This is a genomic window from Cysteiniphilum halobium, from assembly GCF_003574425.1.
GTDB classification, from domain to species: Bacteria; Pseudomonadota; Gammaproteobacteria; order Francisellales; family Francisellaceae; genus Caedibacter; species Caedibacter halobius.
Genome location: NZ_KZ984539.1, coordinates 1 through 57,671, shown reverse-complemented (window position 1 = coordinate 57,671; position 57,671 = coordinate 1). Strand labels below are relative to the sequence as shown.

The 57,671-nt window shown below is 38.4% G+C and carries 46 protein-coding genes, 3 tRNA genes, 1 other RNA gene and 1 riboswitch (1 of these 51 running past the window's edge); of the genes, 24 read left to right on the top strand and 26 right to left on the bottom strand.

Features of this window, described 5'->3' with window-relative positions:
- Nucleotides 1-468 carry the final stretch of a thioredoxin-disulfide reductase gene (trxB, locus tag DNK85_RS00255; protein WP_119327583.1) on the top strand. It extends 483 nt beyond the left edge of the window, so the window shows 468 of its 951 coding nt (coding positions 484-951); its start codon lies off the left edge, out of view; its stop codon occupies nucleotides 466-468.
- 138 nt (nucleotides 469-606) lie between these two features.
- Here the strand turns inward: trxB and DNK85_RS00250 are convergent, their stop codons facing one another.
- The 4 genes from DNK85_RS00250 to DNK85_RS00235 form a co-directional block, all read right to left on the bottom strand.
- Nucleotides 607-2,814: a RelA/SpoT family protein gene (locus tag DNK85_RS00250; protein ID WP_119327582.1), complete on the bottom strand. Its 2,208-nt coding sequence runs from the start codon at nucleotides 2,812-2,814 to the stop codon at nucleotides 607-609.
- A 179-nt stretch (nucleotides 2,815-2,993) separates the two neighbouring features.
- Nucleotides 2,994-3,338: RNase P RNA component class A (gene rnpB / locus DNK85_RS00245), an RNA gene on the bottom strand.
- Between the two features lie 183 nt (nucleotides 3,339-3,521).
- Complete coding sequence (locus DNK85_RS00240) at nucleotides 3,522-4,211, bottom strand: DNA-binding protein (protein ID WP_119327581.1); 690 nt, start codon at nucleotides 4,209-4,211, stop codon at nucleotides 3,522-3,524.
- A 377-nt stretch (nucleotides 4,212-4,588) separates the two neighbouring features.
- Nucleotides 4,589-5,773: an amino acid permease gene (locus tag DNK85_RS00235; RefSeq protein ID WP_235842332.1), complete on the bottom strand. Its 1,185-nt coding sequence runs from the start codon at nucleotides 5,771-5,773 to the stop codon at nucleotides 4,589-4,591.
- Between the two features lie 188 nt (nucleotides 5,774-5,961).
- Here DNK85_RS00235 and DNK85_RS00230 point away from each other — a divergent pair, with 188 nt between their 5' ends.
- Entirely contained in the window at nucleotides 5,962-6,351 is a 390-nt protein-coding gene (locus DNK85_RS00230; protein WP_119327579.1) for an acyl-CoA thioesterase, read from the top strand.
- A 202-nt stretch (nucleotides 6,352-6,553) separates the two neighbouring features.
- Here the strand turns inward: DNK85_RS00230 and tsaD are convergent, their stop codons facing one another.
- The 3 genes from tsaD to clcA form a co-directional block, all read right to left on the bottom strand.
- A complete protein-coding gene (gene tsaD / locus DNK85_RS00225) occupies nucleotides 6,554-7,567 on the bottom strand; it encodes a tRNA (adenosine(37)-N6)-threonylcarbamoyltransferase complex transferase subunit TsaD (RefSeq protein WP_119327578.1) in 1,014 nt (337 codons plus the stop codon).
- Nucleotides 7,564-7,788, bottom strand: a complete 225-nt coding sequence (locus tag DNK85_RS00220; RefSeq protein WP_162896433.1) for a lipopolysaccharide assembly protein LapA domain-containing protein — start codon at nucleotides 7,786-7,788, stop codon at nucleotides 7,564-7,566. The genes tsaD and DNK85_RS00220 overlap by 4 nt, the downstream gene beginning before the upstream one ends.
- 247 nt (nucleotides 7,789-8,035) lie before the next feature.
- Complete coding sequence (clcA, locus tag DNK85_RS00215; protein ID WP_119327576.1) at nucleotides 8,036-9,460, bottom strand: H(+)/Cl(-) exchange transporter ClcA; 1,425 nt, start codon at nucleotides 9,458-9,460, stop codon at nucleotides 8,036-8,038.
- 739 nt (nucleotides 9,461-10,199) lie between these two features.
- Here clcA and DNK85_RS00210 point away from each other — a divergent pair.
- The 5 genes from DNK85_RS00210 (at nucleotide 10,200) to DNK85_RS00190 (ending at nucleotide 16,949) form a co-directional block, all read left to right on the top strand.
- Complete coding sequence (locus tag DNK85_RS00210) at nucleotides 10,200-12,845, top strand: Rne/Rng family ribonuclease (protein WP_119327575.1); 2,646 nt, start codon at nucleotides 10,200-10,202, stop codon at nucleotides 12,843-12,845.
- A 54-nt stretch (nucleotides 12,846-12,899) separates the two neighbouring features.
- Nucleotides 12,900-13,472: an SEL1-like repeat protein gene (locus tag DNK85_RS00205; protein ID WP_119327574.1), complete on the top strand. Its 573-nt coding sequence runs from the start codon at nucleotides 12,900-12,902 to the stop codon at nucleotides 13,470-13,472.
- Between the two features lie 23 nt (nucleotides 13,473-13,495).
- Nucleotides 13,496-14,896 carry a signal recognition particle protein gene (gene ffh / locus DNK85_RS00200; RefSeq protein WP_119327573.1) on the top strand — a complete coding sequence of 467 codons (1,401 nt, stop codon included), beginning with the start codon at nucleotides 13,496-13,498 and terminating at the stop codon, nucleotides 14,894-14,896.
- 82 nt (nucleotides 14,897-14,978) lie between these two features.
- A complete protein-coding gene (locus DNK85_RS00195) occupies nucleotides 14,979-16,193 on the top strand; it encodes an amino acid permease (protein ID WP_119327572.1) in 1,215 nt (404 codons plus the stop codon).
- Between the two features lie 18 nt (nucleotides 16,194-16,211).
- The gene (locus DNK85_RS00190; protein ID WP_119327571.1) at nucleotides 16,212-16,949 is read left to right on the top strand and encodes a 16S rRNA (uracil(1498)-N(3))-methyltransferase; all 738 of its coding nucleotides are present in this window, start codon (nucleotides 16,212-16,214) and stop codon (nucleotides 16,947-16,949) included.
- On the opposite strand, the gene DNK85_RS00185 is transcribed toward DNK85_RS00190, so the two are convergent.
- Nucleotides 16,943-20,827: a YhdP family phospholipid transporter gene (locus DNK85_RS00185; protein WP_119327570.1), complete on the bottom strand. Its 3,885-nt coding sequence runs from the start codon at nucleotides 20,825-20,827 to the stop codon at nucleotides 16,943-16,945. The genes DNK85_RS00190 and DNK85_RS00185 overlap by 7 nt on opposite strands.
- 25 nt (nucleotides 20,828-20,852) lie before the next feature.
- Nucleotides 20,853-22,331, bottom strand: coding sequence for a ribonuclease G (rng, locus tag DNK85_RS00180; protein ID WP_268876813.1), 1,479 nt, complete (start codon nucleotides 22,329-22,331; stop codon nucleotides 20,853-20,855).
- Nucleotides 22,332-22,596: 265 nt separating this feature from the next.
- Here rng and DNK85_RS00175 point away from each other — a divergent pair, with 265 nt between their 5' ends.
- The gene (locus DNK85_RS00175) at nucleotides 22,597-23,538 is read left to right on the top strand and encodes an IS1595 family transposase (protein WP_119327568.1); all 942 of its coding nucleotides are present in this window, start codon (nucleotides 22,597-22,599) and stop codon (nucleotides 23,536-23,538) included.
- A 173-nt stretch (nucleotides 23,539-23,711) separates the two neighbouring features.
- On the opposite strand, the gene DNK85_RS00170 is transcribed toward DNK85_RS00175, so the two are convergent.
- The 5 genes from DNK85_RS00170 to aroK all read right to left on the bottom strand — a co-directional run bounded on the left by DNK85_RS00170 (nucleotide 23,712) and on the right by aroK (nucleotide 27,748).
- Nucleotides 23,712-24,470 (bottom strand): class I SAM-dependent methyltransferase, encoded by a 759-nt coding sequence (locus tag DNK85_RS00170; protein WP_119327567.1) that lies wholly within the window; start codon nucleotides 24,468-24,470, stop codon nucleotides 23,712-23,714.
- A gap of 114 nt (nucleotides 24,471-24,584) precedes the next feature.
- Nucleotides 24,585-25,580, bottom strand: a complete 996-nt coding sequence (locus DNK85_RS00165) for a RelA/SpoT domain-containing protein (RefSeq protein ID WP_119327566.1) — start codon at nucleotides 25,578-25,580, stop codon at nucleotides 24,585-24,587.
- A gap of 274 nt (nucleotides 25,581-25,854) precedes the next feature.
- A tRNA-Leu gene (locus tag DNK85_RS00160) sits at nucleotides 25,855-25,941 on the bottom strand.
- Nucleotides 25,942-26,138: 197 nt separating this feature from the next.
- On the bottom strand, nucleotides 26,139-27,227 hold the full coding sequence (gene aroB / locus DNK85_RS00155; protein ID WP_119327565.1) for a 3-dehydroquinate synthase: 1,089 nt from the start codon (nucleotides 27,225-27,227) through the stop codon (nucleotides 26,139-26,141).
- Nucleotides 27,224-27,748: a shikimate kinase AroK gene (gene aroK / locus DNK85_RS00150; RefSeq protein ID WP_119327564.1), complete on the bottom strand. Its 525-nt coding sequence runs from the start codon at nucleotides 27,746-27,748 to the stop codon at nucleotides 27,224-27,226. Before aroK ends, aroB begins: the two co-directional genes overlap by 4 nt.
- 241 nt (nucleotides 27,749-27,989) lie before the next feature.
- On the opposite strand from aroK, the gene DNK85_RS00145 reads away from it, so the two are divergent.
- Together DNK85_RS00145 and DNK85_RS00140 are read left to right on the top strand one after the other, a co-directional pair.
- Complete coding sequence (locus DNK85_RS00145; RefSeq protein ID WP_119327563.1) at nucleotides 27,990-28,478, top strand: DUF2062 domain-containing protein; 489 nt, start codon at nucleotides 27,990-27,992, stop codon at nucleotides 28,476-28,478.
- Nucleotides 28,479-28,704: 226 nt separating this feature from the next.
- The gene (locus DNK85_RS00140; RefSeq protein WP_119327562.1) at nucleotides 28,705-30,078 is read left to right on the top strand and encodes an O-antigen ligase family protein; all 1,374 of its coding nucleotides are present in this window, start codon (nucleotides 28,705-28,707) and stop codon (nucleotides 30,076-30,078) included.
- A gap of 7 nt (nucleotides 30,079-30,085) precedes the next feature.
- On the opposite strand, the gene DNK85_RS11845 is transcribed toward DNK85_RS00140, so the two are convergent.
- From DNK85_RS11845 to DNK85_RS00115, 5 genes are all read right to left on the bottom strand, one after another.
- Nucleotides 30,086-30,529, bottom strand: coding sequence for a pilin (locus DNK85_RS11845; RefSeq protein WP_328587278.1), 444 nt, complete (start codon nucleotides 30,527-30,529; stop codon nucleotides 30,086-30,088).
- Nucleotides 30,530-30,747: 218 nt separating this feature from the next.
- Nucleotides 30,748-31,614, bottom strand: a complete 867-nt coding sequence (locus DNK85_RS00130) for a 1-aminocyclopropane-1-carboxylate deaminase (RefSeq protein WP_119327561.1) — start codon at nucleotides 31,612-31,614, stop codon at nucleotides 30,748-30,750.
- A gap of 51 nt (nucleotides 31,615-31,665) precedes the next feature.
- On the bottom strand, nucleotides 31,666-31,845 hold the full coding sequence (locus DNK85_RS00125) for a rubredoxin (RefSeq protein WP_119327587.1): 180 nt from the start codon (nucleotides 31,843-31,845) through the stop codon (nucleotides 31,666-31,668).
- 75 nt (nucleotides 31,846-31,920) lie between these two features.
- A complete protein-coding gene (locus tag DNK85_RS00120; RefSeq protein WP_162896431.1) occupies nucleotides 31,921-32,835 on the bottom strand; it encodes an acyltransferase in 915 nt (304 codons plus the stop codon).
- A gap of 290 nt (nucleotides 32,836-33,125) precedes the next feature.
- Nucleotides 33,126-35,231 (bottom strand): DNA internalization-related competence protein ComEC/Rec2, encoded by a 2,106-nt coding sequence (locus DNK85_RS00115; RefSeq protein WP_162896430.1) that lies wholly within the window; start codon nucleotides 35,229-35,231, stop codon nucleotides 33,126-33,128.
- Nucleotides 35,232-35,479: 248 nt separating this feature from the next.
- Here DNK85_RS00115 and DNK85_RS00110 point away from each other — a divergent pair, with 248 nt between their 5' ends.
- The 13 genes from DNK85_RS00110 to DNK85_RS00050 form a co-directional block, all read left to right on the top strand.
- The gene (locus DNK85_RS00110) at nucleotides 35,480-36,643 is read left to right on the top strand and encodes a saccharopine dehydrogenase family protein (RefSeq protein WP_235842331.1); all 1,164 of its coding nucleotides are present in this window, start codon (nucleotides 35,480-35,482) and stop codon (nucleotides 36,641-36,643) included.
- Between the two features lie 152 nt (nucleotides 36,644-36,795).
- Nucleotides 36,796-38,286: an L-piperidine-6-carboxylate dehydrogenase gene (amaB, locus tag DNK85_RS00105; protein ID WP_162896429.1), complete on the top strand. Its 1,491-nt coding sequence runs from the start codon at nucleotides 36,796-36,798 to the stop codon at nucleotides 38,284-38,286.
- Nucleotides 38,287-38,296: 10 nt separating this feature from the next.
- Nucleotides 38,297-39,100 (top strand): DUF1338 domain-containing protein, encoded by an 804-nt coding sequence (locus DNK85_RS00100; protein WP_119327556.1) that lies wholly within the window; start codon nucleotides 38,297-38,299, stop codon nucleotides 39,098-39,100.
- 12 nt (nucleotides 39,101-39,112) lie between these two features.
- Nucleotides 39,113-40,390 carry an aspartate aminotransferase family protein gene (locus DNK85_RS00095; protein WP_162896428.1) on the top strand — a complete coding sequence of 426 codons (1,278 nt, stop codon included), beginning with the start codon at nucleotides 39,113-39,115 and terminating at the stop codon, nucleotides 40,388-40,390.
- Between the two features lie 138 nt (nucleotides 40,391-40,528).
- Nucleotides 40,529-40,605 (top strand) — tRNA-Arg (locus DNK85_RS00090).
- Nucleotides 40,606-40,612: 7 nt separating this feature from the next.
- A tRNA-Gly gene (locus tag DNK85_RS00085) sits at nucleotides 40,613-40,687 on the top strand.
- Between the two features lie 140 nt (nucleotides 40,688-40,827).
- A complete protein-coding gene (locus DNK85_RS00080) occupies nucleotides 40,828-42,531 on the top strand; it encodes a TolC family protein (protein ID WP_162896427.1) in 1,704 nt (567 codons plus the stop codon).
- A gap of 79 nt (nucleotides 42,532-42,610) precedes the next feature.
- Nucleotides 42,611-43,783 (top strand): D-alanyl-D-alanine carboxypeptidase family protein, encoded by a 1,173-nt coding sequence (locus DNK85_RS00075; RefSeq protein ID WP_119327553.1) that lies wholly within the window; start codon nucleotides 42,611-42,613, stop codon nucleotides 43,781-43,783.
- A 63-nt stretch (nucleotides 43,784-43,846) separates the two neighbouring features.
- Nucleotides 43,847-44,119 carry a DUF6812 domain-containing protein gene (locus tag DNK85_RS00070; RefSeq protein ID WP_119327552.1) on the top strand — a complete coding sequence of 91 codons (273 nt, stop codon included), beginning with the start codon at nucleotides 43,847-43,849 and terminating at the stop codon, nucleotides 44,117-44,119.
- A gap of 241 nt (nucleotides 44,120-44,360) precedes the next feature.
- Nucleotides 44,361-45,299 (top strand): bifunctional riboflavin kinase/FAD synthetase, encoded by a 939-nt coding sequence (ribF, locus tag DNK85_RS00065; RefSeq protein WP_119327551.1) that lies wholly within the window; start codon nucleotides 44,361-44,363, stop codon nucleotides 45,297-45,299.
- A gap of 121 nt (nucleotides 45,300-45,420) precedes the next feature.
- Nucleotides 45,421-48,228, top strand: coding sequence for an isoleucine--tRNA ligase (gene ileS, locus DNK85_RS00060; RefSeq protein ID WP_119327550.1), 2,808 nt, complete (start codon nucleotides 45,421-45,423; stop codon nucleotides 48,226-48,228).
- Nucleotides 48,215-48,694 carry a signal peptidase II gene (lspA, locus tag DNK85_RS00055; RefSeq protein WP_119327549.1) on the top strand — a complete coding sequence of 160 codons (480 nt, stop codon included), beginning with the start codon at nucleotides 48,215-48,217 and terminating at the stop codon, nucleotides 48,692-48,694. The genes ileS and lspA overlap by 14 nt, the downstream gene beginning before the upstream one ends.
- A 154-nt stretch (nucleotides 48,695-48,848) precedes the next feature.
- The coding region (locus tag DNK85_RS00050; protein ID WP_235842330.1) for an ATP-binding protein at nucleotides 48,849-50,081 on the top strand (1,233 nt) is incomplete at its 5' end.
- Between the two features lie 105 nt (nucleotides 50,082-50,186).
- Here DNK85_RS00050 and DNK85_RS00045 read toward each other — a convergent pair.
- The 7 genes from DNK85_RS00045 to DNK85_RS00010 all read right to left on the bottom strand — a co-directional run bounded on the left by DNK85_RS00045 (nucleotide 50,187) and on the right by DNK85_RS00010 (nucleotide 56,063).
- On the bottom strand, nucleotides 50,187-50,504 hold the full coding sequence (locus tag DNK85_RS00045; protein WP_119327547.1) for an addiction module antidote protein: 318 nt from the start codon (nucleotides 50,502-50,504) through the stop codon (nucleotides 50,187-50,189).
- Nucleotides 50,497-50,826, bottom strand: coding sequence for a type II toxin-antitoxin system RelE/ParE family toxin (locus DNK85_RS00040; RefSeq protein ID WP_119327546.1), 330 nt, complete (start codon nucleotides 50,824-50,826; stop codon nucleotides 50,497-50,499). The genes DNK85_RS00045 and DNK85_RS00040 overlap by 8 nt, the downstream gene beginning before the upstream one ends.
- A 301-nt stretch (nucleotides 50,827-51,127) precedes the next feature.
- Nucleotides 51,128-51,556, bottom strand: a complete 429-nt coding sequence (ribH, locus tag DNK85_RS00035) for a 6,7-dimethyl-8-ribityllumazine synthase (RefSeq protein ID WP_119327545.1) — start codon at nucleotides 51,554-51,556, stop codon at nucleotides 51,128-51,130.
- Nucleotides 51,557-51,558: 2 nt separating this feature from the next.
- Nucleotides 51,559-52,767 (bottom strand): 3,4-dihydroxy-2-butanone-4-phosphate synthase, encoded by a 1,209-nt coding sequence (ribB, locus tag DNK85_RS00030; RefSeq protein ID WP_119327544.1) that lies wholly within the window; start codon nucleotides 52,765-52,767, stop codon nucleotides 51,559-51,561.
- Nucleotides 52,751-53,359: a riboflavin synthase gene (locus tag DNK85_RS00025; RefSeq protein WP_119327543.1), complete on the bottom strand. Its 609-nt coding sequence runs from the start codon at nucleotides 53,357-53,359 to the stop codon at nucleotides 52,751-52,753. The genes ribB and DNK85_RS00025 overlap by 17 nt, the downstream gene beginning before the upstream one ends.
- A complete protein-coding gene (gene ribD, locus DNK85_RS00020) occupies nucleotides 53,352-54,425 on the bottom strand; it encodes a bifunctional diaminohydroxyphosphoribosylaminopyrimidine deaminase/5-amino-6-(5-phosphoribosylamino)uracil reductase RibD (RefSeq protein WP_119327542.1) in 1,074 nt (357 codons plus the stop codon). Before ribD ends, DNK85_RS00025 begins: the two co-directional genes overlap by 8 nt.
- Before the next feature lie 226 nt (nucleotides 54,426-54,651).
- Nucleotides 54,652-54,830, bottom strand: a riboswitch (FMN riboswitch).
- A 60-nt stretch (nucleotides 54,831-54,890) separates the two neighbouring features.
- Nucleotides 54,891-56,063, bottom strand: a complete 1,173-nt coding sequence (locus DNK85_RS00010; protein WP_162896426.1) for an LbtU family siderophore porin — start codon at nucleotides 56,061-56,063, stop codon at nucleotides 54,891-54,893.
- A gap of 191 nt (nucleotides 56,064-56,254) precedes the next feature.
- On the opposite strand from DNK85_RS00010, the gene DNK85_RS00005 reads away from it, so the two are divergent.
- Complete coding sequence (locus DNK85_RS00005) at nucleotides 56,255-57,457, top strand: MFS transporter (RefSeq protein WP_119327540.1); 1,203 nt, start codon at nucleotides 56,255-56,257, stop codon at nucleotides 57,455-57,457.
- Nucleotides 57,458-57,671: the final 214 nt, after the last annotated feature.

Below are 57,671 nucleotides of genomic sequence, written 5' to 3'. Positions count from 1 at the left end.
CTTTATCTATCCAACATTGCCAAAACCGTCACATTGATTCATCGCCGTGATGAGCTAAGAGCTGAAAAAATATTGATTGATCAAATTATGAAAAAGTCTAAAGACGGTAATATTCGTTTTGAGTGGTTTCACACCCTTGATGAGGTCTTAGGCAATAACGCTGGTGTTACTGGTGTGCGTATCAAAGATGTCAAATCAAACAGCACAAAAGAGCTTGCGGTTGATGGCGTATTTATCGCCATTGGGCACACGCCAAACACCCAAATTTTCAATGGCCAACTTAAAATGGAAAATGGCTATATCACTGTAAATTCTGGCCTTGCCGGTAATGCCACACAAACATCTATCGAAGGCGTTTATGCTGCCGGTGACGTTATGGACCATGTTTATAAACAAGCCGTTACTTCAGCTGGCACGGGGTGCATGGCAGCGCTAGATGCTGAAAAATATCTTGATGCGCTGAAGTAAGTACCTAAACAATAGTTTTTTGGTAACAATGGGTATTCGGGTCGAGCCCGAATATGACGATTTGTGGTCATTCTCGGACTTGATCCGAGAATCCAAAAAATACCTGATAATATTTGCATACGTACTTAAATAACAAAATTACGCGATCACACGCGTGACATTCTCAACATAAGCTGTTGAACTCATCTTCTTGGCTAATGTATCTAAAGTTTGCATATCCGTTAAAATCAAACTTAGTTTAATCGTTTTATGCTTATCTGAGTATGAAGGTTGCAATGCGGCAATTGTGATTTTTTCAATCGTTAAAATACTGGTGACTTCGTGTACCGCCTTTTCGACATCACTACAAATCAAGAGCAAATCAACCTGATAACGCCTTAAGTCCTTTTTCCCCCATTGCACATCAAGCACCCGCTCAGATGAGCTTAAGCTTAAACGCAAGAAGTTAGGGCAAACCGCTCTATGCACCGTTACCCCTCGGCCATGCGTCAAATAGCCGACAATATCATCACCTTGCACCGGTTTACAGCATCCTGCCATATGTGATAGTAGATTATCGACACCATAAATAGTCAAATCTGTTTTGCGTGCATTATCTTTTAAGCTTTGCCCTACATTAACACTCTTAACTGCCACTTCTTCGATAGGTGGCTTTTCAATAAGCTTATAATGCTCAACAATATAATTCACCACCTGATTAAAACGTAATGAGCCTGTTTCAATACTGGCATACAGTGTTTCCTCGTCTGCCATATTAAAATGTGTGGCAACTTCAGCATAATCAATTGACTTTAATCGATGTTGTTTTAATTCATCTAATAGGCGATCGCGCCCTAAAATCGCATTTTGCTCTTTGTTTATTTGCTTAAACCAACGCGCAACACGCGCACGAATTTTCGCTGAGTGGATAAAGCCGCTACCGGCATTTGCCCAATCAAGACTTGGACTAGGTTCTTTATGCGTGAGGATTTCAACTTTGTCACCTGTGGTTAGCTTAGTTGTCAAAGGCACAATTTTACCATTGATTTTGGCACCTTTTGTACGATGCCCAACCATCGTATGTACCATATAGGCAAAATCAAGCACAGTGGACCCTAACTCCAAATCAATCACATCACCATTGGGGGTAAATACATAAACACGATTCCCAGCAAGCTCTTTTTTCAGCTCATCACTTTTTAGCTCGTCAGCGAGCTCACTCTCCCAGTCAAGCAGTGAACGCAACCAATTAACACGCGCTTCATAACTGGGGTCATGCTTCACACCTTCTTTATAGCGCCAGTGAGCTGCCACACCCAACTCAGATTCATTATGCATTTGATGTGTTCTAATCTGAATCTCTAGCGTTAAATGTTCAGGCCCATAAACAACGGTATGCACCGAGCGATAACCATTGGGCTTAGGTGTTGCAATATAATCAGCAAATTCACTGGCAATGGGCTCCCACAACTGATTAACAATACTCAAAGCACGATAACATTCATCTACTGAATCAACTAATATACGCATCGCCCGAATATCATATAGCTCATCTAAGCTACGCTCTTTTTTTCGTAGTTTACGCCATATACTATAGATATGTTTCACCCGACCAGAGAGCTCAAAGTGAATACCTTCTTTTTTGAGCTCAATACTAAGCATCTCCATCGCATCATGAATATAAACTTCACGCTGCAAACGCTTCTTTTTCAACCCTCTGGCAATTTTCTTATATTCAACAGGGTAAAGACAGGCAAAAGCACGATCTTCAAGCTCCCATTTTATCTTTGACAATCCCAAGCGATTTGCCAATGGGGCATATATTTCAAGGATTTCCTTGGCAATTGTCTGTTTATAACTCTCCGTCCAATTTTTAACCGCGCGCATAGTGCACACACGATCCGCCAACTTGACCAATACGATACGCACATCTTCAACAATCGTTAATAGCATTTTGCGAAAGGTATCAATTTGTGCTTGATTGGGTTTGGCATTTTGCAGTGCTCTGACCGCCGACATTGCAGTGGCACCATCGAGAATTTTTAAAACCGCTTCGCCACATGATTGAAGTACTCGCTCTGGCGCTATTTTTTGATTGTAATGCAACTCAAATAATAATGCCGCTGCGACAGATTCCTCATCTGCCTGCAAATCAAAAAGGACAGCTGCCATTTCAACGCCATAACCAAAGCAACTCCCGCCATGCACTGAAGGCTCATCAATACCATATTGCGCTAAAATATCAATCGCACCAGCAATCGTTGCTAAACGTTGTTTTGGATAAAAAGCTTCCAATAACGGTAGCCACTTTTGAAAATCAATTAACCCCTCATCAGTTAAGGCATATTTATCCGTTACTTTAACCATTGCTATTATCCAAAATCTTTAAAACAAAACTAAAGTCCACACCTGCGCTTCAAGCGCTTACTATCAACAAAAGCATTTTTAAGGATAACGAAAAACGATAAAAAACCCTAGTGAAAGTATGAGAAATAATAAATTTCTACCGTTTATGCCCATCGTACATCATTTTGCAGTGAGTAAGAATACTAAGTCAATCGATAAGCCGGGTTCTGTCTTGGACAGCCATTTATCTAGGCATTATGTCACCATAATGCTCAAGCAGCCTACCCGATTGCAGTGCGAGCCACACTATGACAATCCTATTTGGCTTTGCTTCAGATGGGGTTTACCATGCCACTTTTGTTACCAAAAGCGCGGTGTGCTCTTACCACACCGTTTCACCCTTACCCATATTAAAAACACAGGCGGTCTATTCTCTGTTGCACTTTCCGTAAGCTTACGCTTCCCAGGCGTTACCTGGCATCTTGCTCTATGAAGCCCGGACTTTCCTCGTCCTACCATTTTTTGCAACTTTGTACTTTAACCTAGCAACTAATAAAAATAAGTTGTGTTGCAACCATCCCTCATCCACGCAGCCTAAGCCGCACTGCCTCTCCCTCAAGTGAAGAGGTAATAGGTGGTGCGACTTATATTTCTATCTTTAACTATTCTAAACCCTAAATTACAAAAAGTGGTAAGACGCGACTGCCTGATCGACTTAGCGGATGCAATTATATACTTAGCTGACGGCGAATAGCAATAACCTCTTGGTCATAAGTCGTTTTTAAACGACTAAATTCGGTTTGCAATGCCAACAATTGTTCATTGGCAGTCTTTTGGAACTCTCTTACCTCTTGGTCACACGCCATACGCGTATTAAGTAATTCATTTTGTGCTGTTTGGTAATGCTCTTGCGCTAATAATCGTGTACTTCTAATAATCGCCAATGCCTGAAAAAGCTTCTGGATAATAGCGGGTTCTGACTTTAACCGCTCTGGTGTTAATGATTCACGAGGGGCTATAGCCTCATAAGACTCATCTGAATTACCATTACCAATAAACTGCGTTCTTGAATATGCTCTTCTTGATTCACTTTGGCTATGGGCTGATTGTTGCTGATAACGCGCAGGTTTCTTAGATTTGAAACCACCCATATCAGGTCTACGCAACGAAGTAGCACCTGACTTCATTCTTGTATCATCAGACTTTGACTGTGAGAAGCGAGGGTTTACATTTTTATTTTCATGGACTAACTGCGCATTTTCTTTTTGCCACTTACCAAGAAGTACTGCAATCTGCGCATGTGTACCCTTCCCTAACTCGCGACGCACATACTCAAGTGTAACTTTGCGTCCTTCATGGCTTAAACGCTCTGCAACTGCAGCGAGCTCATCATAAGTTATCTGATTATCTTCCGACATGAATTCCCTTAATTAAGATATTTTATATTTTTATTTTCTTAAGTATTTTAATTTATTTTATTCACTTCAAACGCTATGCAACACATGAAGAATAAGGTAATTATCCTCACGCGCAACTTATGTTATGCGACCTCTCCTGCAAGGGGGAGGTAAGAAATAGCGTAATTTATTTCTTCATTATTACTATTTCACCTCTGCTAAAATCTCAGAACTTACCTCCTAGAACCATTCTTCAACCTAACAGCTAATAGGGAATGAAAGCTAGCCCAATCGCATCATTTTATAATGCACACAATTTAGTTTTAGCAGAAAATCACTTTAAAGGTAAACGAAAACGGCTGAATTATGACTAAAAATATGCTTAAGCTCAAGAAAAATCATGCCAATACTGCTAAAAGACCAATACTACTTAATATTTGTAGCAAAATAATAAACATTCCTAACAGAACCAATAAGGACAAATAGGTTTTACTTAACAAGGTATTACGCCCTTCACTATTTCTAAGTGACCATGCCATACATGCTGGCAAAATAATCAACAAAATACACACAAAAATACTGGCATATCCTAATGCTGCTAAGAAACCATTGACAAAGAAAACGGCAAATATCAGTGGTGGGATGTACGTAATCACAAAATTTAACAGCCTTGCTTTGGTTGACTTTTTTAAGCGATAGGTATCTTGATTAAAATGAAAAAGTGCCAACGTCACACCAAGAAATGAGGTTGTTACTGCAATATTAGAAAATCCGACAATAAAGCCACTGGCTGCATGCACATTTAATAAGTGATGGTACGCCTTACCTAAGTCGACGCCATGCGTCATTAGATATTTAAAACCATATTCACCCAAAACAGGAACAACACCAAGAGTGACAACAACCCATACCACATAGACGACAAATGGCACACTCGCACCAACGACGACAATCCGCTTTAACTCGCGATCGTTTTTAAAATAATTACGAATCGTTGGAATCACAATATGGAATCCAAAAGAGGTGATTAAAATGGGAAAAGCATACCAAGCATAGCCAATTCCCATGCTTTGTGCACTCAATAAACTGGTTTGCACATAGGGTACAACAACTGCAATAATCCCAATAAAGCAAAGTGCTTTGAGTGTGAAAAATAGTTTATTTAATTGATCTACTGCCGATGTACCAAAATAAATAACTGCACCCAATATCACGGTAAATAGCAATGCCCCATAACCACCTGAATTATTTACGCCAAGTATATATTGATCAAGCAAACCACCACCCATGGCAATATACGCCGTTGTCAATGCATACAGCAGCAATAGATAAGCCAACCAATTGATAGTTTGCCCAAATCTTCCCAAGGTGGCAAATGCCATGGTATTTAAGTCTGCCGTTAATGGCTGGCGCACATTGACCTCAACAATTAACAATGCCGTTGCCAGCATAATAACCCAAGTGATAAATAATAAAATCAATGCCGTTTTAAATCCAACCGCAGCAACGGCATAGGGAATACCCAGCATTCCTGCACCAATCGATGTACCAGCAATCAGTAAAATACCCCCAAGTTTTTTCATCCTTGAAACCGTATATGGTGTATGATTTTCCAACATATTTTTGCATCAAAAATTAGCGAAGCTTCATCTTATCATCCCCATGTAAACTGACAACTAGTTTTCTAAGATAGTTTTATACTTTTCTATAGACGTAAATAAACACAGCATGTTTTAATACGGCGTCAACTTAAGTAAATAGGAGAAGATAAATGTATAGCCAAACACTTAGCATCAAGGATGAACATATCGATTTTCAAGGGATTCTTGATGGGTTATATTACCCATATTACATGGAGAAAGTACGCCATGACTTTATGCGTGACGTCTTTGATATAGATATCGTCAAGGCAGCTGATGAGGGCAAACTATATGTATTGGCTTCTTATGAGTTAAAGTTTAAAAACTCACTTAAGAAAGGTGATCAAGTTGAAGTCACCTGCGAGCTTACACCCATCAGCAACATCAAATTTGGTTTTTATCAGAAAATGCTTTGCAATGGCAAAGTCTGTGCTGAAGCAAACTTTATTGCCACCTGCATCCCCGCTGCTGGAGGTCGCCCCTTTGTTCCAGATGAAGTCAAAGAGGCATTAGCTCAGTAATAATGGAAAAACAAGTTGTTCCATCTATCCCGCTTGCAAATCATTTCCTGATTACCCACAATTCTCAGCCATTTTGAACAATCGGTACGGCATGGACGGTATACATCACCTCGCCTCTTGCGGGAGAGGTCGTGCAGCTTATACTGCGCGGGTGAGGGGTATTAAAACTCAACTAAAATTCTAATAAACTTATAAAGCACCTTTAAAGGTTTAAAGGTGCTCTTGGCTTAACGTTAATCACCATATCACTATCAACAAAGCCATTTGCTAAACGATAAGCACCAGCTATAGCAATCATCGCCCCATTGTCAGTGCAGTATGCCAAAGGCGGATAATAAACCTGCCAACGATTTTCAAGCCCAAGTCCATCAAGTGCTAATCGCAAACTTTTATTAGCACTAACACCACCTGACACCACTAAATTCTTCATCCTTGTATGTTTTAATACACGCTTACATTTAATCACAATCGTATCAATCAATGCCTCTTGAAACGCATAAGCAATGTCGGCTTTCGTTTGCTCACTTTGATCATCCTGCGCCTGCCAAGTATTAAGAACAGCTGTTTTTAAACCACTAAAGCTAAAATCAAACCCAGGACGATCACACATCGGACGTGGGAAAGTAAATGCACCTGCTCGCCCTTTTTCAGCAAGCTCTGCTAAGTGCGGTCCACCAGGGTAAGGCAACCCCAACAACTTAGCTGTTTTATCAAAGGCTTCGCCTGCTGCATCATCAATTGACTCCCCTAATAACTCGTACTGGCCAAAGCTTTTAACCGCAATTAATTGTGTATGCCCACCTGAAACTAGAAGTGCCACATAAGGATATTCAGGTTTAGCATCTTCACTTAATAGAGGTGCTAATAAATGCCCTTCTAAGTGATGAATCGCAATCGCGGGAATATCGAGCATATAGCTTAATGTTTTAGCAAAAGTTGCACCCACCATCAATGCGCCAACCAGCCCTGGCATTGCCGTATACGCAATCGCGTCAATATTCTCAAGTGCCAATCCCGCATGCGCTAATGCTTCCTTAGTCAGTGGAATTAATTTCGCCACATGATCGCGTGATGCAAGCTCAGGCACCACACCACCATACTGTGCATGCAAATCAATTTGACTAAACAGTGCATTGGCAAGAAGCCTGTGTTTCGCGCCATCATAAATGGCAATGCCAGTTTCATCACATGATGTTTCAATACCAAGTACGATCATGCCTTGTTAGCCTTATCACCTGATTTTCTTTTACGTGAAAATAACATTAAAATCATGCCGATCACCAGTCCCAAAACAAACACCATCAGTAACAACAATATCAAAGGCAAATGAAATGTACCAATGAGATAATTAAAAGCCACTTGCTGTGCATTTAATACCGCTAGTGCCGCAACCAAAATAAATATAATCACTAAGATTATGTATCCCAACAAACGCATCCTATCTCCTATAGCGTATATACCCATCAAAAACTTCTTCGGCACCGAACACCGCAAAATGATACGATGGGTAGGCATCAATTCATGTTTGCATAATAGTATATCTTTATAGACGTATGCAATACGCCCCTACAAACTTCTTTGTTTGTTCTTTTTAAACGATAGACGCACGCAATTATAGCCAACTCTCCATTCCCAATAACTTTAAACTTAAAAACGTTGTCTGAGCGTTAGTCAAAGCCATTTTTTACCCACCCCTTCGACTTCGCTCAGGGTGCGGCTCAACACGACTCACAATATAGGATGTTTTTCCATCCTTCTTTTTTCTCCTTTTAAACGACAGATAAAGTGTTTTGCGTTTTGCTAATACTAAAGTTCGACTCAACAGCGTACTGTAAATGGGACTTCCTCCCATAAAAATTGCAGTAATCGTTGCACTAAAACAAGTGACAATAAGTGGCAAGATCAATGCATAATTCATCGTCATTTCCACAACAAGCACAATTCCTGTCAATGGTGCACTGACTGTTGCGGTAAAAAGTGCACTCATGCCAGCTACGGCAAAAACTTGTGGATTGGTTATAAGTGCTGGGAAAAGTGCATGTGTGATAATGCCAAAAAACATACCAAAAATCGTTCCCAATGCCAACATGGGAGCAAATATTCCACCAGGAACTCCCGTACCGTAACTGACCAAAGTAGTTACAAAGCGCAAAATAAATAAAGTAATTAACGCCGATAAGGCTATCTCACCATGCAATACATCAGGCATGACCTTATAACCTCCACCGACAACATGTGGGAAAAAAACAATGAGCAAACCCGTTGCCGCGCCAATGATCACGATCCATTTCCAAAAATGGAACCCCGAGCGTTTGGTAAAAAAGTTCAGTGAGCATACCAAATACTTATTAAATATCACGCCCAATGCGCCAAAAATTGCACCAAAAACGATAAAAAGCCATAGACTTGCTAAAGGTGGTGCACCGTATGCGGTCATATCGATATCCATCATCTGGCGAATATTATAACCTACTGATTGCAACAATGCTTCAAGCAAAATATCAGCAACAACACAAGCAACAATTACCGTTTGTAATGATTGAAAACTATATTTAAATTGCTGACGCATCTCTTCAATCACAAATAAAATCCCAGCCAAAGGTGCATTAAATGCTGTTGCAAGACCAGCTCCGGCACCTGCTGCAATAAGCACATGTGCATAATCATTATTCAATCTAAAAATACTTTTAACTAACTGGCCAATTGCACCACCCATTTGAATTGTAGGTCCCTCACGCCCCAGCACAAGACCACTGGATAAAGACATGACTCCACCAATAAACTTAGCTGGTAATACCCGCCACCACCTAAGCTTGCGTACGCCTTCTAATGTTCCTTCAATCTCTGGTACGCCGCTGCCTGAAGCCTCGGGTACTAATCGCCTGACAATGATTAACGACAAAATTACAAAACCACTTGAGAAAACCATACTAAACACACACAACATGAAAAGGTTATCTTGTAATGCAAGAAAAGCCGCTTGCTGCCCTGCTAGAATCCAATGGATAAATAATTGGAAAAGCGCACCAACCCCGCCTACTAAGACCCCAACAATGCCACCATAAACCGTTGAACGCAATACATCCTTTGGGTAATGCACTTTCTTCATCTTCGTCCTTAAGAGATTGAATTTTGCTGTTTTCTAAGCATTAGCATAGAAAGTCTTTAACATTATTACAAGCATTCAACAATTTAACTTTCATTCACAGTAGGCTTTTGTTAGAATACCGCTGTTTTTGCTCAATAGTTTTATAGCGCAACAACAAACCACGATTTGACATGGATTTTGACGATTGTACATCGACTGGGGAAAGTCAATTGCATTAGCGCAATTCGCCGATGACTCATTCATCTACATGATGCTTTGAAATCCAACCACACATAGTCTGCTGACCTATTGGTCTATACTATGTGTTTTTTAAAAGAAGCATGAATCATGCGAAAAACAGATTTAGATGATTAATAAACGCAGCTGTTTAAGACAACTGCAAGCAGTCTTTGAGAATGATCTCACAAGAATTGCACACATTAAACGTTAAATCACACAAAGGTATTAGGACAGGGTTTAAGTGTCCTTAATTTGTGTAAGCACTTATGATAACAACATAAGTGACCATAGCAGAATACTTACGTTGTTAGCTATAATTAAGCGCAAACGTGAGATTGGAAAACTATAGGAATCACAAAAAAGATGATTGTTTTTATAACAATAATAACAATAACAGCATGCTTTTATTGGGCTTTAACTAGTCAGGCATGCGCTTTATTTCATGTAAACAGATCATCTACACACTTAACCTCAACCTTTATACCTTTTAAACAACCTGTATTTAAAAGGATAACAATATATGAAAAAAATGTTAATCAATGCGCGCCAAGCCGAAGAGACGCGTATTGCTATCGTCGACAATGTACAACTGATGGATTTAGACATCGAGAGTGTTGACAGAGAACAAAAAAAAGCCAACATTTACAAAGCTAAAATTTCACGCATTGAACCAAGTTTAAACGCTGTTTTTGTGAATTATGGCGAGGATAAAAATGGCTTTTTGCCGTTTAAAGAGATCTCACCTGAGTACTTCAAGAAAACAACTAAAGACCAAGATACGCCTTTAAACGAATTGCTTGATGTCGGACAAGAACTAATTGTGCAAATCGCTAAAGAAGAGCGTGGATCAAAAGGTGCAGCGCTAACAACATTTATCACACTAGCTGGATGCTATATGGTGCTCATGCCAAACAACCCAAGTGCAGGTGGCATTTCTCGTCGCATTGAAGGGGATGAACGTCAAAAGCTTAAAGCATTATTTGACTCTTTGACAATCCCTACAAATATGGGGGTTATTATCCGCACAGCAGGTGTTGATCGCTCAGCTGATGAGATTCAGGCTGATCTTGATACCTTAACTAACCTCTGGGATGCTATTAAGCGCGTTTCTTATCAGCGTAAAGCACCATTTCTTATTCACAAAGAAAGTGATATCACCATCCGTGCGATTCGTGATCATTTAAAAGAAGATATTAAAGAAATCATTATCGATGATGAAGAATCTTACGAAGACCTTAAGCGTCAATTAAGTATGTTGCGCCCGCATTTTATTGAACGCTTACAACTTTATAAAAAAGAACTCCCCTTATTTAACACCTTTCAAATTGAAAAACAAATTGAGAGTGCTTTTAAGCGTGAAGTGCAATTGCCATCAGGTGGTTCAATCGTTATTGATACCACTGAAGCATTGACTGCAATTGATATTAACTCAGCCCGTTCGACAAAGGGGGATAATATCGAAGAAACTGCTTTTGCGACAAACTTAGAAGCCGCTGAAGAAATTGCAAGACAGCTACGTTTACGTGATCTTGGGGGGTTAATCGTTGTTGACTTTATTGATATGGCATTTTTTCCTAATCAAAAAGCAGTTGAACAAAAGCTGGTTGATGCCCTATTCCACGATCGCGCACGTATCCAGATGACGCGTATCTCTAAGTTTGGCTTAGTTGAAATCTCACGTCAACGCTTACAGGCATCGCTAGGTGAGTCGGTAATGCATTCATGCCCACGTTGCGCAGGACACGGCTTTATTCGTTCAATTCCATCATTAGCCTTATCAATTTTGCGTAATGTTCATGCTGAGGCGTTGCGCGAAAAAACCAATGAGCTGCGTGTGCAATTACCGATTGATGTGGCAACATTTCTCCTTAATGAAAAGCGTGACGAATTGGCACAGATTGAAGAAGGTACAAGCACAAAGGTCACGTTAATTCCGAATGCCAATTTACAGTCTCCACACTATAGCGTGCAACGCATCTGGGGTGACGCTTATACGGCAAGTCGCCCAAGCTATGACTTAATTGAAGATAAAAAAGATGTTGCGCTTTATAAAGCACCAAAACAAGATAAATCAAAGCAACCAGCACTTAAGTCTGCAGATTACAACCAACCAGCCAACAACAATGACACTAAAAAGCCTGAAGATAAATCTCAAGCGAGCAAAGAGCCCACTAAAGAAACCAAGCATAGCAAGGTTGAAACTAAGGGTTTCTGGTCAAAAGTAAGTGCCTTTTTCTTCAGTGATAAAGAAGGTAGTACTGAGCGTGATTCACGTGATCAAAAACAATCACATACATCTTCATCACAAGCTAAAAAAGGGCAACAGGAAAAGTTTGCCAACAAAAACAATGAACGCAAGGATCACCGCGGTAAGTCTCAATCACGTGATGGGCGCACGAATGATCGCGATAATAACCGTCGTGATAACCGCAACAATAATAAAAATCAGAATGAGAATAAACCACACAACCAACAGCAAAATGATGATCGCAATAAGTCCTCTGGTACACGTCAAAACAATGACAATCGTAACGATCGTGGCAATAAAAATGATCGCGATAGAAATAATAAGGGTGGTCGCGGCAACAATCGCAACAATCAACGTCTACAAGTTCACCAAAGCGAAGAGATAGTCGATATTGCTGCTTTAAAGAAAGATTCGCCTGAAGCACAAAAAGCCGCAAAAGAAAAAGCGATTATGAAGACGATTTCAACCACACCTGAAGAAAAAATTTCAGTCATGGTCAAAGAAGTGTTAGCTGAAGTCACGACACTCACAAGTGACCAAGCTGTTCAAGTAGAAACAAATGCTTCACAGACGCGCAAAGTCAAATACTTAAACTTTGAAGTAGTTGATACACAGGCATTAGCTGCTGAAATTGCCAAAGAAGAAAAGTATAAGCAAAAAGAGCTTGCAAAACGCGAAAAAGAATCAATGACTGAAGCCGAAGATATTGGTATTATCGTTGGTGAAACCATACTGCAAACCAATGATGATACTGTCGATGGTGATAGCGATATCGAAACAGTGGATGCAAATGATAGTGAAAACAAAACCAAACAAGAAAGAAAACCGCGTTCGCGTAAATCAGCACGCAAGCCGGCATATATGGAATACTCTCCTGCCATTGATGTTAACGCTCAAGGCTATATCACAAAAGCCTAAATACAAAAGCCACTTCCTTTTGGTGGTGGCAAATTTAAAATGTAAGGATGGATTATGACGCACTTTAAACTTAAAGCATTTTTTATTGGTGGTATTTTATTGGCAAGTTTAAGCATCCAAACAGCAAACGCTTGTCTCTCCAAAGCCTATAACGATGCATATGCATTGTTTAAACATGGTCAATATAGTCAATCATTAACTGCATTTACTAAACTCTATAATAACGGCTGCCCGACTTCTCCTTACTTTCTAGGTATTTATTATACCTATGGAATTGCGGTTAAGCCTAATTATGATACGGCGATCAAATATTTTGATAAATTCCTTGATAAGAAAAACCTAGCGCAACCTCGTGACTATCGCGCCAATACATATCGTGCCTTAGCGATGATTTATAAGTCTAAAAATCAACCGCAAAAAGCGCATGGTTATCTAATTGACTCCGCCAAATTAGGCAATATAGAAGCTATGTTTTTATTGGGTCGATCATATATTGGCAAAGACCAACCATATTATACAAAAACCGACTTGCATCAAGCCTTTATCTGGCTTAACAAGGCAGCCAATTATGGTAACATTGAAGCCATGAAACTCATTTATCGACATGCATTACAAAAAAATGCTTAAATCATAATAATCAGGAAAAACATATGTTTAAAAGTTTATCCGAGCGCTTAGGCGGCTCACTTGACAAACTCAAAGGTCAAGGTCGCTTAACTGAAGACAATATTAAAAGCGCCTTACGCGATGTGCGTATGGCATTACTTGAGGCTGATGTTGCTCTCTCTGTCGTTAAAGAATTTATTAGCCGTATTCAAGAAGAGGCATTAGGGGAGAAAATCCGCACGAGTTTAACCCCTGGTCAAACTTTCATTGCGATGGTTAAGAAAGAGCTTGAACGTACACTGGGTGAGAAAAACGAAACGCTTAACTTAAGTGCTCAACCGCCTGTTGTTATCTTAATGGCAGGCTTACAAGGCTCTGGTAAAACAACGACCACTGCCAAACTTGCAAAATTCTTGAAAGAACGCCAAAACAAAAAGGTCATGGTAGTCAGTGCCGACGTCTACCGTCCAGCTGCCATTAAACAACTACAAACATTGGCGGAGTCTTTAGACATCAACTTTTGTCCATCGACAGCTGATGAGAAACCTACCGATATTGCGCACCGCGCATTACAACTTGCCAAGCAACAAGTATGTGATGTTTTAATTCTTGATACTGCTGGACGCCTACATATTGATGCTGAAATGATGGATGAGGTCAAAGCCTTACATCATGCCATGAAACCAACAGAGACGCTCTTTGTAGTAGATAGCATGACCGGCCAAGATGCAGCAAATACAGCTAAAGCATTTAATGATGCTTTACCATTAACAGGTGTTGTTCTGACCAAAGCTGACGGGGATGCACGAGGGGGAGCTGCTCTTTCCATTCGTGAGATTACGGGCAAGCCGATTAAGTTTATTGGGATAGGTGAGAAAACCGATGCTTTAGAACCGTTTCACCCAGATCGTATTGCTTCACGCATCTTAGGCATGGGTGATGTTCTGTCTTTAATCGAAGAAGTTGAACACAAAGTCGATCAAAAAGAAGCCAAAGAACTTGCAGCGAAACTTAAAAAAGGTAAATCATTCACCTTAGAGGATTTCAAAAGCCAATTGCAGCAAATGAAGAAAATGGGCGGTGTGGGTTCAATGCTTGATAAACTGCCAGGCATGGGCAATATGTCCACCAATCTTCAAGATAAAGTTAATGACAAAATGTTTGTGCAAATGGAAGCGATTATTAATTCAATGACACCTCTTGAGCGTCGTAAACCTGAGTTTATTAAATCATCACGTAAACTGCGTATTGCTAAAGGTTCCGGCACACAAGTGCAAGATATTAATCGCCTATTAAAGCAGTTCATGCAAATGCAAAAGATGATGAAAAAAATCAGCGGTAAAGGTGGCATGGGCAAAATGATGGGTGCTATGCGCCAAATGAAACAAATGAAGAATATGCAAGGCATGATGCCTCCTGGTGGCAAGGGTGGTAAATTATTCTAATATTTTCACTTTTATGCAACGATAGAATCAGGTACTGTAACGTTTTAATGATCTAAATTTATCACTTTCTGGAAACTCTTACATGGCACATAACTCATTGGCAAAACATCTTGGCTGTATGATGATTGTCACTGGTACCGAGATAGGTGCTGGTATCTTAGCATTACCCATTATCACTGCAAAACTCGGTTTTTTTATCAGTAGTATTATAATGCTTATCGCATGGTGTATTATGACCTATACTGCACTTTTAATTGCCGATATATCTCTGTCGATGCCCAAAGGAGCAAGCTTTGCCTCTATTGCTAAACGCACTCTAGGCTTGTCTGGCGTTGTGATCACATGGATTTCTTTTTTACTTCTGATGTACTGCATTAGTGTTGCCTATATCTCAGGTGCTGCTTCAGCATTTAATGCATTGCTCCCTAGCATTTCCTCAGGCGCATGGTCATTGATATTCGTCGTTGTCTTTGGTGCCATTGTTGTCGTTGGGACCTCTGCTGTGGACATTATCAATCGTATACTTCTCTTAGCTAAACTTATTTTTCTAGTACTTGTATGTTTGATTTTTTTGCACTTTGTAGACTTTAGCAATTTAGCTGTGTCACCTGTTGATTTAGCACCAACGCTACTGATTGCAATCCCAATCATTATCACTTCTTTTACCTCACATATTATTGTGCCGACTTTAAGTGATTACCTTAATCAAGATGCCAAGGCATTATTTCGCGTCATTTTGATCGGTAGTGTAATCCCACTAATACTGTATTTCCTATGGTTAATTGCTGTGCTTGGGGTATTGCCTTTACATGGACCAATCAGCTTTATGCGCTCTATCTTTGATCACATGACTATCGATCAGGCAAATGTGGGTAATATCTTGCATGCATTAAAAGAAAAAATCACAACTAGAACGGCTAATATCAGCATGAATGTCTTTACCGATATCTCAGTGATGACCTCATATTTAGGTGTAAGCTTGGCACTTTATCACTTTAATGTCGATAGCTATCGTTTAAATCGCCTACCCGCTCAGTTTAAGACGCTTATCGCAATTATCTTAACTTTTATTATTCCGTTGTTAGTTAATTTGCTTGACCCTAATTTGTTTATCAGTGCTATTGGTTATGTTGGCGTGTGCATTGCTGTATTATTGTTAATGATGCCAGCCGTTATCGCCTATAAGCTTCATACATCAGGACATGTTTTTCATTATAAAATTAGTCAATTCTCATTATTGTGGCTTATCTCCTTTGTTGCCGGTATCGCCATTATTGTGATTCACTTTTCATCTTAAATCTAAGCGAGTTATGATATGAGAATCTCTCGTGTTTTTTACCCTGATATTTCCAAGCAATCACATATGATTACGCTTTCTGCTGAAATAAGTCATTATCTTATTCGCGTACTTAGACATAAAAACAGTCACCAAGTGATACTATTTAACGATAGCGATGGCTGTGAATACCTTGGTGAAATCATTGATGCGGATCCTAAAAAAGCCATCCTTCAAGTATTATCTACGACTGAAAAACATAATGAATCCCCTATTTATATCCACCTTTTTCAAGCGCTTTCCAAAGGTGACAAGTTAGAAACAGTTATTCAAAAAGCAACGGAGCTTGGCACAAATGAGCTTACGCCAATGCTCACTGAGCGTGTTGATTACAAGCTCAATCAAGATCGCATAGCGCATAAGCTTGAACATTGGCAAAAAATTGCTATAAGTGCTAGTGAACAATCTGCTCGCGTCTTTATCCCTAAAATCAATACGCCCAGGACCTTAGCTGACGCACTAACAATAGATGCTGATATTAAGTTATTCCTATCACCTCATAGTAGTAAATCTATTGGTAGCTTACATCAATATTCATCAAGTGCTAAACGCTTTGCAATTTTTATTGGTCCTGAGGGTGGTTTTAGTGATGATGAGAAACAGCTTGCACTAAGTAAAAACTGCCATAGTATACAATTGGGCAAAAGAATACTACGCACAGAAACTGCACCATTGGCAATTATCTCGATTTTACAAGCCTTATGGGGTGATTATTGAACTTGTTTAAGTATTGGTTTATCCCAACTGCCTGTCACATCAAAACTCACTAAGCCAATATTTTTAAATACGGTATTTCCCAGAAGCTTACTACCTAGATAGGTAGCGAAGGCAGCAATTGGTCCGCCAATGGCACCTGCTACTGCTGCTGTTGTACCAGAGAAGTGCGGTTGATATTTGATGCGCTGATTCAACTGCTTATTTGTTAAATTGACATCTCCTGTCACTACCAGGGCAAAGCTCGGTGTATCGATAATCACAGAAGGGTTACTGGTTGCTAAACCATTTGCTAAACCATAAGCACCAATAATACTATTAAACGCCATACCACGATGTTCGAAATCATCATAGGGCATAAATAAACGCTTAAAATAAGAATCAAGACTTAATAAACCAATATATTTAGCAATACCTGAATCAATGGATAAGACAACACCATTGAGTAAATCCGCTGTCGCTTTTCCTGATACGTTTGATGTACTTGGCACCAAGCCAGGCCAGCTCAATTCTAGTTGAACATTACCCGCCCCCCCTTTCAAGAAGTTATCATACCCAAAATTATGTAACATGTTACCCCAATTTAATGAAAAGACATTGGCATGCACATAGCTCCCATAAGGAGACAGTACAAGCCTTGCTAATAGTTTAGAATTCGGATCATAGATTGATAACACCGGAATAGATAAACTACCTCCTCTTATGGTTGTTGCCATCAGAAAGTTAGGAATAGAATAACCACCAAGCTGAAGATTTGTGAACTTCACATTCATATCTGGCGTTTTGCGTAAAATATTAGATGCAAGTAGTGTATTTAACACCACCATCAAGTCATTGCTTTTGGCTTTATTTGTACGTTGTGACAAAGCAAAAAACAAATTATCCACACTAATTTCAATCGGCTCATTTAACACATCTGGCACACTCATAATCAATGATCTTTTTTGATTATCTTGTGCAATGTAATTTGTATAGTTATGTGCTTTATTCGTTTGTAAGGTGACATTGCGATAATCCGTACCAAAAAGGTTTAGCTGATCAATATTGAGCATCACTTTTGGCTGTAATTGTTGATTAAGCTGCCGATAAACACAATCATTATAATTAGCCACCGCAAAACATCCTGCTTGACTTAGCTGTTGATCAGCTAAAGGAGCGTCCAACTGTAAGCTCTGCTGCCACGCTTGATTAGCTTGATTTAAAATATGGCTATTATTGATGCTTTGCATTACATTTAAGATTAGCTGACTATTTATAGTTGATAACTGCCCATACAGACTCACATCAGAGATGACACCTCCAGTATTAATATTAAGACTTGTACTTAGTTTATCCTGATGCTTAATATGTAATTTGCTACTGATATACCATGAAGCTGTTTTGCTTTCTGAGTGATTCTTTTGCCATGTGCTTTTTAATAATAATGGTGTATATTCAAAGCTTTTTTTAGTCAGCGGCGCACCTAGGCTATTTTGTAAGCCCAGTAAATTAGAATGTACTTGTAAAACACCTTCATTGATATTCCCTTTAATCATAAAACCAAAGGGTAGTACACCTTGCATGAAACAATCTATTCCAGTAGATGGCTGCATACCTAATTTAGGCAAGAATGCAATAGACATACCACCGTGGAGATTAATCGTCGGATTTGCAAACTCTGTTACATCCACTACTCCACTGGCATTAAATGGCATGTTAATATCCCAAAAACCTGTAAATCTTTTAATACTTAGCATTTTATTATTAATGAGCAAATCAGCATTCACATCATAGAGTTGATTAGTATGTGGTTTTTTAATATCAACAATACCGTTTCTTAGCTCAACTTTAGCTGAGAAACTATCCTTTTTTGTATGATCTTCCAAAGCAATAGCAATATTAAGATGCGTATTGATATCACCTTGATACTGAGCATATTGACTGATTTTTTGTGCCAGCGCATGATATTTTGTTTGTGCTAAATATGCATACGCCTTTTGACTATTGGTATCAACATCAGCATCAATATTAAATGTTGCCGGTACCTCAGGTGTGATATTATCAATCATTAAATCAACATTGCTGATTGGAATACCTGCCAAGGAACCGCTATTAACCTTGCCAGTAAATATCTCATTATCAAAATGTAAAATCCCTGTTACTTGATGGGCAACGCCTAAACCAAAATAAGGCGACAAGCTAGCATCTTTAATAGCTGCATCAATTTTAAACACGCCGTCATTTTTAGGATATGGAATGTCACGTGCAATTCCTTTTATTGCAAAGTTTGCATCTAATTTCCGAGCACCATATAAACATTGCATTAACCAATCATATAATGGCTTAGGAATTCCTTTTTGTGGCAAAAAAGCTTGATATTCAGTTGTCAGATTTCGCCCATTAAGCTCACCTTTAAGATCAAGTCTAAAGTTCTTAGGGTCTGCTAATGGCACATCAATAGAACCTTTGCTAACAAAGTGAATATTGTTATTAGTCAGTACTAAATCATCTACAGCAAAATGAACCATTGTGTCTTTTCTAATAATATCAATGTTACCTTTAACTGCAAGCTCTGGCCAGTCTCGACTAAAAATATGATTCTCTGCTATATCAAATCTTGGGGAATTAATGGCTAATTTTACATGATTTTGCTGCCACCACACATTACCACTTAAGCCTTTAAAGTCTATATTTTGATCACTATTAGCAATACCAAGATCATTAAAATGCGCTGCTAATTGCATACCATTTAAATTAAAGTCGCGTAAATCAAAACTAAAACGCACATTGCTAAGTACACCAGATAGCATAATATTTTTACGCCAATCACTTTTTTCCATCTGCACCAGTGATGAAAAATCTGCTAAATTAAGTCGTGGAATATTCATTACTAAACGGTGCTTATCTAATGAAAAAAGCGCTGATCTGAATGTATAGCGCTTATTATTAGTAACAAATGATAAAGGGTTAGCACCTAGCACAAAGCGATCTTGATAACGAAACAATCGCAAATTAAACACAATATCACGAAAGGCTGAGTCATCTAGTTGATTTGTTTTAAATTGGGCTTTGGATAACTCGCCCATTACCATCACTGAATCTAGTCCCTTGGCTGAGCTCACTACGGACAATGTCAGTTGATGATCGATTAAATGGGATATTTTTAGTTGTTGTGTTACGCTATCAATTAAAGTTGATAAGATATTATATTGATCATCTAACGTGCTATCAAAATAGTATTGATCTCCCTTTTTCTCTATCACTGAAACAATATTTATTTGTCCAAGTTGCGTTTGCATATTACGTTTTTTTTGTAACTGTAGTGTTAAACGCAATACACCATTTACTAAGCTTCTCTGCTCATAGCTGGCATGAACAGTCAGATCTGCCAGTAGCTTTTTATTGCGCAGAATATCAACCTGCATATTATTTAAATCTAGATTCTTCTGCTGTAAAAGATAACCCAAGATACTTGACCAACGCCGCCCTATTCCATCAATCTCCGTCACTGACAAAGATTGCAGCATACTATCATCAAAACCTTTATGACTAGAATAAAATGTAAGTTTTGGTGCATCGATAACAACATCATTGGTCAAAAAATGCCAACTCATGAGCGACTGCCATGCATTAATATGCACAGTCATTTTAGGTATATTAAGCGAAAACCCTTTGTCTTTAACTTTGACATCTCTTACTTGAATCACAGGATTGATACCATGCCAACTGGCATACTCCACTTTTAAAGAAACATGTGACCCGGTCACCTTTGATAAGACACCTTCAATTGAACTCTGATAAGCAGGGAGAAGTCTTAAAACACCATAACCAACAATACAAGCAACAATTAGAAAAATAGCAAAGACAGAACTTAACCATAATATAAAGATTCTTCTTTTCATAAATTGCTGCTCATTGAATCCATAACTACATTAGCACGATATCATACATTTCTTGAGCATAGCTTAATTCTGGCTGAAGTTTAATAGGTTTGCCAATAATAATCTCCAACTCACCAAGACCAAATGATTCATCATTTTGCAAAGCATCAATTACTGATTTTGAGGCAACAATTAAAAAGCCATTACTTTGATAAGCATGTGCTTCACGATTAATCTCACGAAAAATTTCATAACAAATCGTTTGTACTGATTTAATACGCCCTTTTCCTTGGCACATTGGACAGGGTTCACACAAAAATTGTGCTAAGCTTTCCTGTGTACGCTTACGTGTCATCTCAACCAATCCAAGTTCTGACAAGGGTGAAAATGTTGTACGCGCATAGTCAAGCTCTAGCGCCTTATCAAGCGCTTCTAAGACTTGTGTTTTATGCTCCTCTTCTGACATATCAATAAAATCAACTATAATGATGCCACCAAGATTTCTTAATCTTAACTGCCTAGCAAGAACACGTACCGCTTCTAAATTGGTTTTAAAGATCGTCTCTTCAAGATTAACCATGCCAACATACCCCCCGGTATTGACATCGATAGTCGTCATTGCCTCTGTTTGATCAATAACAATATGTCCACCTGATTTTAATGCTACCTTACGCTCTAATGCGCGTGATAACTCCTCTTCCACACCATACATATCAAAAATTGGCGTGTTTGAACTGTATAACTCCAGTTTATCACGTACACCTGGCACAAATTTATCACTAAAACGACACAACTCACTATACATATCAATATTATCAATGCGAATACGCTCGACCTTATCATTGGCAAAGTCTCTTAATGCACGCATAACAAGACTTAGATCCTGATAAACGACACCTGGTTTTGTCACAGTACTGGCTGAATCAAGCACATCCTGCCATAGGTTTTGTAAGAAATTAATATCTTTTCTTAGCTCTTCAGATGACAGACCTTCTGCAACCGTGCGAATGATAAACCCGCGTGGATACTCCGAACCAATGGCTTCTTTCATGACCTGCTGTAAACGATCGCGCTCTTCTTCGGATTCAATACGCAAAGAAATGCCAATATGATCCAAATCTGGCATATGCACTAAATAACGCGAAGCCAACGATAAATGCGCACTTAAGCGCGCGCCCTTGCTGCCTAATGGATCTTTCAGCACCTGGACAAGAATGCTTTGCCCTTCTCTAAGCCAATGACGCACATCGGCTTCTTTACTGTTTAAATCAATTCCAGCACTTTCATCTGAAGCAATCGGCATGACATCAGAGACATGCAAAAACCCAGAGCGCTCAAGACCTATATCAACAAACGCTGCCTGCATTCCAGGCAACACGCGTGTAATTTTCCCCTTATAAATATTGCCAACTATACCACGTTGGTTTTCACGCTCTATATGTACTTCCTGCAATACGCCATTTTCAATTACAGCAACCCGCTTCTCATGTGCTGCTATATTCATTAAAATTTCTGCTTTCACCATAACAGCCGCCACCAAAATCAAAATAATTTACGCCTCACAGTTTACTGGATTTAACCCCATGCAGCAGTAGTTTTTACGGTGTTTTTGAAAGTTTCGAATTGAATCAAATAAAAGTGAGCGAAATAAAAGTTGTATTATGCAAAAAATGATTCATTAAATCATAATATACCCATCGTAAATCATTTCCTGATTACCCATAACTCACAGCTAAACCAGAGGAAGCTGCTATACTGATTAATGACTAGATAACATAGGAGATACAGCGATGAAAAATAAAATTCAATTCCAGAGTGGTTATAGCTTATCCGACTTATTTCATGATTATGGTACCGAGTCTCAATGCGAACAAGCATTGTTTAACTGGAAATGGCCGTCAGGATATATATGCCCACAGTGCGGCAATAAAAGCCACTGTCATTTAAAGTGTAGAAAGATATATCAATGTAATAACTGCCATCATCAAACAAGTTTGATTAGTGGCACGATTTTTTCAAATACAAACCTTCCTTTAACCAAATGGTTCTTGGCTATTTACCTGATTGTATACGCAAAGTCAGGCATTTCTGCATTGGCACTTAAACGTGAAATAGGCGTCTCCTATAATACTGCTTGGAGTATGAAGCATAAAATTCAACAGGTAATGAAAGAGCGAGAAGATGACAAGCATTTATCCGGCATTATTCAGCTAGACGATGCTTATTATGGTGGTCAACGTCATGGGACAGGGAGAGGTCGAGGCACCTCAGAGAAAACCCCGTTTGTAGCGGCAGGTTCAACTCATGATGATGCGGTAATTGCCATGTCATTAGCTGTTGTTAAAGGCTTTCGGTCAAGCGAAATTTCTAAATGGGCGAAGAAGAAATTAACGCCTGGTAGTATGGTGATTTCTGATGGATTATCCTGTTTTCCTGCGGTGCAAGAAGCTGGATGTAGTCATAAGGTCATTGTCACAGGCAGCGGCTATCGTAGTATGCAGAAAACAGAATTTACATGGATTAACACGATGCTTGGGAATATAAAAAGTGCAATAACAGGCACCTATCATTCTGTTAGTAGAAATCATTTACCAAGGTACTTTGCTGAGTTCTGTTATCGTTTTAATAGGCGTTTTGACTTAAAGGAAATGATCCCACGCTTTATGTACATTGCTTTAAGGACACCACCCATGCCTTACCGATTACTCAAAATGGCTGAGGGTTGTGGGTAATCAGGAATCATTTTGCAGTGCTTAATGCTGAAGAAGTTTTTGATGATTTTGAGTGATTCAAGTGCAGATAATAGCTAGGACTATTAACAAAATTCAATCACGCAAAAGTGCTAACAATTCAATAGCAGAAACAGTGTAAAATGGTTTGTGATCGGTATAGAAGTTACTAACGTTTAACAAATAAAGGCAACCATGCGTAAACGTACATAGTCAGCAAACCACTGACCATCTTGGTATTGTGTGCTTTGCGCCAAAGACTCGACATCGCTTAAATAAGACGGGTGCTTATCACTTGGAATCTGATTAAGCACATCATTACGAAACATCTTCACCCAATTGCGTAAGCCATCACTTGTCTGTAATAAAGTAGGACGATCAAAATGGATCGCAAAAGTCACGCGAAAGCCATTATTCTCAAGCAATGTAGCATATTCGGCAATCGATGGATAAAAGTTAAAGGCACTGAATTTTGTTACGCCATAAGATTGAGCTGCTGTTTCAATCGCAGTGAGGATGTTATTAACATTGCCTTTACCACCCATTTCAAAAACAAAACGCCCATTTGGTTTTAGTACTGTTTTCACATTTTTAATCACTGCATCGGCATTGTGCATCCAATGAAGGGCTGCATTAGAGAATACCGCGTCAAAACTTTCTTTAGCAAATGGAAATGCAATTTCTGCATTATGCTGGATAAATTCAATGTGTGGGTAATCTTTTTTTGCCTGCTCAACCATCGAATGTGCAAAATCAATCCCATAAACCTGATGACTTCTTTTTGCAATTTCAGCACTTAACTCACCACTCCCACAACCTAAGTCTAATATAACTTCATTCTGCTGAGGAGCAAGTAATTCAACCACTTCATAACCATAATTTGTGACAAAATTATGTTGTGTTGTATAGCGCTTAACATCCCATTGTGTCGTCATTATTTCACCCTAATTCATCTTATGAAGGTTTATTATTACGAATAAAGTAAAAACCGTCAAAAAAGACAAGCAAACATTCCTATTACCTATATAAAGTTAATTCAACCACCTTTGCTATTTTATGGCCTGCTTAACTAATCTAATAAATTTATGACTATCTGCAAAGTAATTTGGATAAGCTTTTTTAAGCTCTTTAAGAGGTTGCGCATTAATTAAAACAATATCTGTGTTTCTATCATTATTAAATTGTTTTTCAAGAGCTAAATAGGTTTCAACAGCTCTTTGGTAACCACTCTTTGTGAAAGGTTGAATTTTAATTTCTTTATCTTGCAAGATAAGTAAATAATACTCTCCAATACTTGGTGCTTTTTTGTCTATAAATTGTGTTTTTACCCTATATTTTGATAATGTAGCTAGTGCATTTAATTCATTATCAAGTTTAATTATCTGGTTAATATTATCACTACCAAACAGTCCCGTAGAAGGAAACTGCTCCATCTTGGCAAACTCATCGGACACTCGCGCAAAAAACTCTAACCACTTTTGACTGCCCTTGCTTGCTTTTAACATCTCTCGATTAAAAAGTCCTACAATTTCTACAGCGGTTGCCCAAGCATGCTGTATTTTCGTTCTTAATTGAACCTCTACAGTCAAGCCCTTATATTTAGCATTTTCCTCCTTTGTTGGGTTATATTTATAGCTTAAATGCAAGCTTCTATAGCCCGACTCCTTTGGCTTGTCATAATAATTCTTTACCTCTATCATTGCTTTTTTTGTAAGCTTCTTAGCAAGAGCCAATACTTGTTCTTTGGTTGCTAAAACACATCGACAACCACCAATGTCTTGCATTCTACTTAATTGCATTTTTGGATAACGCTGTAACTTTGCAATAATTGAAGGAGTCCGCTTAAGCCTTTGGCTTAAAATCGCTCCTTTATCCAAAACCTTTGCCTTATGCTTTAGCAATTTATAAGCAGCACTTAATGGTTGAGCATGCATTGCTCTCCAATTAGAAAGTGCCTGTAAAGTTTCATCTGTAATATAATTTATAAGTATTTTTCCTGCCTTATCAGCCTGACTTTTTGATATTGTCTGTTCGTCTGTAACCATCACATCCTAACTTTACCGATAATATGAAAATCTTTACACTATTATGACAGCAAATAAAAAATAGTCTAACAACATAATACGCTAATAGCATTACCTTAAGCAGGATCAATTACCATTCATACTAGCTTTGCATATAGCTTCTTGACAACCGCCAACAATCCAAAGGGCTTTTATTGCAAATAGGAATGTAGGCTTCGACTAACGCTCAGCCAACGCTTTTACAGTAAAACTCTACAGAAATAAAATCATAACTATTCTAATTCTTAAAAAACTTTGGTACCAGAGGCCGGACTCGAACCGGCACAGTGTTGCCACCGGTGGATTTTGAATCCACTGCGTCTACCAATTTCGCCACTCTGGCACACAAACTTGTGTGAATCTTGTATTGGAAACTCTTGCATCACAAGAACAGGTGCTATTCTAGCTAAAGGTCTTGTGATGTCAAATACTATTTAAGGTTTTTATAATATAATTTATGATCCAATGCAAAGCCAGTATGAATGGTAATTGATCCTGCTTAAAGCAATACCATTGACGCATAGTTAAAAGATTAAAAAATTATTCAAAATAGCGTGACAGAAAGACCGATAATTCATGCTCTGATACTGATTTATCGACTTTTGCCTGACCAATGTCATCTAACAAAATAAGCGTAATTCCTGCCGTAGTATTTTTCTTATCGCGTAACATCGCCGCAATAAACTGATCTTTCGAAAGTCCTTTCGGTAAGCTTGTTGGTAATGAGCAAACTTCAAGTAAAGCAATGATTCGCCTTACAATCATTTCATCAATAAAACCTAAAGTTTTTGATAATTCAGCGGCCATTACCATACCAATTGCAACTGCCTCGCCGTGCTTTAATCCTTGATAATTCTGGCAACATTCAATTGCATGCCCAAAAGTGTGCCCCAAGTTTAAAAGTGCGCGCACACCGGTTTTTTCTTCTTCATCAAGACTGACCACATGTGCTTTAAGCGCACAGCTTTTGCCAATTGCATAGGTCAGAGTATCTGGATCATACGCTGTTAGCAATCGAGCATTCCGCTCGAGCCAGACAAAGAAATCAGCATCAACAATACAACCATATTTGATGACTTCAGCCATGCCTGCGGCAAATTCGCGCTTAGGTAAAGTCGCTAAAAATTTCGTTGACGTCATCACCAATTGCGGCTGAAAAAAAGCGCCTATCATATTCTTACCCAAGGGGTGATTAATCGCAGTTTTTCCGCCAACAGAGGAGTCAACTTGCGATAACAAAGTCGTTGGAACCTGGATGATACTAGTACCTCGTTGATAAGTCGCAGCGGCAAAGCCCGCAATATCACCAATAACGCCGCCACCTAAGGCAATAAGTACACAGTTACGCGTATAATTACGCTCAAGCAAGTGTTGATAAATACTATTTAAAGAATCACTATTTTTGTAGGCTTCTCCATCTTCTAACACACAATGTGCATATTTAATACATTCACCTTTAACTGCTTTATCTAACTCAGATAAGTACAGCTTGGCAATTGTCGTATTAGTGACAACTAATACTTCTTTATTTCTGATATAAGGTATAAGTGTCGTAAAATCAATGACAGTTGAAATAATAACAGGGTAACTTGGCTTACCCTTAGGGGATACCAGAACCTCGATAATCACACCGCCTCTTCCATTAATAGATTTGTGATTTTTTGTACCACATTACGTACTGTGGTCTCACTGGTTTCAATCGTAATATCTGCAATTTCCTGATATAACGGCTCACGTTCTGCCATGAGCTTCTTTAATTGCGCTTCTTTGTCATCAACTTGTAATAATGGGCGCTTTTTATCTTTGGCTGTGCGCTCTAATTGCTGCTCTATCGATGCTTGCAAGTACACTACTTTGCCACGCGATGACAATAATGTTCTGTTTTCAGGTAAAATAATTGCACCACCACCAGTGGCTAAAACAATACCCTGACGATTGGCTAAGTCGCTTAGTACTTCCTGCTCTCTTTTTCTAAAACCATCCTCGCCTTCAATATCAAAAATCCAGTCAATATCAACGCCACAACGCTGCTCAATCTCACGGTCTGAATCAACGAAATCCAGCTTAAGCTCACTTGCCAATTGACGACCTATCGTACTCTTGCCAGCACCTACTGGCCCAATCAAGAAAACATTTTGAGTAATAATCATTTTTCTCTACATTACGTTAATATGTTTAACACATAGACCCACAACACGATCACAACTTTTGCATGACCCACTTCAAAAAACCAAAACAAAATACACAAAAAAGTCCTTTTAAGCAAGATTTTTTGCACTAAAGGCATCTTGACATACCTGATAGATTTTTTATTTTTCTGCCAATGTTCAACAGCTTTTTGAATGGCTTTTTGCTATGATTTCCAAAGATGATTAACATTGGAAAAATATCGTGAAGCGTAAATGGCTGCCCAGCAAAGAGGAATTGAAAGCGCATAAATGGCTACGCTTTTTACACAAGCATATGCATCATAATTTCTTATGGCAATTTGATAAAAACAGTGTTAGCAAAGCCTGTGTTATTGGCGGCTTTATGTGCATGATGCCAATGCCATTTCAAATGGTGCCCGCGGCGATCTTGGCACTTTTTCTACGCGCAAATTTAATTATTGCTGTAGCTCTAGTGTGGATCAGCAACCCCATTACCATGCTGCCGATGATGTATGGTGCGTATTTATTTGGTTGCTTTATTCTAAACAAAACACCTCTTTTTCATGAAGATAATTTTGCTTGGCATCAGATGATTACACATATCCACAGTATTTTTACACCACTGATTATAGGCTGTGTGATTATCGGTTTAATCTTAGGGGTTATACTGGCAAGTATCAGCTGGCTTGGTTTTACATTGTTTAAACCCAAAAATAATAAACATAATTAAAGTAACCGTACCCTGAGCGTAAGTCGAAGGGTATATACTTAGGTAATGGATTAGGAATAAGTTGAGTTTTAATCACCCCTCACCCGTACAGCTCAAGCTGTACGAGCAATCCCACAAGGGGAGAGGTACTAACTCATCATTATTAGAAACCTTAGCTTACAAAGGCGTCGACTTACGCTTATAAAATAGGTAAAAACAAGTAGGACATAAGACAGGGAATCGCAATATGCTAAACAAAAAACTTATTTCATCTAATAATACCGAGCACTTTATCTATGGCGTGATGCTTATCGGACTCATTCTGGTGTTTTGGAGTCCGATTGGCATGATGAAAATCTCGATGACAAATACCGTGATGTTATATGTCTGGCGCGGGCTTACCGCTCTTTTTTGTTGGATTGTAATTTTAGCTTTATTTACCGCCAGTCGTGATGCACGAAATGGCATTTTATCCACATTTCATGCACTTTCAATCTGGGTTAAAAGTCTTATTGTGCTGTTTTTTTGCATTGGCATTATCTCGGCAAGCTTAGCCTTTCATCCAGCAACCGCCTTTAAAGGTGTATCTATTGATATGACACTTCTTTTAAGCATATTGTTTTTGGCAAATTACTTTCAGCGTTTCCCAGAGAATATTCGCTGGCTTATTGCCATTGTCATCATTTGCGCCATTAGTTATACACTTGTCCTTATACTCAATGTTTTGCTCGCTCATTTTTATTTTCCACCCAAAATTGTACAATTTAACTTTCCTGAGTTTTTTCTGCGTCAATTTAACTTCGCCAATCCACGCTTTTTTGATCACTTTGCCAGTTGGTTTTTGCCCATTTTGTGTTTGCCTTTATTAAGCCACAGTTATAGTCGCCTATTTAAGCTATTAGGTCTTATCGCCATGGCATCCCTTTGGTTTGTTGTTATCGCACATAGCTCACGCGCCTTAATACTTGAATATATTGTTATCACTGTTGTTCTTGGCATTTTAAACTATAAAATACTAATACGTTTTCTTGGTTGGCAAATCTTTGCTTTCATTATTGGTGCGATTGTATTTTATCTTATCCATCAAGTTGTAGGTGGTAGTTACTTATTGGAACGCAATTTCCTTGCCAATCAAGATCGTTGGAGTTTATGGGCAAAATCTTTAGCATTAGCCGCACATCATCCACTACTTGGTGTTGGTGAGTTAAATGCGCTGTATTATCTTAAAGACTATCCACATAACATTATCCTAACCATTGCTTGCCAGTGGGGTATTATCGGTCTTGCGTGCTTTTTACTGGTTGGTTTACGTGCGTTTCGCCGCGCCTGCGAGTATATGCAAAAACGCAAACAATCCGCTTTATATTTTGTTGCCTTTGCTAGTGTCCTCGCTGGCATGACGCATGCGCTGGTGAGTAATATCTTTAAACTGCAATTAAGCCAGTTTAGTCTAATCTTTGCCATGGGGTTATTGTTATCTTTTATGCCGCAGACTACAGAGAATAATCAAGAAGATAGAAGTAGTACGCAAAAAAAATGCCATCTATTATTGATAGCATTTATAGTTATTCTCTGTAGCAACTTATTAGTTACTCCATTTTTTACTACAGTAACATTTTAACGCATTATTAGAACTCAGCACAAACATCTGCAACAGTTGCACTACTTATAGTAGTTGCACAAGTCCAGGTTACACCATTTGATGCTGAAACAGGAGTCAAGGTAACAGTCGTGTTATTAAGGTTAGCACCAACGTCTCCATCAAAAGTATAGACGATAGCACCGGTACTAGAGGTTACTGCGACAGTCCCGTACTCTCCAGTTTTAGCTCCACCTGCCACATCAAATGTTGCAGGCAAAGTCCCACCATTCGTATTAATTTGTTCAGCAACAAATACCTTATCCGAACCTAGGAAAGAATACGCTTCAGATAGTCTTGCCCGTTCGGTATAACTGGTATACATCGGAATCGCAATCGCGGTTAAAATGGCAATAATCGCAATTACAATTAGTAATTCAATTAATGAGAAACCTTTTTGTTTTCTCATTTTTTTAATTTGTTTAATGTCCATTGCTATTCTCCTCTTTTGTTTTTACTTCCTTTAAATTCTAAATTTCGTTTGGGTTGGGGCACAATAAGCGCGTGAGCTTTTTGTATTAGAAAGCTAGTTCACAGTTTGTTTTTATGCAAGCAAATTATTCCGAAAACGGCGTTTTTTGAGGGTTAATTTAGCAAAAAGCGAAATCAGCTAGCCCAGTGTGCGAAATACACCACAAACTTCAGTAGTAATTACTCAATAACAGACAGTGATTTCGCACCCAAACGATAATAACGCTTAAGCATACTGATATTGCCACTGGCACCACCACAATGCAGGTAAATAATCGGTTTAGGTAAAGCATCATAATGCTCAAACATCACCTGCCAAGTTAATGGATCATACAACAAATCAAATTCAATATTGGTTTGCTTTTTGAGTTTATAATACATTGCCAAATATTCAGGATAGCAATGCCCGAAATAATATTTTTTTAGTGGTGATATTATCTTTGGCAATCGCCACTTTCCTTGAGAAAATGCAACCATCTGCTTATATAAATATGCTTTATCGCCAACGCAAGGTACAGTATAAACTTGATAGATTTTATCCACATGCTGCTGCAAATACAAAGCGCTGATTCCCGTGCCTGAAGCGATCACAACGCTTGCTTGAGTTATGTTATGTTGTTTGAGATATGCATTGATTTCCTGCGCACACAATTTCATCCCCTCTTCAGCGCGCGCATCCGCACCACCTTGGGCTAAAATCAATATCCCTGCATCTTCCTTGTAGTGACTTTTAATATTTGCCAAACTCAACTCTTGATCAAGAAAACAGCTCTGCATTCCAAGTGCTAAAGCCTCTTTATAATTACCATGCGGCGTATTTTTCAGCGTCTTAGATAATGGTTTCAACCAATAATCAAATGCCAATTTATTCAGAGAACAAAATTGCGCTAATGCCAACATATAGTTAGATTGCGCACCACCATATGATGCGACCTTTTTTATGTGTGGATTATGTTTAATATGCTCTATAAGCCAATAGAGCTTATATGCTTTATTACCAGAAAAAATCGGATGGATTAAATCATCACGTTTAATAATAAATGGCAAACCATCAACAGTAACCGACTGAAAAGTTGGCTTGTTAAAATAAATAATTGTTTAAATCTCCATCATCTCAAAGTCTTCTTTACCCACTCCGCAATCAGGACACTCAAAATCATCAGGAACATCTTCCCACTTGGTTCCTGGGTGAATACCATCTTCTGGCCAGCCTTCTGCCTCATCATAAATCCAACCACACACCACACACATATATCTTTTATATTCTAATTCTGACATCTCTTGACTCTTTGGCTTACTTATTAACATTCTGGCACCTTTTACAGTGGATTCGTCCAAATTATGGCGCACATCTTACTGTTTTGTCTGGTTAATGTTAAGTGATTTATCTTCTAATATTTTACTAATTGTGGCATCGTTTTGCTGCCATAGCGTATTAATCCATGCTTGAAAACCCATCTTTGCTGTATCATCTTGATAATAATTTTGATAGGGAATAGCTTGCGGCTTAATTAATTCAATATGGATATGCACTTTATTAATAGCACCACATAAGAAATCCCAAAAACTTGGAGTACACTCAGGGTACACGATAGTGACGTTTAAAACCCCTTTGATTTTATCTCCTAAAACATCTAAAGCAAGTGCAACACCTCCGGCTTTTGGTTGCAATAAATGCTTAAACTTCTTCCCCTCTTTAGCGTGCTTTTGCGGTGTGAAACGTGTCCCCTCAACAAAATTCACGACAGATACATGGCGACTTTTAAAGCGTTGACAGGCTCGCCTTGTTTCAAGCAAGTCTTGACCTTTCTTCTTAGGGTGTTTTTTAAGATAGTGTTTCGAATAACGTTTCATTAAGGGGAAATCCAATGCCCAACAGGCAATGCCGATGATCGGCACATAGATAAGCTCTTTTTTCATAAAAAACTTTGCAAAGGGAATTTTATTTAAAAATACTTGCTGCAGCACGACAATATCAAGCCAACTCTGATGATTGCTTAAAATTAAATATGAACGACACATACTAAAGTCTTGATAACCACTGACAATATATTGAGTTGGCAAAAGGCACAAGCTGACTTTATTATTTATTGTCATCCACGCAGTTGCCAGAAACATTAACATTTTCCCCATGGTGTTTTGCCATGCTATTTGTGGGATTAGCTTCAGTAATGACAATACAATCACCGGCACCCCAAAGAAAATTGTATTGAGGATCAATAGCAGCAATAGCATCACCCCAACTGCAATATGCCATATCCTTTTCACGTTTGCTCTCCAATTTGTTTTTATTTTAGTTGTGTTAACTACGTCTAAATCTTCACCCATTTATACTATTACCGTATGCGCAGGCTAAGCATAAGTCGAGGTCCTTAGTTACTTATAAGGTTCCGCACTTTTTCTATTTCAACACCGCGGCCTCGCAAGCTCGGCACCCCGCTTACAAGTACGCATGGCCTAAGCGTAAGTCGAAGCCCTTGCTTGCTTACCAAACGCATCCTTTAACTGTGCTAGGGTACGATAGATGGCTTTAAGTAAATATTTCATTATTATCTTTTTTAGTCTTCTTCAGCTTTATTTGTTTCTATCTCAAGCTCGCCATTATCTTTAAATATAGCTGTGATTGCACCATTTTGTGCGGTATTTAATATTTTTATACCTGCAGCTTGATAGTCTTGAACCACCTTGCTATGCGGATGCTTAAAGCCTTCATGTTTGCCACTACTAAAGATCACATACTGTGGATTGACAGCTTCAATAAATGCTTTAGATGATGAGCTTGAGCTGCCATGGTGCGGTGCAAGCAAAATTGTTGAGGGAAGCAGTAATCGATTATTCTTAATCAAATGACGTTCAGCTGTTTTGTAAATATCGCCAGTTAATAGAACTGATTGGTTATTGAAACTTACCTTTAACACACAAGAACCATTATTTCCTTTAAGATGATTTGCGGTAAGAAATTGAAATTTTATGGCATGAACCTGCCACTGTAAACCCTCTTGACAAATGTCTACATTTACTTTGGCAATTTTCTCGTTGCTAAATATTCTTGCTACTGTAAAGGCATTTAGCACATGATTGAATCCACCACTATGATCTTTGTCTTTATGACTGATAATAAGCGTATCAATATGATGAACGCCTTGGTGTTTAAGATAGGGAATAAGTGTATGTTCAGCCACAACAAATTTCTTGCCATTTCCACCTGCCGTATCATACACAACTACCGTTTCTGGTGTTTGAATAGCAACAGATAAGCCTTGGCCAACATCCAGCACTGTCATTTTAAAAGCCACACCTGATGGCAGATACTCTTTTTGAAAAATGGGGATAAACATCACAATACTTAAAAGACGCAAATACCACGGCAATGGGAATAGTAATAAAGTCAATCCAATCACAGCACTTATAACCGCCAACATCGAAATACTATGCCAATAAAAAAACAACATATCAACGGGTAAGAGCGTAAGCCATAGAACCAAAAGCTCAATCAAATAGGCGCTAATAAACCAAAAATCAACACCAAAAAATGACAATACAAGATTAATAAACAAACTTGGCACAACTAAAAAGCTCACCCAAGGAATCGCTATCAGATTAGCGATAACACCCACCATACTAAAACCTTGGAACCAAAAAATAGTCAACGGGATCAACAAAATCATTAATAACAATTGTATCAAGAAATAGCGTTTAAATTTAGCCAATGATAATAAACTGCGATTAATGACAATCAGAAAGAAAACTGCCATAAACGACAGCCAAAACCCCGGCTCAAATAAGGACAATGGCTGCCACAAAACAATAATAACACCTGCTAAGAATAATAAATAAAAGCTATTGACTTTGCGATTAATAAAAAGCCCTACCGAAAAAACAAGTACCATGATAAAAGCGCGTTGTGTAGGAATGGCAAAACCAGCTAAAAGACTGTACCCAAAGGCACTAACAACAGCGGCAATTAACGCTGCTTTTTGTGCAGGCAACGCTTGGCATAGACGCACAGAACAAGACCACAAAATACGTAATAGACAAAAGGCAAATAGTGCAATCATACCAATGTGAAGACCTGAGATAGCGATCAAATGAGAAGTCCCAGTTTGCTGGAAGAGGCGCTTATCTTCGGGAGTTAATTCATTTTTATTGCCAATCAAAAGCGCACTTGCTAATGCTCTTGATTGTGTATCTTTAATGGTTTTTTGCAATATGCGTTCAATTTTATATCGCAAGCGTTCAACAAAATAGCGGTAATCTATTCCACGAAACTGCGCTTTTTCATCTGTTTTAACATAGCCTACTGCTTTGACACGCTGGCGCTTAAGCCAATTGGCATAATTAAAAACACCAGGGTTGCTAAAGCCTTTTGCTGTTTGCAGCTTTACATGTAAACGCCAGCGCGAACCTGGGGTTAACTGCCATGGTCTTAAGTTTTTATTTGGATACAAACTCAAACGGATTAAGCCATCCTTTGTCGCAAACAAAAACTTACTAACAGCTTTATCTCGATCCACCAAACTAGCAACCACACCCTCAATCCTGATTGTCTTATTCAACTGATTTTCAGGATATTTCTGAGCATAGGAATAAAACACCCAAACACCATGCATCATGACAATAAGCAATAACATAATCATTAGAGTATAAGTCACACGTCTAGACATAAAAAAGTTCAAATAACAAACACTGTTCTTAGCATAGTGAAGATAAAGCATTTTTACGAAAAAAGTGCTGTTAAATTTTGCTGGATTTTTATTGCAACAATACTGTCAATATGTAAAATATCTTCATATTTTAGGTATCATTAATACCTATTTTAGCGAAATCGACGTTCTTGAGCGAAATTTATTAACCAGAAAATCAATATAGCTTACTTTTAATCATTAAGGTAAGCACAGTAAAACGGAGGATAATGATGATCAATGTACTGATATTTGGTAGTGGCAGAGTTGGACTTTTAACCGGTGCAATGCTTGCATCAAGTGGCGACTATCACGTGCATATTGCTGACATTCAAGCCGATAGAAAGCCTCTACAGCTTGGCAAACATATGCACCATTTAACGCACTGCATATTAGATATTACGAAAAAAGACAATGTTAAAGCCTATATCAAACAACATAATATTACGGCTCTAGCTGCTGCTTTGCCATACTTTTTAACCAAGAAAGTCGCGGAAATGGCGAAAGCATGTGACACCCATTATTTTGATCTAACCGAAGATGTAGAGACGACTAAGTATGTTGAGTCTCTTGCACAAAACAGCAACAAGGTCTTTGCCCCTCAATGTGGTCTAGCACCCGGATTCATCAGTGTTGTGACTAATGATCTTGTTAAACTTTTTGATGAAGTAGAAACGGTCAAAATGCGCGTAGGAGCCCTACCTGTTAATATCAGCCATCCATTGCAATATGCACTGACTTGGTCAACAGAAGGGTTAATCAATGAGTATGTGAAACCATGTGAGGCCATTGAAGACTTCAAAAATGTCACGATTGAACCTCTGGCTGATCTTGAAACCATCAAAGTTGACGGGTTAACTTATGAGGCATTTAATACTTCAGGCGGTATTGGCTCATTAAAAGATACCTACAAGGGCAAAGTACGCAACATCAATTACAAAAGCATACGTTACCCAGGACATTGTGAAAAATTACGCTTTTTAATAAACGATCTTAAACTCAAAGACAAACAAGAACTATTATGTGAAATCTTTAATAATGCCATTCCACGCGTTGAAGATGATGTTGTGCTCGTGTATGTCTCTGTTGAAGGCACAATTAATGGTGTGTACAGTGAACGCCATTTTGCCAAGAAATATCATTCACAAGAAGCCTTTGGACAAAAATGGAGTGCTTTGCAATTAACAACGGCATGCGGTTTATGTGTTACGATTGATCTTGCGTTAAAACAAGCGCATTTTAAAACCGGCTTTGCCAAACAAGAGGATATTAGCCTAACACAGATGATGGATAATCGCTTTGGACACTATTATCGTTATAACTTTTTAGATCATTGCGCTGATAACCCAAAGCCCGAACTTGGTGCCAATCCAAGTAAAAGAGAATATATCTAAATAATGAGTTAAGAATAAGTTAAGTATTAATTACCCTCACCCGTGCAGCAAAAGCTGCACGAGCGATCCCACAAAGGGAGAGGCACTAGCTTGATACATCATTACTAAATGACCTAAATTAAATAAATGGAGAATATAATACAATGACTTGCATGATAAGCTACACAGAGCAACTAACACAATATGCAGCTAAACATAACACCGGTGAATATATCGAAAGCTTTAACCCAGCAAATAATGAACTCTTAGCCAAAGTTCCAAGCTTAGGTGTTCCACATCTTCAGCAAACGATTACCGAAGCACAACAAGCTTTTATAAAATGGCGTAAGATTCCAGCGCCACAACGCGCTGAATTAGTGCGTTTAATCGGTGAGGAATTAAGAAAGCATAAAGACCAATTAGGTAGCCTGGTATCACTTGAAATGGGTAAATCCAAGCAAGAAGGTGATGGCGAAGTTCAAGAGATGATCGATATGGCTGATTTTGCTGTTGGTCAAGCGCGCATGCTTTATGGTAAATCAATGCATTCAGAGCGCCCAGATCACCGCATGTTTGAGCAGTGGCATCCACTTGGTGTTGTCGGTGTCATCTCAGCATATAACTTCCCTGTTGCTGTCTGGTCATGGAATGCCTTTATTGCAGCAATCTGTGGTAATACGGTTGTTTGGAACCCTTCACCAAAAACCCCACTTTGCGCATTAGCAATTCAAGAGATTTGTGATCGCGTCACTAAAGCACATAACTTCCCGAATGTTTTTACATCTGTGGTTTCAAAGAGTGTTGATGTCTCTAAAGCACTCGTTGCCGATGAGCGCGTAGCACTTTTATCTTTCACCGGCTCCACTGCCGTGGGACGCGACGTTGGCGCACGCGTTGCCAAGCGTTTTGGTAAATCATTGCTTGAATTAGGTGGTAATAATGCCGCGATTATTGACGAATCTGCTGATTTAAAATTGGCAATCCCTGCTGTTGTCTTTGGTGCTGTTGGAACTGCCGGACAACGCTGCACTTCATTGCGTCGTTTATTAGTACACAAAAACATCTATCAAGATGTTGTTAAGCGTCTGCAAAATGCATATAAACAAATCACTGTCGGTGATCCACTAGATACCAAGAACCTTATGGGACCTTTGATCGATCAGAATCTTGTAGGTATTTATCAAAAAGCAGTTGCTCGCGCTAAAGAGTTAGGTGGTAATGTTCTTTTCGGTGGCAATGTGATTAACAAACCAGGCAACTATGTTGAGCCTACATTAATCGAAGCCAAACCTGATTGGGATATTGTGAATCAAGAAAACTTCTGCCCTATCTTATTTGTGATGCCATTTGATAATATTGAGCACGCAATTGAGATCAACAACCAAGTTGACCACGGCTTATCATCGGCCATTTTCACCCAGCGCATAGATCATTCTGAAAAGTTTTTGTCCTATGCAGGTAGTGATTGTGGGATTGCTAATGTTAATATTGGTACATCAGGCGCTGAAATAGGAGGTGCCTTTGGTGGCGAGAAGCATACAGGTGGTGGGCGTGAAGCTGGCTCTGATGCTTGGAAAGCATATATGCGTCGCCAAACCGTTACCATGAATTGGAGCAAAGATTTGCCACTTGCACAAGGCATTAAATTTTCGCTTGGAGAGTAGGAGAACAACTATGTCACATATCATCATTTTAGAGGATTTATGGCAACAGTACGTTGACACTAATCCGCATGTGCAAAAAATCTATGATCTTTTTTGTGATCATAATGCACAAGTTATTAATGATCACATCGCACTACGCACGATTAATGATCCTCGTATTAATCTTCAAGTTTTGGCAAAACCTTTTATTGCCGAAGGCTATTTTGAAAATGGGGACTACCACTTTACAGAGAAAAAACTTTTTGCCAAGCATTATGAATATAAAGACGCGACACAACCTAAAATTTTTATCAGCCAACTGCTTCTTGAGAAATTAAGCTCCTTTGCACAAAAGACGATTAAATCATGTATTGATCAAATTCCTCAAACACTACTTGATCATCCTGAGAAATTACTCTTATCTGGCAACTCTTGGGGCAAACCAAGTCATAAGATTTACCAAACATTATTAAGTGAATCCGAATATGCAGCATGGTTTTATGTCTTTGGCTTTAGAGCAAATCACTTTACTGTTTTTATCAATGCATTAGATCAGTTTAATGAAGTACATGAAGTGAATACTTTCCTTAAAAAGCACGGTTTTGATTTAAATAATTCAGGAGGTGAAATCAAAGGCACGCCACGCGACTTACTGGAACAATCCAGTACTAAATCAGGCATGATTAAGGTCGACTTTAGCGAAGGCACAAAGGAGATTCCATGCTGTTATTATGAATTTGCTAAACGCTATCCTGATCACACCGGCAAGCTTTATCAAGGATTTGTTGCTGCTTCTGCGGACAAGATCTTTGAAAGCACCAACGTCAATGCATAATCGAGGGGTATGATGAATAACGAATCATTATGGCAACTACGCGAAAGTGCAGTGCCTCAAGCCCTTGGCAATAACACGAAGCTTTGTGTTAAAAAGGCACAAGGTGCAACATTAACCGATGTTAATGATAAAACCTATATTGATTTTGCCGCAGGTATAGGGGCTATGAATATTGGGCATAATCACCCTAAGGTTGTTGAAGCTATTACTAAACAAGCACATGAGTTTATTCAACCCTGCTTTCATGTAATGATCCATATGCCTTATTTAGAACTTGCACAAGCGTTAAACACGCTAACACCTGGCAGCTTTGAGAAGCAGACAATGCTTTGCAATAGTGGTGCTGAAGCCGTTGAGAATGCAATCAAAATTGCGCGCTTTGCCACAAAACGCCAAGCAGTGCTTTGCTTTGATGGTGCTTTTCATGGGCGCACATTTATGAGCATGTCACTGACTGCTAAAGTTAAACCTTACAAACATGGTTTTGGTACGCTTTTTAATAATATTTATCGCCTACCATACCCTGATATGCAGTGCGACCTTGATGTCTTTAAATCATCCTTGAATGATTTAGTGGCTAATCAAGTTGCTTTAGAGGATATTGCTGCAATCATCATTGAGCCTGAGCTTGGCGAAGGTGGATTTATCCCTGCGAGCATTGAAGCAATGCAATATTTGCGTCACCTATGCAGTGAGCATGGCATTGTCATGATTGCTGATGAAGTTCAAAGTGGTTTTTGTCGCACGGGTAAGCTCTTTGGCATAGAGCATTATCATTGTGCTCCAGATATTTTGGTGATGGGCAAATCACTGGCTGCTGGTTTACCCTTAAGTGCACTAACCATTAGAAAAACACTTCTTACGGATATGCCCAGAGCTTCCTTGGGTGGAACTAACTCAGGCAGCCCCATTGCATGTGCTGCCGCACTTGCCTCTTTAGAGATATTTAAAGAAGAAGCACTTGCTGATAAAGCGACGCAACTGGGTCAAGTATTATGTGCGTTTTTCAATGAACATAAAAAATCTTGCGACTTTATTGGTGATATCAGAGGGCTTGGTGCAATGATTGGTGTTGAGTTTATCAATCACAACAATCAACCTAACCCAAAAGCACTCAAGCATTTTATTGATCGATCCTTAAATCATGGGCTAATTTTACTAAGTGCAGGCAGTCATAAGCATGTCTTACGCTTATTAAGTCCCTTGAATATCAGCGATCATGAACTAACTCAAGCGCTTAACATTATGACCAAAGTATTCAATGAGCTGCGTTTAGTGACCCAAGTATAAGCAGCACTGATCAGCAATAAAACAGCCTTTAATTTCAGAGCGAAATATTTTTAACTTATCCTTATTTTGACGTTGACAGGTGTGCTGCAAAGCACTATCATGCACCTCGTTTTCACGAAACAGTTGAAAAATCAATACGCACCCGTAGCTCAGCTGGATAGAGTACCTGGCTACGAACCAGGCGGTCGGAGGTTCGAATCCTTCCGGGTGCGCCATATTCACGCGGGAATAGCTCAGTGGTAGAGCACAACCTTGCCAAGGTTGGGGTCGCGAGTTCGAACCTCGTTTCCCGCTCCAATAGCTGATAGATAAGTATATAACACATAACTAAATCTAATTTTATTCGCCAAATATTTGCTTTTTAAAAATTATCAACTAGCTTTCTATTTAAGCAAAACTTATACCCCCGCATTCGACATCAATGAATGGAGAGCATTATGAATAATCAAACTAAAAACAAACTAACTCGACCAGTAAAGCTACTACCTGTGATATTTGGCGCACTGATTATGGCTGGCTGTAGCATCACCCCAAAAGCAGTTGATCATGAAACGCAACTTAACAACACATATAAAGGATTACATGAAGCGCTTAAGTCACAACAGCCAATCAATCATCGAATTACCCTATCAGAAGCAATTGCGCGTACACTAAAATACAATCTTGATCATAAGGTACAGCAAGCGCAGCTCATGCTTGAATCAGGTAATTTAAAGGCTGCTTATATGGAAATGTTACCGGCTCTTAATGCTGGTGTTGACTACAGTTTTCGAAATAATGACTTGATTCAGAACTTAGTTAACTCAAATGGTCAGGTAGTTTCAGGCGAACAGAGTTTCACGCCACGTGAGGTTATTAACCAGTCTTATGGTTTACAATGGAGCTTATTAGATCTTGGATTAAGCTATACCAGAGCACAACAACAAGCAAATCGTGTGATGATTGCCGAGGAAGAGCGTCGCAAGATCACTCAACAACTCATCCAAGAAGTTGTTTCTGCCTATTGGAAAGCATGGACAGCACAAACAATGATTAGCGAAGTTACTCATTTTAAAGAAAAAGCAGAGTTAGCACTCAAACGTTCAAAAGAAGCTGCAAGCAAAAAAGCCAATACACCGCAAATAGAGCTTGATTATCAACAGGTATTGATCAAAGCTATTCGAAAAATCAATCAATTAAATGCGCAAATTGCTGATGCAAAAGCAAATCTAGCACGTTTAATGAATGCTTCTCCTGACAGCAAATTTGAGCTAACCAATCCTGGTACAGATCTTGCAGAGCTACCAAATATTAATCCACAATTTGAGAAAATGGACACCTTAGCACTGATTTATCGCCCTGAACTACGTCAAGCTTCCTATCAAGCAGAGATTGCTAAAAAAGGCATTCAGGCTGCGATTATTAACATGCTACCAGGTGTTGATTTCACCTTTGGTTATAATGCCACTAATAATGAATTTATGAGAAACCAATATTGGTGGGGTGGCAATATCGGGGCATCACTTAACCTTATTCAAACCGTATTAACAGGACCATATGCTATAAGTCTTGCCAACCAAACACATAGTTTTGAACAGTTAAAACAAATTGCCACAACGATTACAGTATTAACACAAGTACGTATTGCATACACTAATTACCTACTATGGCAAGAAGATGCACATTATGCAGTACAAGAGGCCAAAGTTTCAATGTCACTCTTTGAACATGCTGAAAAGCTTGAAAAAGCCAATCAAGGTAATGAGCAAATCACCATTCGTCGTGGAATAGAAGCGATTTCTGCACAGTTTGACAAAGACGTAACCTTAGCGCGTGCGCATGAAGCATTATCTAAACTGTATCAATCTATTGGCTTAGATATTATGCCAGCAGAAGCACGTAACATGCCTTTAGCTGAGCTTGAGAAAAAAGTATCCTCTGTGCTAAAAGCACAAAGCCAGGGTGAGTTTAACAGTGAAATCAATAAAGCATATGCTGATATCAAACCAACCTTAGATAAAATCAAAGCAAACATGCTAGCACAAGAGAAGATACAAGCAGAAAAAGCAGCCAAAACGTCTCAAACGTCAAATAGTAAAGATAACAAGGCCTCTACTAAAAAAGTAAACTCCTCACCCACAAAAACAACTAAACCAAAATAAGCTCTCGCTATAACTGCTTGAAATAGCTAAAGCGCATTGCTATCTTTTGAGCATTGTTACGAATAATGGAAATATATGTATGCAGTTAACGCACTTTAAGAAGATATTTTTAGGTACCTTTCTTGCCACGTTGGTTCTTGTTAATACGCCGTCACTTTCAGTGGCTAATACACTAGGCAGTCCGCCTGTTGTTATTATTAAACCACACCCTATTCAACTCAATGCTGTCAGCTGGTTGTTAATGGATTTTGAAACCGGTGACATCATTGCTGGTCACAATATACATCAAAGGCATGCACCAGCGAGTCTTACCAAAATAATGGCCGCTTATATTATTGCAGGCGAGCTTAAACAAGGAACACTTAAGTTAGATCAGCAGATTAAGATAAGCGAAAATGCAGCAAAAACACCCGGCTCTAAAATGTTTATCAATCAAGGTTCTCGTGTTAGTGTCGATGATTTATTAAAGGGGATGATTATCCAATCAGGTAATGATGCTACCGTTGCTTTGGCTGAGTTTATTGCAGGCTCTGACAGCAACTTCGTTAATCTTATGAATAAAACTGCTAAAGCACTTGGTATGAAGGATACTAACTTTGCCACGGTTGATGGATTACCCGGAGATAATCAATATACAACCGCTTATGATATGGCGATTCTAGCACGCAGCTTTATTGAACATTATCCAGAAGTTTATAAGCTCTACTCTGAAAAGACCTTTACATACAATGGTATTATTCAACATAATCGCAATAAATTACTGCGTACTTTTGAGGGAGCCGATGGTATCAAAACAGGTTATACCGAAAAGGCAGGTTATAACCTTGTTGCCTCTGCCAAGCAAAATGATCAACGATATATTAGTATCATTCTAGGCGCCCCTAGTACCTATGTACGTGAACAAGAATCCGAGAAGCTACTAAATTTTGGCTTTAGTAAATTTGTTGATCAAGTGCTTTATCACAAAGGTACGGTAATTCCATTGGATGATACACCTATTATCGATGCCCCTAAAGATGCCAAACTTGTAGTGATTGGAAAAAATAGTATTACCAAAACGATTCCTAAATCCTTTATTAATCACTTAAGTCAGAAAATTGTGCTACTGCCTGGGCTTAAAGCACCAATCACCAAAGGACAGAAAGTTGGCATGCTTGTCATTAGCGCTGGTGAATATCAAGTTACTGAAATTCCAATGTATGCCAATAATACGATTGAACGTGCTGGATTTTTTAGCCGCTGGTTTGGCTAGACTCGCTTTTTTGTCACAATATTCTATACTCTAGTTACTTCAAGTTGAATCAAGGATGAAACAATGCCCTTTTACTATAATGCTGCAGATTCTAAAAATAGCGCGCGCGACTTCATAGCTGTAACAATTTATACTAACAAGTACATTGTTAAAGGCGAAATATCTGTCCGAGTTGGCGTACGTTTAACTGATCATATCAATAGTGAAACCAGTGGCAAGTTTATTGCACTACGCAATGTTAAGATTCATATGGACATTAATGCACAAGCAATCAGCGAATGTGCCTTTATGAACATTAATCTTGATAATATTCTTTTTGTGCACCCTGATCCGTAATGAATAGTTTTGTCATCATGTTGAATTAAAAGAAATGGCATTAAAACATCAAACAGACAAATGTTAATTTTCGATGTGTTGAAAGCGTTTGGCATGATCGATTAATTTGATTCAATTCGCTCCAATAAGCAAGCAATAAATACTGTAAAATGGTTTGCGGGTGGTATACAATGCTTGACAGTTTTTAACACCTCGCTTTGCTGTGCACCAAAGCGATTAATTAGGCATAAATAAACTTAACATGCAGCTGTTACGATTTGCAGATTTACACAATAATACAGATCAGATGCCAAGCATTGTTACTATCGGTAATTTTGATGGCATGCATCTGGGACATCAGTATATTATTAAACATGTGCAACAACTTGCTAAAATGAAGGCAGCTAAAGCCACAGTAGTGACATTTGAACCTCAACCCAAAGAGTTCTTTTTAAAAGAAGCAGCACCTTTGCGCATCACACCTTTTCGTGACAAGATTCAAGCGTTTAAAGCATTAAATATCGATAAAGTGCTATGTTTACAGTTTAACCAAAAGCTTGCCATTCTATCAGCGGAAGCGTTTGTAAAAACAATCCTTGTGGCTGGGCTTAATGCCAAACATGTGATTATCGGTGATGATTTTCGTTTTGGTTACCAACGCCAAGGTGATTTTAAGTTACTACAAGATTTAGGGCTAAAGTATGGCTTTACGGTAGAAAGTCTACCGTCCTATACACTAGAGAATATCCGTATTAGCAGTAGCCATATTCGTCAGCTTCTGAGCAATGGGGCGTTTAAAGAAGCAATACACTTCTTAGGACATAACTATTCATTAAGTGGTCGTGTCCATCATGGCGATCAAAATGGACGTAAAATTGGCTTTCCAACGATTAATATTCCGATGCCAACAGCAGTTGTTGTCTCAGGAGTTTATATTGTGAACGTCCATGTGCATAACAAAAAATATCATGGCATTGCCAATATTGGTATTCGCCCAACAGTTGGCGGCAGATTACGTTTATTAGAGACACATATTTTTGATTTTACACATGACTTATACGGGCAATATGTTACGATTGAGTTTTTGCATTTTGTGCGTAGCGAGAAAAAATTTGCAAATTTTGAGGCACTCAAAACACAAATTAATGATGATAAAGTTGCAGCACTTGCATGGCTTGAACAACATACGGTAAAGATATAAAGAGAAAAAGAAATTAGCGTTTCACACTGTTTAAAAAACAGAAACTTTAAAGAACACCCTAGCAGCCGTTGGCTAATGGGATGTTGAAATACAATAAAAATAATGGGTTAAAGGGTAAAACATGGCAGATTATAAAAGCACATTAAACTTGCCGAAAACATCATTTTCAATGAAGGCAAACCTTGCGCAAAAAGAACCAATGCGCTTAAAAAAATGGTATAGTGATGAGGCTTACCAACACATTCGTAAGCACTTTGCCGGCAGGGATAAGTTTATTCTACATGATGGTCCCCCTTATGCTAACGGTGACATTCATGTTGGGCATGCAGTCAATAAGATTTTAAAAGACATGGTTGTGCGATCAAAAACACTCTCAGGCTTTGATGCACCTTTTGTCCCTGTATGGGATTGTCATGGCTTACCAATCGAGCTGCAAGTAGAGAAAAAGCACGGCAAGGCTGGGGTTAAAATTGATGCAAATGCTTTTCGTAAAGAATGCCGTAAATATGCAGCTAAGCAAGTTGAACGTCAAGCAGTTGATTTCAAACGCTTAGGCATTCTAGGCGACTGGGATAATCCGTATCTTACAATGCATTTTGATTACGAAGCAAATATGGTCAGGACCTTAGGAAAAATTATTTCCAATGGACATCTAACCAAAGGCTTTAAACCCGTTCATTGGTGTTGTGATTGTGGTTCTGCTTTAGCTGAAGCAGAAGTTGAATACAAAAATAAAATTTCTCATGCCATTGATGTCAAATTTGCAATTGTTGACCCTAATGCTTGGGCTGAACGCTTTGGTTTAGAAACTTTACCTGAAAACACATCTGTCGTTATTTGGACGACAACCCCATGGACGTTACCTGCTAACCAAGCGATTTCCGTACATAACGAAATCAGCTATGCCGTGGTGAATTTCAATCATGATCAATATATCATTGTTGCAACTGAGCTTACTGAGTCTATTATGCAACGCGTTGGTATTGAAGAATATCACATCCTAGCGAGTGTTTCAGGCGATCAGTTAACTTACTTAAAAGCACATCATCCATTTTATAATCGTATTGTACCAATCATACATGCTGATCATGTTGCTGTTGATACGGGTACTGGTCTTGTTCATACGGCCCCAGCTCATGGTCCTGAAGAGTTTGCTTTAAGCAAGTTATACAACCTTCCTGTAGACAACCCAGTAAACAATGATGGCTGCTATCATAGCAACGTTGAGATTTTTGCTAATGAATTTGTCTTTACAGCAAATGAGCACATCATTGATGTCTTAGCACAACATCATACCCTTTTTAGTTCAAGTACAATAGAGCACAGCTACCCACACTGCTGGCGTCATAAAACACCACTTATTTTCCGCGCTACACCACAGTGGTTTATTAGTATGGAAAAAAATAATTTACGTACACGTGCTGAAGAAACTATCAAAGAAGTCAAATGGGTGCCTAGCTGGGGGCAAAGTCGTATCGAAGCGATGATGCATGATCGTCCTGACTGGTGTATCTCACGTCAACGCACATGGGGTGTGCCAATCCCTCTTTATATTCACAAAGAAACAGAAGAACTACACCCCAAAACACAAGAGATCATTGAAAAAGTAGCAAACGCCATTGAAAAAGGTGGTGTTGAGGCTTGGTTTGATGCTGATGACAGTCAATTCATCGATGAAACCGATACCTATCAACGCGTAACCGACACGCTTGATGTCTGGTTTGATTCAGGAAGCTCTAATGCTTGTGTACTTGAACATCATAAAGACTTAAAATTCCCTGCTGATTTATATCTTGAGGGATCTGATCAACATCGTGGCTGGTTTCAAACTTCACTACTTACAAGCTTAGCACGTCGCGATCAAGCACCATATAAGCAAGTATTAACACATGGTTTTACCGTTGATGCCCATGGTAAGAAGATGTCAAAATCCATTGGCAATGTTGTCTCACCACAGGATGTGATCAATACACTAGGGGCTGATATCTTACGACTATGGGTTGCAGCCACTGATTATCGCACTGAGATGACTGTATCTGATGAGATTCTAAAACGCAATGCTGATACTTATCGTCGTTTACGTAATACTGCGCGCTTTTTATTATCCAATCTAGATGGCTTTAATCCGCAAACTGATTTAGTTGACTTTGATCAATTAGTCGCACTTGATCAATGGGCAATTGCCAAAGCAGACGAGGTGCAACAGAAAATTATTCATGCTTATAATGAATATAATTTCCACGTTGTCGCACAACAAATTCATCATTTTTGCTCGATTGATATGGGTAGCTTTTATCTTGATGTGATTAAAGATCGTCAATATACAGCAAAAGCCAATGGGTTAGCACGTAAGTCAGCACAAACAGCAATGTATCACATCATTCACGCTTTAGTGCGCTGGATATCCCCCATTTTATGCTTTACTGCTGATGAGATCTATGAGGCAATTCCAGGTGAAAAGGTACCTTTTGTTACTTGTGAATGGTATCAAGGTTTAGCCCAAATGCCTCAATCAAATGCACTTGATCTTCCATTTTGGCAAACGATTCAAGAGGTACGTACTGAGTGTAACAAGCTACTTGAAGCCAAGCGTGCTGAGGGTGTGTTAGGTGCCTCTCTTGAGGCTAATATTACACTTTATGCTAATGACACACTATTAGCGCAATTAGCCAAGCTAAAAGATGAGCTGCGTTTTGCCTTGATTGTTTCAGATGCACATATCAAACCATTAGCTGAAAAGCCTGAGTTTGCTCATGACTCAAGCATTACAGGCTTAAGCATTGTGATCGAGAAGTCAAATGCTCAAAAATGTGAGCGCTGCTGGCATCGACGCGAGGATGTTGGTAGTCACAGTGAATATCCTGATATTTGCAGCAGATGTGTTGAGAACATCACCACTGCCCAAGGAGAACTACGTGAGTTTACGTAATAATCAGCTGCGTTGGGTTATTTTAAGTATTATTGTCATTATTATTGATCTTGGCACTAAATACCTGGCTTCTCAGACTTTAATTTATGGTCAACCCGTTGAAATTTTGCCCTTTTTTAACTTAACCTTATTGCATAATTATGGTGCAGCATTTAGCTTTTTAAGCAATGCCAAGACGGCATGGCAATTGATATTACTTTCTGCCATTGCACTGATTGTTATTATTGTGATCTTGGTATGGTTGGCACGTTTGTCTAAAACTAAAAACCTAACCGCCTGTGCTTTGTCACTTATTTTAGGTGGCGCTTTAGGTAATGTGTATGATCGCATGATCCACGGCTACGTTGTTGACTTTCTTGATTTTCATATCAACAATTATCATTGGCCAGCTTTTAATATCGCAGATTCCGCTATCTGTATTGGCGCAGTAATTTTGATCTTGATGAGTTTTAAATCTAAAAAATAATGAAATATATTCAATAAGCATTGCCTGAGCGCCAGTCAAAGTCATTTGTTGTTTTATCCTTACCCTTCGATTCCGCTCAGGAGACGGTAATACACTTGGGTAAATAGTAACACTTACCAAGGTATCATGCGTTAAATTGCAAACTTAGTTTGNNACTAAGTTTGCAATTTACACATTTCATCTGATACCATTCATCTATGTTAGTCTAATGTTATCAATCATAATGTATAAGAGATTACTCACCATTGATACCGAAATGAAAGCAAGTGTTTTCTTATTTGGACCTCGAGGCACAGGAAAAACGCATTGGTTAAAAAACACATTTCCTTCTGCTATTTATTTGGATTTACTGGATGATGCAACTTACACTGAGCTACTTGGCGACCCAAAGGCATTATCGCGCAAAATTCCTAAAGCCTATAACGATTGGGTTATTATTGATGAAGTTCAGAAAATTCCGAATCTGCTTAATGAAGTACATCGCCTGATTGAGCATCAAGATCACCGCTTTATACTCACAGGCTCTAGTGCTCGTGCCCTACGCAAAAAAGGAGTTAATCTTTTAGCAGGGCGAGCCTTAACCTATCATATGCACCCATTAACTGCTACTGAACTTTCAAATGACTTTGACTTAGCCTTTTCTATAAAATATGGAACACTTCCCATGACTTATAGCGTTAATAATCCAGAACACTTTCTTAAAAGTTATATACAAACTTATTTAAAAGAAGAAGTTCAACAAGAGGCATTAACCAGAAGTTTATCTCTTTTCACAAAATTTTTACAAACGGCGAGTTTTTCGCAAGGTGAGACGATTAACTATAGCAATATTGCACGTGAAATTGGTAGCAACCATCAAAGTGTACGTAATTTTTTTGATATTCTTGAGGATTTACTCATCGCTTATCGATTACCTGTCTTCACACATCGCGCAAAACGTGATGTCATAACACAACCTAAATTTTATTATTTTGATACTGGCATATATCGTGCCATTCGTCCCAAGGGAGTGCTTGATTCTGAAGAAGAGCTCTCAGGTGCAGCCTTTGAAACTTTATTTTTTCAACAGGCTAAAGCATTGAATGATTATTTTTTCTGGGGCTATGAATTTTACTATTGGCGAACACGCACACAACAAGAAGTTGATTTTGTTTTATATGGCGAGAGGGGCTTATATGCGATTGAAATTAAGCGCAAAGCCAAACTTACACCCCAGGATTTTAAAGGATTATATCTTTTTAAAAAGGATTACCCCATGGCAAAGTGTATTATGCTATATGGTGGAGATCGAACCTATTATGACAATGAAGTACAGGTCATTCCTTTTGCTACGGCAATTTATTCGCTGGATAAGCTCCTAACTGTAATGGATTGTGATCATCCGTGAATTTTGGACCAAATTATTTGCGACTATAAATTTACTTCAAACCTGATTAAAAAGGTATTCATTAGCCTAGATATTTTTTCATTTATGAGTAGAGTTAATGGAAAGTTATAAAGCATTTACTGATAACTTAAAACCTAATGCTTTCAATATATTGCCAAGTGTTATAAATCTTGGGTTTCCTTTACTGGACAAGACCCTATATAGGTGAGCTCTATCTAATCCAGTTTTTTTTGATAGATGTCCTATCCCACCTTGCGCCTCAACAACATTTTTAAGTGCAAGCATAAAGGCTTGACTATCACCATCATCTTCATATTCTTCAAGTGCGACTTCTAAATAAGCTGTAGCTTCATTTTTATCATGTAAACTTTGAATTAGGTTTGCATGATAATCTGTTGTGTTTTGTGAGATATAGTTATTCATAATGACCTCCTAATTTTAGTTCAAGCCAATATTTATGAGCTAAATTAATATCATTAGATTGAGTTTTCTTATCTCCACCTAGCAATAAAATATAGGTGATATCAGCTTCTTTAGCATAGTACACTCGGTATCCAGACCCAAAAGCTAATCTCAGTTCAAATACTCCATTGCCAACATGCTTATGATCACCTTCATTGCCTAAATATAGACGATCAATTCGTCTACGTATTCTAGCTTTAGTGATTTTATCTTTAATGTTTTCAAGCCAAGTATTAAATGGTTCTTTGCCATCTGGAGTTTTATATATGCGTATATGTTTCATGGTTTAATTGTAGCTTATAAACAACATATAGGCAATTCCTATAACTTAAATTCGACAATAAATCATGCGTAGAATATTGCAACGACTTATTGAGCTTTTTTCCATAGTAATAAATCACTCATTTTAGACCATAAAATAAACGTTCGTTTATCGAGTACTGAAATCTCCAGTCGCATTTAAAGTGATCCAAACCAAAATTATAGTGCAAATAATTTGATCCAAAATTCACGGATGATTACAATCCATCGATTTATGTTTGCAGTTCATTACATATAGTGAGGAAATAACTCAAATTTATGGGTTAAGCGCCAATGTCTTTTTTAAGCTTGATCATATCCAGTGCGGCTTTTAGAGCATACTTACCTTTATGTCCTTTCTCGCCACCAACGCGCGCTAATGCTTGGTCTTTGTTATGCGTTGTTAACACACCAAAAATCACAGGCAAATCATAAGTCATCATCACTTCTTGTGTGCCTTGTGATACTTGCATACATACGTAATCATAATGATCAGTCTGTCCGCGAATAACACACCCTAATAGCACAATTGCATCATACTTTTTGGTCTTAGCTAGCTGCTTTGCAGCATAAGGTAATTCCACTGCTCCCGGTACTTTGTAAACTTTTGGCGTTTTTATCTCCTGGTTTTGCGCCTCTTCAAGCGCACCTGCCAGCAACTTATCGGTAATTAACGCATTAAATTCACTGACAACAATCGCAATCTTTGGCATCTTTATACTCCTTTTATGCTATGGTTTAGTCGTTGTTTTTTGGTTTGTAAATATCCTTTGTTATATTCGTGCACATCAGACTCTGATACTAAAACTTGCACAGCAATATCGGCTTTTTGCAAAGCTTGCACCTTTTCAGGGTTATTTGATAACAATTGGCATGACTTTATATCATAATATTTAAGTACTTGCACCGCATGATCATAACGACGATTATCAACGGGCAGATTAAGCGCTTTATTGGCTTCGATCGTATCCATATGTTCTGTTCGCTGCAGCTCATACGCTTTGAGCTTATTGACAAGCCCAACGTTGCGCCCCTCTTGCTCAAGATAAATTAAAATTCCACCATGCTTAGAAATCTCATGCAATGCATGATGCAGTTGTGACTGACAATCACACTTTAATGAACCAAACAAATCCCCAGTAATACAAGAAGAATGAATACGTACTAACGGATTATCCGCAATGTCTTTGCTCATCACCTTGATTTCACTTTGTGTTACCGGATCGATAAAAACACTCATCTGAAGCTCACCATATTGACGAAATGGAATGATACTACTTACAGCTTTTGTAATAACTTTTTCAGTCGCTAAACGATATAAGCGCAGCTCTGCAATGCTTAATATTGGCAAATCATACTCCAAAGCAAAGCGCTCAATCTCTTCACCTTTCATCATACTGCCATCTTTATTCATTAACTCACACAGAACTGCCACAGGATGAAAGCCTGCCATTTTTACCAAATCAACGCTTGCCTCAGTATGCCCTTGGCGTCCTAATACACCATAATCATTAGCAACTAATGGGAAAATATGTCCCGGGCGACTAATGTCATTTGGATCAACTTCAGGGTTTGAAGCCACTTGAATAGTATGCGCACGATCTTTAGCGGATACACCGGTAGTCACCCCCTCTTTGGCTTCAATAGTGATGGTAAAGGGTGTAGTAAACTGACTTGTGTTTAAATCTGCCGGCACCATTGGATTTAATTGCAAGCGTTTCGCATGCGCTTTTGACATCGCCAAACAGACGATACCGCTGGCATGTTGTAACATTAAATTAATATTCTCAGCATTGGCTAATTGACCTGGGAAAATCAAATCACCTTCATTCTCACGATCTTCATCATCGGTTACAATAATACTTTTGCCCTGTTTTAAGGCATTAACTGCCGCTTCAACGCGTGCTTTAATTCTTTGAAACATGCTGTATTTTCTCCATATAATGATGAATATGTTTACCAATGGGGTCCGCCTCAAGATTTACCTTGGTGCCCACTTGATAATTTTTAACAATCGTGGCATCAATCGTATGTGGAATGAAAGTGACTGTAAAACAATCATCATTCACCTCAATTACGGTAATACTCATACCATCAATAGTGATAAATCCTTTATTCACTAGATATCTTAATATCTCCGCGGGTGCAGAAATAGCGACAAGCCAAGCTCTATCCTCAGGTTTAATGAACTTTATTTCACCAATACCATCAACGTGTCCTTGCACCATGTGCCCACCAATAAAATCATTCAAGCGCAATGACAATTCAAAATTCACTTGAGATCCTACAACTAGCTGCCCCAAAGTTGTTTTACGCAACGTTTCAGGCACAACCTCAAAACTAACTAGCCCATTGACTTTATCCAAATCAACAATGGTTAGGCATACACCATTGATGGCAATACTATCCCCTATTTTACAACTTGATAATTGCGCTGAACGAATAATCAATGTAATGAGCTTATGCCCCAAAACAGAATCTACCACTGCAACTTCTTGTACAATACCACTAAACATAATTACCTCGCGTTTCCTGCTCTTTTCCTAGTTTTTTTATTTTCCCTATACAGTAATAATCCTCATTCAAGAATCCATTTTCTTCAATATTGATAAATTTCTTTTGATTAAACTGAGCAATCACCAATGGCGCGATATAGCTTTGTACCTCATCAACCAACTGTGCCTCAAAAAAAGCATTAAGTACTGTTCTGCCGCCCTCAACCAACACACTGGTAATCCCTCTTTGAGCCAGTATTTTTAATGCCTCTTTAAGATCGATTTCGCCATGATTAAGTGGTACTTCTATGCACTCAACGCCTTTATTTTGTAGATTCTTAAGTTGTTGTTTATCAGCCAAGTTACTGGTGATCACAATACTCTTAGCAACACCGTCATTAAAAAGACTTGCATCAAGTGGTAATTGAGCGGTTTTCGATAACACAATACGCAGTGGCTGTTTAATCAGCTTCGCATCTGAGCATCTGACTGTAAGCTTAGGATTGTCGTTGATAAGTGTTTGACTACCAATCATAATTGCATCCACTTTATTGCGTAGATTATGCACTTGTTGCTGTGATGCTTTATCAGTGATTTGTTTGCTATCTAAAGGGTGAGTAACCATCTGACCATCTAGTGACATACCCCATTTAGCAATAACATATGGGCGCTTATATTGGTGATAATGAAAAAATATTTTATTGACCGCAATTGCTTGATCACACATGAGTCCTGTTTCAACAACAACATTCGCTTGTTGTAAACGCCTAATACCTTTACCTGCTACTTGTGGATTGGGATCAATACTAGCAATAACTACTTTGGCTACTTGTGCTTTGATCAAACGCTCAGTACATGCACCTGTTCTGCCAATATGACAACATGGCTCAAGGGTAACATAAACCGTCGCCCCCTGTGCATTATCCCCTGCTTGATCTAAGGCATAAATCTCCGCATGCTTATCTCCAGCAAAACGATGCCAACCTTCACCAATAATTTGGCCATTTTTCACAATGACACAACCGACCATTGGATTAGGGGAGACGCTCAAAGCCCCACGCTTCGCCAGCATTAACGCTTGAGACATATAAAAATAATCTGCTTGAAACACTTGTAACAATCACCCTTTTATTAATCTACTTAATTTCAGGGACAAGCAAAAGAAATAAACACATGCAAAAGGAAGCATCAAGAATGAGTTCAACATTCAACATTCAACATTCAACATTCAACATTCAACATTCAACATTCAACATTCAACATTCAACATTCTAAAATATGCTACATTTACTTTTTACACAGCTAATGTCATATTACTTCTTCTTTCATCCGGACTATGACCGTCGGCTCTGGCGTCTCACCAGATCTGCTGACCTTTGACATTTATAGCTATCGTAAAATGATTAGAATATCAAAGCGCTCGTGGGCTTTTCTAATGATTGCATTAAAATTTACCACCGGTGGGGAATTTCACCCCGCCCTGAAGAACTAAGGTTGAATTCTACGTTGTTTTAGATAAAAAATCTAGGACTGATAAGCAGTAACCTATGCATTAAAATCTTAAAGTGAGTGAACCTAAGATACCTAAAGAGCCCTTGCCGGAGCCAACAATGGTTTTATTCGTTGATGCTTGATATGCTTGATCTGAATGCCCATATGCTTTGGCATAGCTTGTTTGCACTTGCACTTGTATATAAGGGGTAATGGTGTCTACTAGAGCAACTGTTGCCTGGTATTTTGGCACCAATGTATACAACATGTCTTTTGTATACTCCAAACGTCCAACTGCAATCATGGACTGCTTAAAAAAATTGAAGTGTTTGCCAAACTCAACGCTCAAAGCTAAAGGTCTCGCTCCTGCATGATTGTAGCTTAGATCATCAGTAGAAAATGGTGTTAATGCTGAGATAATGGCATCATAAACATACCAACCATTGTAATTAAAATTACTATAAATCGATGCAGCTGGAACTTTTTTATGTATTGACGTCTGAGAGATAAAACCACCCGTTCCAAAGTTATATTGTAATAAGATTTGATCAGACAATGAATTGATAAAGCTTGCACCTACTAAGAAATGCGACTGATGATATTTAACATCTAAGCCATATCCTAAATATTTATGATTGTTTAGCGTATTTTTCGGCGCAAAGATATAGCCACTTAGTTGCATATGGTCATAGTCTGCAGCAGCCAGTATTGTATATTGATTAATATGCCCAAGTTTTTTAGTAATTGGGCTAATATACAGCTCCGATTTAAAACTGCTAAAATCTAACCATTTCTTACCAAACAAAACCCAATACTTAGCATTTAGTGGTTTTGTTGTGAAATAGTTCTCAGTGAAATCTATTGTATGCGTTACAGGAGTAGGCGTTGAAATATACTTGGTTAAAGAGTGAAAAGTCAACGCATTAAGGAGCTTTAAATCAACATAAAATTTTGTATCTGGCATTTCTCCATAATGTGTCCACACATCTGAACCATTGACTCGATTTAAACCACCAATTAAAAATAGGTAGAAATCAAGTTTTAAATCCTGAATATATTTGTTTGATAATAAAATGGACGGATCTGCTTTTGGGTTTTTATTCCCATTTTGCACAATCGTATTCTCAGCAATTGCCTCATCCTGTATGTCGGAATAAGAGATACGACATAATAAAAGTATACCCATTATCACAATACCAACTATTTTAGCTAATAATTTACATTGGATATTCAATTACCCCTCCGTGCTTTTTAATAATGAAAATTAATATCAATTGAGCGATGGATTCTAACCGGAAAATGCAATAATTTATAAGCGACTTATTCGATATGACTGTTGAATTAATTTCTATGTAAATTGAGTTTGATATATTGCACAATGCCATCTATTGAGAATCATTATCAAAACTATTATCAGACTTATCCATGCCAACTAAACATGTTCGTGTATTATCTTTTGTCTTATTAACCTGGTTTTTAGGCAATTTAAATGTTTACTTTTTTATGCCCTTTTTACCATTGATTAAGCATGACTTTACTGCATCAGCATTACTAACCCAATATGTGATCTCAATTTTTTATATCTGCAAAGCTGCTGGAATGCTGGTTTTTGGCTCAGCTGCTGAAATTATCGGACGAAGAAAAATCATGCTTATCGGGATTTTCATGATTGCAGCTGCAAGTTTTGTTAGCCTTTTTGTAGGAAATATGGAAATGCTACTGATTTGCCGTATGTTTCAAGGTCTTGGCGTTAGTGCAACAGTACTGATGGGAAGGACCATGATTAACGATCTATACCAAGATAAAAAAGCTGCTCGCATTTTTAGTGTCATTATGATTTTAGCCTGTATTATCATTACTTTATTACCTATTTTCGGTGGTTATCTCACACGCTTTGATAGTTATCGCTTGCCTTTTGCAATTATTATGATTTACACGCTAATCATTGGCATTTTTTCCTACCTACTCTTACCTGAAACCAAAAAAACCACACATAAATCAACATTTAAAGTGAGTCATATATTTCGTTACTATTTTTACGTCATCAAAGAAAGATCATTTTTAGCCTTTATTTTATGTACTATTTTTGTCGTAGCTGGCGAATCCGCTTTTGATACAGCTTCGCCGCTTCTTATGATGCAAACATATCACTTCTCCCCCACTGCATATGGCTACTTTGTCAGCATCATGTCAATGGTTAGTTGGTTTGGTATCCTCGGTGCCGGCTTATTGTTAAAACGCTACTCATTAGAAGCGATTATGGGAATAGGAGCCATTGCTTCACTGATTGCCGGCGTTTTGATTATCAGTCTATTTTTCACACCTAATCTTATGCTTTTTGTGATCAGCATGGTTATTTTCTTCTTTGGTAGTGGCTTTATCCTTACTATATTTAATGTTGGCGTTGTCAAAAACCACCAACAAACGATTAGCATCGCATCCTCCGCATCGCTGTTTTTGTACTTCTCATGTTCCGCCTTAGGTAGCTTTATTATTAGCCACTTTTCAACAGCCACTTTAAAACCATTGGCCAGTGCAATGTTTATTTTATGTTTACTTGTTTTTGTAGTATGGGTTTTCCTGATTATGCCTTTGATGCAAACAGATGTGCGTAAAAAACTCTTTTGAATAATAGAGAAATAATAGCAACAGTGGTTTCAAAAAAAGATACCAGCTAATTATTGAACCATTTTAAAATTCATATAATATGGCGCATCGCTGATTTGTGCATCGCACAATCACAGGGGATAAATAATATAAAATACAGAAGGCTAAGGTATTAATAAATGAGAAAAAACATATTGAATATAGCATTGTTAATAAACGCCATGTTCAACTTTTT

Coding starts and splice junctions, on each gene's coding strand:
- DNK85_RS00250 (WP_119327582.1), bottom strand. CDS start 2,814: ATGGTTAAAGTAACGGATAAATATGCCTTAACTGATGAGGGGTTAATT.
- DNK85_RS00240 (WP_119327581.1), bottom strand. CDS start 4,211: ATGTCGGAAGATAATCAGATAACTTATGATGAGCTCGCTGCAGTTGCA.
- DNK85_RS00235 (WP_235842332.1), bottom strand. CDS start 5,773: ATGAAAAAACTTGGGGGTATTTTACTGATTGCTGGTACATCGATTGGT.
- DNK85_RS00230 (WP_119327579.1), top strand. CDS start 5,962: ATGTATAGCCAAACACTTAGCATCAAGGATGAACATATCGATTTTCAA.
- tsaD (WP_119327578.1), bottom strand. CDS start 7,567: ATGATCGTACTTGGTATTGAAACATCATGTGATGAAACTGGCATTGCC.
- DNK85_RS00220 (WP_162896433.1), bottom strand. CDS start 7,788: ATGCGTTTGTTGGGATACATAATCTTAGTGATTATATTTATTTTGGTT.
- clcA (WP_119327576.1), bottom strand. CDS start 9,460: ATGAAGAAAGTGCATTACCCAAAGGATGTATTGCGTTCAACGGTTTAT.
- DNK85_RS00210 (WP_119327575.1), top strand. CDS start 10,200: ATGAAAAAAATGTTAATCAATGCGCGCCAAGCCGAAGAGACGCGTATT.
- DNK85_RS00205 (WP_119327574.1), top strand. CDS start 12,900: ATGACGCACTTTAAACTTAAAGCATTTTTTATTGGTGGTATTTTATTG.
- ffh (WP_119327573.1), top strand. CDS start 13,496: ATGTTTAAAAGTTTATCCGAGCGCTTAGGCGGCTCACTTGACAAACTC.
- DNK85_RS00195 (WP_119327572.1), top strand. CDS start 14,979: ATGGCACATAACTCATTGGCAAAACATCTTGGCTGTATGATGATTGTC.
- DNK85_RS00190 (WP_119327571.1), top strand. CDS start 16,212: ATGAGAATCTCTCGTGTTTTTTACCCTGATATTTCCAAGCAATCACAT.
- DNK85_RS00185 (WP_119327570.1), bottom strand. CDS start 20,827: ATGAAAAGAAGAATCTTTATATTATGGTTAAGTTCTGTCTTTGCTATT.
- rng (WP_268876813.1), bottom strand. CDS start 22,331: ATGGTGAAAGCAGAAATTTTAATGAATATAGCAGCACATGAGAAGCGG.
- DNK85_RS00175 (WP_119327568.1), top strand. CDS start 22,597: ATGAAAAATAAAATTCAATTCCAGAGTGGTTATAGCTTATCCGACTTA.
- DNK85_RS00170 (WP_119327567.1), bottom strand. CDS start 24,470: ATGACGACACAATGGGATGTTAAGCGCTATACAACACAACATAATTTT.
- DNK85_RS00165 (WP_119327566.1), bottom strand. CDS start 25,580: ATGGTTACAGACGAACAGACAATATCAAAAAGTCAGGCTGATAAGGCA.
- aroK (WP_119327564.1), bottom strand. CDS start 27,748: ATGATTATTACTCAAAATGTTTTCTTGATTGGGCCAGTAGGTGCTGGC.
- DNK85_RS00140 (WP_119327562.1), top strand. CDS start 28,705: ATGCTAAACAAAAAACTTATTTCATCTAATAATACCGAGCACTTTATC.
- DNK85_RS11845 (WP_328587278.1), bottom strand. CDS start 30,529: ATGGACATTAAACAAATTAAAAAAATGAGAAAACAAAAAGGTTTCTCA.
- DNK85_RS00125 (WP_119327587.1), bottom strand. CDS start 31,845: ATGTCAGAATTAGAATATAAAAGATATATGTGTGTGGTGTGTGGTTGG.
- DNK85_RS00115 (WP_162896430.1), bottom strand. CDS start 35,231: ATGTCTAGACGTGTGACTTATACTCTAATGATTATGTTATTGCTTATT.
- DNK85_RS00110 (WP_235842331.1), top strand. CDS start 35,480: ATGATGATCAATGTACTGATATTTGGTAGTGGCAGAGTTGGACTTTTA.
- amaB (WP_162896429.1), top strand. CDS start 36,796: ATGATAAGCTACACAGAGCAACTAACACAATATGCAGCTAAACATAAC.
- DNK85_RS00100 (WP_119327556.1), top strand. CDS start 38,297: ATGTCACATATCATCATTTTAGAGGATTTATGGCAACAGTACGTTGAC.
- DNK85_RS00095 (WP_162896428.1), top strand. CDS start 39,113: ATGAATAACGAATCATTATGGCAACTACGCGAAAGTGCAGTGCCTCAA.
- DNK85_RS00080 (WP_162896427.1), top strand. CDS start 40,828: ATGAATAATCAAACTAAAAACAAACTAACTCGACCAGTAAAGCTACTA.
- DNK85_RS00075 (WP_119327553.1), top strand. CDS start 42,611: ATGCAGTTAACGCACTTTAAGAAGATATTTTTAGGTACCTTTCTTGCC.
- DNK85_RS00070 (WP_119327552.1), top strand. CDS start 43,847: ATGCCCTTTTACTATAATGCTGCAGATTCTAAAAATAGCGCGCGCGAC.
- ribF (WP_119327551.1), top strand. CDS start 44,361: ATGCAGCTGTTACGATTTGCAGATTTACACAATAATACAGATCAGATG.
- ileS (WP_119327550.1), top strand. CDS start 45,421: ATGGCAGATTATAAAAGCACATTAAACTTGCCGAAAACATCATTTTCA.
- DNK85_RS00045 (WP_119327547.1), bottom strand. CDS start 50,504: ATGAATAACTATATCTCACAAAACACAACAGATTATCATGCAAACCTA.
- DNK85_RS00040 (WP_119327546.1), bottom strand. CDS start 50,826: ATGAAACATATACGCATATATAAAACTCCAGATGGCAAAGAACCATTT.
- ribH (WP_119327545.1), bottom strand. CDS start 51,556: ATGCCAAAGATTGCGATTGTTGTCAGTGAATTTAATGCGTTAATTACC.
- ribB (WP_119327544.1), bottom strand. CDS start 52,767: ATGTTTCAAAGAATTAAAGCACGCGTTGAAGCGGCAGTTAATGCCTTA.
- DNK85_RS00025 (WP_119327543.1), bottom strand. CDS start 53,359: ATGTTTAGTGGTATTGTACAAGAAGTTGCAGTGGTAGATTCTGTTTTG.
- ribD (WP_119327542.1), bottom strand. CDS start 54,425: ATGTCTCAAGCGTTAATGCTGGCGAAGCGTGGGGCTTTGAGCGTCTCC.
- DNK85_RS00005 (WP_119327540.1), top strand. CDS start 56,255: ATGCCAACTAAACATGTTCGTGTATTATCTTTTGTCTTATTAACCTGG.